Source organism: Kingella kingae ATCC 23330 (assembly GCF_900111845.1).
In the GTDB taxonomy this organism is placed as follows: domain Bacteria; phylum Pseudomonadota; class Gammaproteobacteria; order Burkholderiales; family Neisseriaceae; genus Kingella; species Kingella kingae.
In genome coordinates this window covers 1-55,230 of record NZ_FOJK01000012.1, presented here as the reverse complement: position 1 = coordinate 55,230, position 55,230 = coordinate 1, and the positions used below count along the sequence as shown (strand labels likewise).

The following is a 55,230-nucleotide window of genomic DNA, read 5'->3' as shown; positions in this document are numbered from 1 at the left end:
ACCTGTATTCACAAACAACTATTTGATAAATTTTAATATTTGTGAAATATACCCTAGTTTAACAAAATTTTCAGCAGATAAATTCGTCTGCTCAAAATCTTTTGCTAAACGTCGAGACCAACCTAACCATGCAAACGTTCGTTCTACAATCCAACGTTTGGGCAGAATATGCCAAGAAATATCTTGAATTCTCTTTGAAATCTCAACAGTTAAACCCAATTGCTCTGATACTTCACGCTCAAATGTATTCCGATAACCTGCGTCTGCACAGAAACCTTTTAAACTCGGATAGGTCTCAAACGCTTTTTTTGCTACAAAAATACCTGCTTTTGTGTCATGAATATTGGCTGCATGAACCACAACAGACAATAGATTACCCAACGTATCAACAGCTATATGTCGCTTACGACCTTTGATTTTTTTACCTCCATCAAAACCTTTATCATGTGCGCTAGAAGCTGTTTTGACGCTTTGTGAATCAATAATGGCATAAGTTGGCATTGCTTGTTTTTGATGGATTAAACGTTTTTTTGAACCAATGCCAAAAGAATTCTATCCCATAAGCCTGATTGATTGGCTCTGCGATAGAAACTCCATACGGTTGAATAAGGTGGAAAATCATTGGGCAGCATACGCCACTGGCAACCTGTTTTGGTAATATACAAAACGGCATTCACTAATTGACGTTTATCCCATTTGTAGTGGCGTAGCTGGTTAAAATGTGGCTCAATCGCTTGCCATTGGGCATCTGTTAAGTCTGTTGGGTAGGATTTTCTAGTCATAAAGATATTTTATCATTTTTGTGAATACAGGTTCTAAACAAAGTAAAGCCAATATTCCATATAAGAAAAATAGAGAACATCTTAATGTGGACACAGATTGATATTTATATAAAATCAGGCACTTGGTAGAAAACGCTTTTGCACGATTAAAGCATTTTCGTGCGCTAGCAACACGGTACGATAAATTAAAACGTAATTATGAAAGTACCGTGTCATTAGCTTGTGCTTTGATTTGGTTGAAATTATAGCTAAAATGTCATTAGCCCCTAGATAACTGGGAAAATTCAAATTAAGTTAGAATTATCCCTATGCGAAAATGTCGTCTAAGTCAGTACAAACAAAATAAACTCATTGAGCTATTTGTTGCAGGTGTAACTGCAAGAACAGCAGCAGAGTTAGTAGGTGTTAATAAAAATACCGCAGCCTATTATTTTCATCGTTTACGATTACTTATTTATCAAAACAGTCCACATTTAGAAATGTTTGATGGCGAAGTAGAAGCAGATGAAAGTTATTTTGGTGGACAACGAAAAGGTAAACGCGGTCGAGGTGCTGCTGGAAAAGTCGCTGTATTTGGGCTCTTGAAGCGAAATGGTAAGGTTTATGCGGTTACTGTACCGAATACTCAAACCGCTACTTTATTGCCTATTATCCGTGAACAAGTGAAACCTGACAGCATTGTTTATACGGATTGTTATCGTAGCTATGATGTATTAGATGTGAGCGACAAAGCCATTTTAGCTTCGCTGAAACTTCGTTTTCGTATCAATCACAACACACATTTTGCTGAACGACAAAACCATATCAACGGAATTGAGAACTTTTGGAACCAAGCAAAACGTCATTTACGCAAGTTTAACGGCATTCCCAAAGAGCATTTTGAGCTGTATTTAAAGGAGTGCGAATGGCGTTTTAACAGTGAGATAAAAGTTTTTGTTCCATTTTAAAACAGTTAGTAAAATCGAGTTTATCCTAGTTATCTAGGACAGCCCCAAATTAAAAACTACCGAGCTATTGCTACACGGTTTGATAAACTAAAGCGAAATTATGAAAATAATGTCGCTCTAGCCCTTGCGTATCAATGGCTCAAGCTATGAATGTTCAACAAGATCTATACTTTCAGAAAACCGTTAGCCAAGATGTAAAACGTAAATTGAGTTCGTGTTTTGTGGCGGAAAATGAATAAGGCGGGATAGTTGGCTTTTACACGTTGGCAGCGACAGGTATTTGCCTTGACTTGCTGCCTGAAAGCGAAGCCAAAAAATTGCCGAAATATCCGCTTATTCCGTGTGTATTGTTGGGACGATTAGCAGTTGAGGAACGATTTACAGGACAAGGATTAGGGCGCGTATTGTTGGTTGATGCAATTTAGCGCGTGAGCCGTTCTGATATTGCTGCGTTTGCTGTGATGATAGAAGCAAAAGATGAATCAGCTAAATTGTTTTACGAAAAAATGGGTTTTCAAGCATTGATTGATGAACCATTGCGATTGTTTTTCAAATTATGATTTTCAGGCTGCCTGTTACCTGTTCAGGCAGCCTGAAATTATGCTAATTGTCAGGTAAATCAACTCAATGGAAATAACTGGTCAAACTTATCATATTGTTTAGGATTTTTCTCTTTATCAGCAAAAAACGGCAAGCCAATCAAACGATAATGCGGTGTATCTTTTTGCAAAATCCTATTTTTACCGTATTGTGTGGTAATCGCATTTAAGAAATCTTGTTTCCAAGAATCCGTTGCTATCAAATGTTCGCCTTTTGGTTCAATGAAAATTTGATAATGCAATAAATGATCTGTTTGATTAACGGTGGATTGATGTTTATCTTTCAGTAATAAAATAAAATCAGGCATAAAACCATCGCCATTGTCAAAATTAGCCAATTTCAACACTTCTTCATTACGGATTAACTTCACATCGTAATTGGCTTGCAAATTCTTTAACTCATTAACAATATAATTAATTAACTGTTCTTCCAAATTATTGCCAATAAAATTATCCATCACATACCAATCATGATTTTGAATAACTGATTGTTTAATATCTGTTGCATTAACCCATTTTTGTTTTGGCTGACTGAAAATGTCCCACAATTTTTTTGATGTAAATTCAGTTGTACCAACAAATGGCTTATCACTTTGATTTAAATGCGCTTCAACCTTATCCAACACATTCAAACACGCTTGCAATTTATCATCAGGGCTGATTTTTTGATTGTTGTCCAAACCCAAAAATTTAATTTTCCAATCTTTGAGTAAATCCGTTTGCAATTCATCACGACTGGCAATATTCAATTTCGTTTGCAACTGGTTAAAATGAAACAAGGAATTTGCCCTTTTCCCCTTGATATGCAAAGCCTTATTGAAAATATGTTTTTCCATTTTCGCTATGGTAATCTGCTCATGAGACGAACCTGATTTGCCAATTTGTTGCGATTTCTCATCTTTTTCATCGGCTGAAAATTGCGTTTCCTGCACAACCTGACTGCCATGCGTGGTAAAAACAATCGTTTGCGGATTGGCTTTTAAACTATCTGCATTATTGGTTTTTGCATTCAGATTAGCTTGTTTTTCATTTACCCAAATCAAAATATTTTTAAAACTTTCATCTTGGGCAAATTCAGGTTTTAAACCAATTTCAACTAAAACCTTATCCGAGTTTTCAGGCAAAAAACCATCTTTACGCAATTCCGCTTTCAATTCAGAAATATAGCGTGATTGTTCATCATGCGTGTAGTAAAACAATTCTTCCAGCGTACGCAACTCATGCTGTAAATCTTCATCAAATTTGCGTTTATTGGGTAATTTATCGCCAAACACAAACGGAAAATAACGCACACCACGCCCGATTAGCTGTTTTTCTGATACCGTTGCACTTGCCGTTTTGCCTGATTTTTTGTTTGAACCACCGCCATTTTGCCCCTCATATAAACGAACAATATCAAACAAATTCAGCACGTCCCAACCTTCAGTTAATCTATCTACCGTAAAAATGGCACGGATTGGATTATCAGTCGCTTCCAAATTGTTTAGCAATTTTTCGGTTTCGCTGTCGGTTTTTTCTTTTTTGGTTTTATTGGTTTGTGAATTGGTAATAATCACATTGTGCGCCTGATAAGATTAACGAATCCAATCCGCAATATGGCTCGTTTCCAAGCCTTGCTCACGCATAAACGCCAACGCTTGTTCCGTGCGTGTTTTGCCTTGTTCATTTTCATTTTCGTCCGTTTTCAGGTTGCCTGAAAGCCGATTTAAAAATTCAAAATCCGACCCCTGAATATTTTGCGACCATTGCAAAAATTCCCGATAATCCGACCAAGATTCATCAATCGTTTTGCTGCGAAACAACATCACAGGCTTGAAATTGGCAATGCCATGTTTCAACGCAATTTGATGGCGATACCACGCAAACAGCAGCGCGTGTAACACGCGCTCTTTTTTCGTAAATGTAGAAGAAATTAAATTAATCGCTTTCGTATAACCCTTGCTCAAAAAATCTTTCAAATCAAATTTTGCAATGATTTTATCGCGGTATTTTTCCTGCACTTCCGCATTTTCAGGCAGCGTTGCCGTAAATTCCAACAACACATTTTCGCTAGGCTTGCCATTTTTATTCAGCAACAATTCCAAAACCATGTGTTCCCAGCCCTTACGTTCCACTTCATCAGAATTGGTTTTATTGGTAATTTCTGCTTCAAAATCCAACGGTGCTGATTTACCATTTTTCGTTTGTGCGTTCAAATGATGTGCTTCATCGCCCAACATCACAAGATTCAATTCGTGCAAATCCGCCAATGTGGTTTGGTTTTCTCGCTCGGTGTGAATATCGTTATACAGTTTTTGAATGCCGGTAAATTTAATTTCAATGCCGTCTGAATATTGGCTAAATGTCTCCACTTTGCGAATAGGAATTACCGTATCACCTTGCAAAATTTTCTCGGTAAATAAAAATTTCGCGTGCGTTGGGTCAATAAAATTATTTTCTGTTTTATCAACAATATTGTTTTGATTCACAAAAAACAGAAAATGGCGATAACCCTTGTCAAAATAATACAAAATCAACGCAGCCATCATCAGAGTTTTACCTGCGCCTGTTGCCATATTGAACAATAAATGTGTTGGACGATTTTTGATTTCAGGAAAATCTTCCAACTCAGTTTGTGGGTCTTGAAAAATTAAAAAATTCTCCAATGCTTCTCGTTGCCACTCAAATAAATCATATTTCAAATTATGGGTAATAAATTCAGGAATGGCTAATTTTTCAGGCAGCCTTTTACGCAAAAATTTCTTTTCTTCTTCAATGGCATTAACTAAAATTTTATTGCTCATTCTTTTTCTCCGTCTTGATAAAACTGGCGGTTTAATGCTTTATCTTCATCATTTAGGCAGCCTGAAAACTGCGCGTCATTCATTTCTGAATACGATACATACATCTGATTTAAATCCAACATTTCAAGCACCATTTGTTTTTGTTCATCAAGTGGTAAGGTTTGAAATTCAGGCTCGTTAATAATTTGATTAAATTCATTGACGCTTACATTGTATTTTAGGAAATAATGCTCGCATAAATCCTCAAACAACGCTTTCAGGCAGCCTGCACTTTCACACGCCAAAATTTGTTGTTTTGCTGTTTCGTTAAATGGAGCAAGTTCGGCATAAACAAATTCGCCACCACCTTGCCAATTCACGGCTTTGGAAATACCGCCTTGCTCGCCATTAATCACTTTTTTCAAGCGTTCAACGGCAAGCGTTTCAATATAATCCATTTGTTCAATACCGATATATTGGCGGTTCATTTTGTGAGCAACGGCGGCAGTTGTGCCACTGCCTAAATGGTAGTCTAGGACGATGTCGTTTTCGTTGGTTGTTAATTCAATAATTCGTTTAATAAGTTTTTCAGGTTTTTTACCATTTTTTAATTTCACACCACCTTCACTCGCAATACCTGTAAATGAAATATCCGTCCATACATCAATAATGATTGTTGCTGGTATAAAATTTCCATCAATATTTCTATAAGTATTTTCCCAAAAAACCATTTGCTCTCCATTTAATATGTAAAACCCTGTTACATCTTCATTTTCATGTTGAAAAACAATACCTTTATTATTTTTGGAATGATTGATTATTTTTTGTCGTTTTTTTAAAGCGCCACCACTAATTGCAGCAGTTCTAAAAACTCTATCTCTATTTTTATCAGCAAATTCTGATATTTTAAATAATAATTCTTGCTCAGTTATATGAGACTTCATTTCTTTTTCACTTAATTTTAATTCTATGGATAATTGTTCTAATATTGTTGAAAACTTCCAATTAGAGAAATGCTCATCTGGATTAAGTAAAAAATATTTATAGTTTTCATCATATTGTTTAGACAAATATAATTTATTTAACTGAGAATTGACGCGATTTCTAGCATATACAAATATATGATTAGATGTAGAGAATATTGTTTGCCCAGTTGCCTTAAATCCAGATGCAGCATTGGTTGTTATGGTTATATGATTTAGAAAATTATTTCGTATAAATATTTCATCTAATAATACTTGAACATATGCAGCTTCTGTATTGTCAGTATGAACACAAATAATGCCATCATCCGACAATAACTTCTTCGCAATTTCCAAACGATTTTTCATAAAGGTTAGCCATGTGGAATGTGTAAATTTATCGTTATAAACAAAACTGTCATTCTCTGTATTGAACGGAACATCAATATAAATCAGCTTGACTTTGCCTTTAAACTGCTTGGCAAGCGAATGCAGGGCAATCAGATTATTGCCTTTGATAATAAGATTTTCGGCTGGCACACCTTTTAAAAAGCCGTCTGAATGGCGTTTGATTTCGCCAACGGGTTGTTTGCCGTCTGCGGTATAGCGAGAGAATTTTGAGAATGCTTTTGCGTCAAAAAGTCGGTCAATTTCATCAAAAGCAAGTGTTTGATTAAAAAAGATTTCTTGTCTTTTTCGGGTTAATTTAGTGTATAATTGGCTGGCTGGCTGGCTGGCTGGCTGGCTGGCTGGCTGGCTGGCTGTTATTGCGTTTAAAACAAATTTCTTCGCCTTCTTCGGTACTTTGTCCGCCATTTAATACACAATCTTTAAACGGAAAATCCAATACAATATCGGTGCTATCTTTTAAAAAGCGTTGTCCGTCCGTTAAGCCAATACGGTTGGCAAATCGGGTGTAGGAATTGTTTACGCTGTGTTTATCCAAGAAAAAACGGAAATCTTGCGTTTTGAACACAAATACTCCGTTTATTTCAGCAAAAAAATGGCGTTTGAGCGTTTCGTTTTGCAGCAGCAAACCGATAATTGCTGGGTCAGTTTTTTCTGCTAAATCCAACAAAATATTTTTTGCTAAAATTGTTTTTGCTTCGTCTGCCCATACGTTGTTGTGTAATTGTAGAGCTTCGTTTAATTGGTCTTGAATTTTACTATCTATCATTGGATATCCTTACTTGTTAAAGTTAATAATTTGGTAGCGCCCTGAAAAGTGTGCTGTAAAAAAATAAGCAATAAAAAAGCAGCGAGAACAGAGTATATTTGAGTGTGTGAAAACAGAAATAACTCTAATTTGTCCTCGCTGCCAAGGACAAAATATAAAGAAAAATGGCTACTCTGGCAATCGTAAACAAAAATATTTTTGTAAAGATTGCTGCCGTAATTTTATTGGCGACCATAACCTTACCTATAAGGGTTGTCATTCCAAAGCTGATGAGCAGGTTTGGAGAATGACCGTTAGAGGTTGTGGTATTCGAGATATTGCAGCAATTACGGGTTTTGGCATTGAGGGTAATAACTGTCGTTTACGGCACAAAGTAAGGCGAGCGTTTAGAAAAACGTGTTGCTTTTCTAACAATATGTTTTATCACAAGAAAGTTTTTGATTTAGCTTTCTTTGATATTCACTTTGGCATTGTTTAGTTTTACAGCACACTTTTCAGGACACCACCAAATCTTTCTTACATCGGATTTGCATTTTTCGCACCGAAACATTGCGAAATTTTGCCCGACTTTTCGTCCTGCGACCAGCGCCCCTGCGGAATTGGACGAGTTTATGATTGCGCGTTGGAATGAAACGGTGTCCAGCGATGATGTGGTTTACAATTTGGGCGATTTGTCTTTTGCGCATGATTTCAAGCAGATAGAGAATGTGTTGCGCCGTTTGAATGGCACGCACCATTTGATTTACGGTAATCATGACGGACAAGTGGAGCAGCACATTCAGCGTTTGCAAAACACGCCGAAGCATGACGGTTTGCCGATGATTGCCACGGCGCAGGATTATTTAAAATTAAAGCTGCCTGAAATCAATAATACGTTGATTTTATTTCATTATCCGATTGATGAATGGGACGGCTGCCACAAGGGTTGGTATCATTTGCATGGGCATATTCATGACCGCGTGGCGCAGTTGCAGGGGCGGATTTTGAATGTGGGTTGGGATTTGCATGGGCGATTTTTGACGGCGCAAGATGTGGACGATTTTTTGCGTGATTTACCGAAGATTTCGCATTTTGATGATAAATCGCTGAATTTTGTAGATGATATAGCACAAAATGCGGAATTGATTCGGGCGGAATTGCAGCAATTGAATCGATAAGCGCATAGACGTTGCAGCGATAATAAAACCCTTGCATTACAAAGACAAAATCTGTACAATCGCTCGTTTTTCGCAGGCAAAACTTATTTCCTGATAAGCATTTCAACGGGCAATCCGAGATGAAATCCAGCTAGGTTATTGTAAGGATTGCCCTTTTTGCGGTTTTAAACTGCCGCAGTTGTTTAACTATTTTTTATTTTAAGTTTGGAGACCAATCATGGCAAAAGTTTGCAAAATTACTGGCAAACGCCCGATGTCTGGCAACAATGTATCGCATGCCAACAACAAAACCAAACGTCGTTTTTTGCCTAACCTGCAATCACGCCGTTTTTGGGTGGAGAGCGAAAACCGTTGGGTTCGCATTCGTGTATCGAACGCTGCTTTGCGTACTATCGATAAAAACGGCATCGACGCTGTTTTGGCTGATTTGCGCGCTCGTGGCGAAGCTATTTAATCGGGAAGGTTGTTATCATGCGCGATAAAATTAAATTGGAATCGTCTGCTGGTACAGGTCATTTCTATACCACGACTAAAAACAAACGTACTATGCCTGGCAAAATGGAAATCAAAAAATTTGACCCTGTTGCTCGCAAACACGTTATCTATAAAGAAACTAAATTGAAATAATTTGGTGTCGATAAAAATCCCTAGCTATTTTGGCTAGGGATTTTTTTGTGGCTTATTGGGCTTGATTGGCTTCGGCAATGGCGTTTTGCAGGTCGGCGACGACGTTGGGGTGCAGCAAGTCGGCGATGCCCAGCAAAAAGAGTAGGGCGTAAAACACGATTAAATAGATGATTGCGCCTGCGATTATCCACAAAACGACTTTGCCCCATGGTTTGCGTGCGTAGTCGTCGCCTGCTTCTTGGCGTAGGAAGTCTTGCTGTTTTTTGCCGAACGTAAAATACCATGCTAGCGAAATGAGTGAGCCTGCATACAATGGGATTTCTATGCCGCCGATTAAATACAATAGTGCCGATGCTAAACCGAATAATAATACGCCGTAAACCACGCTCATGTTTTGATTGGCGGCTTCGCGGTTGCCTAGTTCGCGCCAGTTAATCGCGCACAACCATGCGCCAATGAGCGGCGATAATAAAATAGCTAGCACAACTATGATGGTGGGGTTGTAGAGTTTGGGCGTGTAGTAGCCTTGTTCGTGGTTGGGTTTGAAAGCAGCCTGCACATTGGGTTGGATTGTGCTGGTTTGACTTTGAAAAAATGCAGGCTGCTTTTGGCGCAGTTGGGCATTGTAGCGGGTGCGTACTTCGGGGACGAGTAGCCATGATTCGACGGCTTGGATTTCTTTGGGATTGAGTCGGTGGCGCGATTGTTCTAATGCTTGTTGAATTTCGGTTGCGCTGGAATCGGGGGCGATTTGGAGTAGTTGATATAGGTTTATCATGTTGATGTTGTGCTTGGGGTTTAAGGAAAGGTGATTATAAGGGAAAAAGCAGCCTGCACGCTTTAAAAATGTGCAGGCTGCTTTTTTAGGATTATTGTTTGTTGGATTCTTCTTTTGGCAAACGCAGCAGCGATAAGATGAGTCCGCCCCAAATAATCACGATTGCCAAAATCATCATCATAATTGCGCTATTACTCATGGTCTTCTTCCTTAAAGTAGTCGCGTCCATACCAGTGGATGCGAGATAACAAGATGGCAATCACAATCAATGCGCCTGCCATGCCCCAGCCAAATGTGTTGATAAACCAATCTGGATAGCCTTCGTAGCCTTTGGTGGCAATGGTGTAGATTTCGCTAATCAGCATATAGCCCAGCACCAATGGGGTCAGAATGCCGACAACCAGCGTCCAGATTTTGCCCACTTTGAATGATGATGTGCGATTGATGTGCGCTGCCAGCATCGGTAAAAACTTGCCAATGGAAATGGCTGCCAGCGAGAAGAATGCTACGGCAACAATGCCAAAATTGTTCACGAATTTGTCTAGCACGTCCAAAATCGGCAAGCCTGTGGTTGTGCCGAACAAAATCACGGAAATCACTGCCATTGGCACGCAAACGACTACGGTGGAAGCGATGCGCGTCCAATGCAATTTGTCTTGTACGGCGGCGATAATCACTTCCAAAATGGAAATGAGCGAGGTAACGCCTGCAAACAGCAGCGAGCTAAAGAACAACACGCCCAACAAGTTGCCCATTGGGGCTTGGTCAATAATGGCTGGGAATGCGATAAACGCCAAGCCAATGCCCGATGTGGCGACTTCGCTGACTTCTTTGCCGCCTGCTTGTGCCATAAAGCCCAATGCGGCGAATACGCCAATGCCTGCCAGCAATTCAAACGCGCTGTTGGCAAAACCGACTACCAAGCCTGTGCTGGTCAAATCGGTGTCGCGTTTCAAGTAAGATGAATAAGTGACCATGATGCCGAAGCAAATGGACAGCGAGAAGAAAATTTGTCCGTATGCCGCAATCCAAACGGTTGGTTCAAGCAATTTGTCCCAGTTGGGCGTGAACAATGCGTCCAAACCTTTGGCTGCACCAGGTAGGAACAGCGAGCTAATCACCAATACGGTAAACATAACGGTGAGCAAGGGCATGAAAAACGCCGATGATTTGCCTACGCCTTTTTGTACGCCCAACGCCAAAACTGCTAAGACAAACAGCCAAACGCCGATTTGTGGCAAGGCAACTGCGCCGACAAAGTCCAAGCCTACGCCTGCGCCGTCTGCCATGTGCAGGTATTCTTTGAAGAAAAAGCCTGCGTGGTCTTTGCCCCATGCTTGGTTGAGCGAAAAATAAGTGTAGCTGGCTGCCCAGCCTAAAATCACGGCGTAGTAAATACCAATGATGACGTTAATTAGCACTTGCCACCAGCCAAATGTTTCAAACTTTTGGCTCAAACGGCGGAACGATAGGGGGGCTGAACCGCGGTATTTGTGTCCCAGTGCGTAATCCAAAAACAGCAATGGAATGCCTGCGGTGAGCAGGGCAACTAAATACGGAATCATGAATGCGCCGCCGCCGTTTTCATAGGTTACATAAGGAAATCGCCAAATATTGCCCAAGCCTACGGCTGAACCAATAGCGGCAAAAATAAAGGCTTTGCGACCCGAGAAGGTTTCGCGTTTGGGTGCTGGTTTTTGTGCCATTTTTTTACCCTTTGTTGAAATAAAAAGTGCAGGCTGCTTACTGCATCTTTAAAATATATAGTGGATTAAATTTAGATTAGGACAAGGCGACAACGACCGCCGTGTACATCTAGTACATAAGGGAGTTGGCAACGCTGTACTAATCTAAATTTAATTCACTATAAATACTGGTTAAACAAAATAACGGATAACAGGATTATCCGTTGCCATGATGTGATTGGTGTTTACTATGCCGAAAATCTAAAAAAAAGTAAAGAAGCGTAAACAAAAATATTGCTGATTAAAAAGCAGCCTGCACCTTTTGTCCAAATCTTTAATTTGGATATAAAAGGTGTATGCCGTAGGCGGCACAACCTTTTAATCAAAAGTGCAGGCTGCTTTTTGAATAAGTGAACTATTTAGGCAAACAAGCGTTTAGCCAATGCGCTACCAGGCTCAATGCCAATGCGCGTCATTTCGTCTTGTCGCGCATGAATGTAGCTTCTGACCTCTTTTAGCCAATCGGTTGAGAGCTGGCGCACTTGGTCATCGACCAAATCCAAGTTAAGCATGCTCGATAGTTTGACCGCTACGCCAATAAATTGATTGAACACTTCTTCGCCATGTGGCACACGCGTAATGTCCAACAACATACTGAAACCTTTATACGGCTGGCTGCTCAACAACGCATCGGTAAAGGCTGTGCCGTCCAATGTGCTGATGGTGTATTGCACGTCGCCCATGGTATTGGTCAAAGTAAACACGCCGTCTTCTTGCAATACGAAGCCAGCTTGTTCTACTGCCAAGCGTAGCTCTGTACCCAAAACGCTGCTGGAACGCGATACCAAATGAATGGCAATGGTTTGGTCAACTCGCGCACACAATTCGTCCAAGGGTTTGGCGTTTGCCAAAAATGGGTTGAGCGGCGGGAATTTGACTTCGCCGTCCATTTTATCGGCAAACAAGCGCACTTGTTGTTGGAAGTGGCGCAGCTCTTCGGCGGTGGTTAAGCCTTTGCGACTAATCGCCTGCAAACCAATCGCAAACGCTTGGTAATGCACACCTGGGATTGGCTCGGCAAGTTGGAAGCGACTGTCCATAGTGCAGCCTGCAATTTGAAAGTGATGTCCGCCCGACAAGCGTGGTAGCGTTTGCAATTCTTTGGGTTGATACAAGGCAACGTGCGCCACATAATCAAATCGAGTGTCGAACCAGGTGAGTGAGTGCTGGGTTAAATCGTCCAATTCAATCAACAAACGGCGCGTAGTCGGGGTGATAATTGGGGCGATGGGTGCAACAGGCGTTTCTGTAAATGGCAATTCTGCTTGTGGTTCGTCATCTAAACGTGCAGGCTGCTTTTTGGTGTGTAGCTCGTCTTCAATCAATGAAAAAGGCGTGGTATTGGGTTGGGTAGATTCAGTATCAACCGCAACAGATGGTGTTGTTTCTTTCACGTTGATTTGCATCGAGATTTCTTGTGTTTTTTCATCAAAATGCAAATTAACAAGTGGTTCGCTATATTGAATATCGGTTGATTCGGGTTCGTGTTCTGCGGAATGGATTTGGTTGTCTGCCACTTTGGAAGCAGCAAAACGCTGCAATTTTTCGCCACCAAAGCTCATGCCATCGCGCACCGATTCAGTTTGGCTGCCCAACAGCGCATCGTGGTCTGAATGACCAAACTGGCTGCGAATTTTGCGGCGATATTGCTTTTCTTGATACATGTTATACAAAATAACCGCAATCAATATAGCCAAAAATGCAATAATCACAACGAGATAAAGTTGATTCATAAGACAAATCTCTGTTAGTCAATAATGATAAGGGCAGTATTATAGCGGATTTGTTGTGCATACTATGACTTATCGCAGAAAAATATGCCAACTAGATGCCCAAGCAGCCTGCATTTTGCGTACAATAGTTTGGCTTATCCCTATTTAAGGAATGTATGATGATTTTGTATCACAATCCCCAATGCAGCAAATCGCGCCAAGCCTTGCAATGGTTGCAAGAAAATGGCTTCAATCCGCATATTCGGCTCTATTTGCGCGAACCTTTATCGGCAAACGAAATTCAAGAAATCGCCCAAAAACTGGGCATTCCAAGCCTGCGCGACATGATGCGAACCCAAGATGCCGCCTATCAAGAGCAAAACCTAGCCCAAGCCAGCGAAGAAACATTGCAGGCTGCTTTGCTTGCCAACGCTAAATTGCTAGAACGTCCTATTTTGCTGACACAACACAAAGCTGCCATTGGACGACCTTTGGATAACATTATCGCTTTGGTGCAGGCTGCTTAATATGATAGCGATGCGAAAATTTGGGCGATATTGGTTACGCGGATTAGGGTTGAGTATCGCGTTGATAAGCAGTCTGCAATTGTGGTGCGTGTGGCAAGTGTATGCCTATTCGCGCCCACAGCCGCTACCCGATGAAGCCGATGCAGCCGTCGTGTTGGGTGCGGCAGCATGGGGTAACAAACCGTCGCCTGTTTTTCGTGAACGCATTAACCACGCGCTGACCTTGTATCAAACAGGGCGCGTCAAAAAAATCATCTTTACAGGCGGCACACCCAAAGCAGGATTCGCCACCGAAGCCGAAGTGGCACGTCAATACGCCATCAAACAAGGCATTGCTGACCAAGATATTGTGTTTGAAACCCGCTCCAAAGACACATTTCAAAATTTAGCAAACACGCGCTTTTTAATGAAAAAACACCATTTGAATAGCGTGATTATTGTGTCCGACCCCTATCACATGGCGCGCGCGATGAATATGGCACAAGATTTGCAACTGAACGCATACGCATCACACACGCCAACCAGTCGCTACAATAATGCCCGATTTTTTGTAGAAGAAAGCTATTCGCTATTTGTGTATGAATTGCTGTCCGCAGGGAAGCGCATCGCCAATGTGTTTGCGTGATGCGAAATGCGAATAAAATAGACAAATAAAAATCCCTGCCAAAAGACAGGGATTTTCAAAAACTGGCACGCCCACGGGGAATCGAACCCCGGTTACCGCCGTGAAAGGGCGATGTCCTAACCGCTAGACGATGGGCGCGGAATAAAGGAGTTTCTTGGCGCACCCGGAGCGATTCGAACGCCCGACCCTTTGGTTCGTAGCCAAATACTCTATCCAACTGAGCTACGGGTGCTTATTTGCGTTGCTGACTGCTTGTGCAAATCAAGAAAGACGCAATCATACGCAGATGGTAGTTTGTTGTAAAGTAAATTCTATCGGAAAAATAATAATGCTTTGTTTTATAAGTAAACAAAATTAAAGCATATTGCTGCCCGATAGCTCACTGGCGGTTTTGGCGGCGTAGTTGTCGGTCATGCCGCCGATAAAATCCAGCACTTTTAGGTATGCGGTATAAAGCGTGTCTTGTGCAGTAATGGGGCTTTTTTCTAGCAAATCCAACGCCAAACTGTGTTGTACATTGTGCAGGCTGCTTTGTGTGATTTTGGCGTGCGCGGCAGGTATCAACAAATCCAACATGGAATTTAAGCACGGAAAGGCGGCAAGTTCGTGTACCAATTTGCTGCGGTGGCGGAAAATTTTGTCGCGAGCTAACTGCTTGGCAGCATTGAGTGTTTCGTGCAATTTGGGTTCGGTTTTGTGCAATAAATCGTGCGCATCAAAGCAGCCTGCACGCAAATCGTTGTGGTGTTGCATAAAGGTTTGCGCGACTTGGTTGATGGCGTAACCAATAGACAAGCCGCGCATCATGGCGATGCGTTGCGGCAGGCTGCTGGCGTATTTGAGCCGTTCGGTATCGCACAGGGGCGCGAGCAGTTGTTCGATTTCGTTGGCGTTGATGAGCGATAGGCTAACTGCGTCTTCCAAATCCATGAGCGCGTAGCAGATGTCGTCCGCTGCTTCCATCAGATATGATAGTGGGTGCCTTGCCCATTCGTTTGGCGTGATTTGGGGGAGTTGCAATTCGTGTGCGATGGCTTGAAACAGCGGCATTTCGGCTTGATAGATGTTGAATTTGCGTTGCCCTTTTTGCGGCTGACTGCTGCTCCACGGGTATTTGATGAGCGTACCAATCGCGGCGGCGGTCAGGCGCATTCCGCCTTGTTGGGCATACATTTCCAAACTCAAAATTTGGCGCAGGCTGTGGGCATTGCCTTCGTAGGTTTGAATGTCGTTGCGTTCGGCTGGACTTAAATCCGCCAAATAATGTTGATGTGCAGGTTGCTTGAACCAATGGCGCAGCGCGTCTTCGCCCGTATGCCCAAACGGCGGGTTGCCCAAATCGTGCGCCAAACACGCGACTTGTACGGTGGTGGCGATGTCGTTGGGCGACAGGTGCGCGGGCAAATGCTGGGTTTGTTGCAGCATCACGCCGACTTGGTTGCCCAAACTGCGCCCCACGCTGGCAACTTCTACGCTGTGGGTTAGGCGATTGTGGGTGTGGTCGTTTTTTGCCAAAGGGTGAACCTGCGTTTTGCGCCCCAAACGGCGAAAGGCTTGCGAAAACACCACGCGGTCGTAATCGGTTTGATAGGGGCTACGATAGGGGTCGTTGGCTTGATGTGGCTGCGCGATGATGTCGCCGTTGGGCTGGCGGACAAAGCGTGTGGCAGACATCAGGGTGTTCCAATTCATCATGATGATTTCCTTTGGTTGGAATGGGAAAGTGCAGGCTGCTTTTTTGTTTACGCTAACAACTGCGCTTGCTGCAACAAAAACACTGCCCAAGCTGCGTCATCAGGGCGCGTGAGTTTAAGATTGCGGTTGTCGCCTTCAACCAACTGTGGCGCAAAACCCAAACGTTCCATTGCCGATGCTTCGTCTGTGATGTGTTCTAAATCAGCGGTTTGCAAGGCGCGGTGCAGGCTGCTTGCGACAAAGGCTTGCGGCGTTTGCGCTTGCCACAAACCTGCACGTGGCACGGTATGCACAATGCGTTGGTTGTTGTCTTGGCTTTTGAGTGTGTCGGCAACGGGAATTGCCAAAATCGCGCCGTCTGGGCATTGCGGTAATGCGTCTAGCAAGCGGTTCAAAGCAGCCTGAGGTAAACAGCAGCGAGCGGCATCGTGTACCAAAATCGTGTCGTTGGGCGATATTTTTTGTTGTTGCAACAAAGTCGCCAAGCCGTTGGCAACGCTCTCGGCTCGGCTGCTGCCACCTACGCGATACACGTTGCATTGTGCAGGCTGCTTGATGCAGTTGTCATACCATTCGTCTTCGGGCGAAATGATGACGGCAATTTGTCCGATGCGTGGGTTTTGGGTAAACAAATCAATGGTGTGTTGCAACACAGGGGCGTGGGTGATTTGGGCGTATTGCTTGGGAATGCTTGCACCAAAACGGCTGCCTACGCCTGCGGCTGGGATTAGGACTGGGTATTTCATAAGTGTGATTTTGTTGGATTGTATAGTGAATTAAATTTAATCCACTATAATAATAAAAAGTGCAGGCTGCTTTTTTTGTATTCAAAAGCAGCCTGCACTTTTTGTTTGTATACCATTCCAGAAAAGTAATTTAACAAAGCGACAACGACCGCCGTGTGCAAGTAGCACATAAAGGGAGTTGGTAACGAAGTTAAATTATTTTTATGGAATGGTATTACGCCTTATTCCGCTGCTTTTTTGCGTGTGCGCGTGGTTTTGGGCGCGGCTTTTTCTGTTGTCGCTTCGGTTGCAGCGGCTTTTTTGCTCGCTGTTTTGCGGACGGTTTTGGTCGCAGGTTTTTCGGCTACTGGCTCAACCGCAGCGGCTGGTTTAGATGCGACTTTCGCAGTGGCTTTTTTGGCTGGTTTTGCCATTTTTTCTTGCACTTTTGCCCACAAGATTTGCCCCATTGGTTTTGGGTCGCCCGAAAACAGCATGTTCAAACCGTTGTTTTCAATGATATGGTGGCGCAAGGCAAGGCGTTCTTCGTGGTTTTCTGCCAAACGTACCGCGCAGTTTACATAGTCATCAGCCGTTTGCGTAATCAACCATTCTGGTAAGCCCAAGCGTTTGAATAAGCCTTCGTCGATGTGCTCATGCACTTCTGCGCCTGTTTTGCATATGCCTACCAAGCCTAGCGTGACCATATCAATAATGCCGTTAGTGTTACCAAATGGGAATGGGTTAATCATCATGTCGCATTGGTGCAGCGTGCGTAAATAGTCGGTATACGATTGATGTGGGTAGGCTGTCACCGCTTTGCCTAAATAGTTTTTTAGGAAGCGTTCAATGTAGGCAAAGGTTACGCCCGATGCCTGACCCATGGCAAAGTGAAAATGCACAGGCACTTTGCTTCGCGCTTTGATTTCGGCACAGGCTCTTAGGAAATATGGGTTCAGCTTCATGGTGGTGGAAGCGACGCCAATGTGTACTACGCTTGGGTTTTCGCGCAAATTGTATTCCACCGATGCTGGTGCAAGTGCTGACGGTACATACGGCAAAGCGTCTTTTGGTAGGCGCAACAGGGTTTCGCTAAAACATTCTTCGCTGCCAACGTAGTCGTCTTCCACAATCACATATTCAATGAATTTGGAATGGGTGGTGGCTGGATGTCCCAACGCGATGACTTGGATTGGGGCGATGCGTGTGTTGCTGGCGAAAATGGTGATTAAGTCCATGCCAATGCTCGGCATATAGAACACCGCAGGCTGCTCTTTGGTGGCAATGGCGCGAATGGCTTGCAATTTCTCCATGGTGCTGGCTTTGGCATCTATTTCTACAAATTCGTCAAACACAGCGCGTCCTGCTTCGTCCACCGCTGCACCGCCGATGCCAATTAAATAGAATTGCTCACGCGCCGCAATCATAGAAGTGGAATGCGTGCGATAAATAGAATGCCCTGAATGGAAGTGTTCCAACAGCACCAGCATCACAGGTTTGCCGTGCGCGTTGCCGATTTTGGTTACGTCGCAATCTTGCCAACCGTATTCTTCCAAGATATGACGGCGAATCACTTGGTTTAACGCGCCTTTTACATCGTGTTTATTAGGTTCGATGTCGTAGCTGCAATGCATATACACATCGTGGCTGATGTTGGCTGGCAGCGTGTTTAAATTATTAAACTGCGCCAATTTGGCTGGAAACCATTGCAACACTTGGGCACGGCGATTGAACGCGGCTTCGGTGGCAATAAAGCGCGGCGATTGCCATGCAAAACACAAAGACGCGGTTAAAGACGGATTCACGCTCCACAAGCTGTCTAAATTGACCTGTACGTTGGATTCGGGCAAATACATGACTGCGAATTTGTTGAACGCACTTTGGTTGTTGTCCAAATGAATGTTGTTCCACAAAGAATCGGGTTCGGGATTGGTGTTGTAGGTTGCCAAAACGTGGTCGGCATTGACATAAGGTGAGCTGGCGAAAATCATATTAATCCAGCGTTGCACGGTTAAAAAGCGCGTTCTGCCGTCGTCGGTTAAGCTCCACATTTTGTTGGTAAACAACGTGGTGATGGCGGTTGCCATGCGCGTGCAAAAATGGATGGTTACATCTTGTTGTAGGTTTTGCAACTGGACTGGGTAGGCAAATTCAATGCCGTGGATTTCGCCAAAGTTGCTGTCTAGCTGACCCAGAATGCTGAGTAATTCGGTGCAGGCTGCTTCGTAGTTTTGACTGCTAACCGCTTGTTCAAAACGAGTTAGGCTGGGGATAGATTGCTCGGTTGTTTGAGTCATGGAATGGCTTTCTATTATGGAGTAGGTTGGAGCATGACCCAGCCTACGGTTAAATGATATTCAAATGATAACAAAGCAAGCGAATTCTATACTGTTTTATATGGCGATAAAAGCAGCCTGCACCCAATCCGCAATAAAACGGTAAATTCCGTTATAATCCGCGCCAATTCAATCAACTTAACCGCAGAAAGTTTAAATTAACATTATGGATAAATTAAAAATTACTGCCAATGGCGCATTAAACGGCGAAATCATCGTATCGGGCGCAAAAAATGCCGCCTTGCCGTTGATGTGTGCAGGCTTGCTGTCTAGCGGCACATTGCGCTTAAAAAACGTGCCCATGCTTGCCGATGTCAAAACCACGCAAAAACTGTTGCAAGGCATGGGCGCGCGCGTTTTAACCGACAACATTAGCGAATTTGAAATTAACGGCAGCACGGTAAACAACACTTGTGCGCCATACGATTTGGTGCGAACCATGCGCGCGTCTATTTTGGTACTAGGTCCAACATTAGCGCGATTTGGTAAAGCAGAAGTGAGCTTGCCTGGCGGTTGTGCGATTGGCGCGCGTCCTGTTGACCAGCATTTAAAAGGTTTGGAAGCGATGGGCGCGGAAATTGTGATTGAACATGGTTATGTAAAAGCAACTGCGCCAAAAGGCAAATTGCAAGGTACGCGTGTGGTGATGGATATGGTAACGGTGGGTGGCACAGAAAATCTGCTCATGGCAGCGACTTTGGCGCAAGGCACAACCACGCTAGAAAATTGCGCGGTTGAGCCAGAAGTAGTGGACTTGGCAGAATGCTTGGTCAAAATGGGCGCGAAAATTCAAGGCATCGGCACGCAAACCATGATTATTGAAGGCGTGGACGAATTGCACGGCGCGGAACATAGCGTTGTGCCAGACCGCATTGAAGCAGGCACATTCCTGTGCGCGGTGGCGATGACGGGCGGCAAAGTGGTGTTACGCAACGCCGCGCCCAAAACCATGGAGGTGGTGTTGGACAAATTGGTGGAAGCAGGCGCGATTATTGAAGCGGGCGACGACTGGATTAGCATTGATATGCCACATCGCCCCAAAACCGTGAACATTCGCACCGCCGAACACCCAGCGTTCCCAACCGATATGCAAGCGCAATTTATGGCGATGAATGCCGTAGCCGAAGGCACTTGCAAAGTAACCGAAACCATTTTTGAAAACCGCTTTATGCACGTTCCTGAACTCAACCGCATGGGCGCGAATATTTCTGCCGAGGGCAACACCGCTTTGGTGCAAGGCGTAGAAAAATTGTCGGGCGCAACGGTTATGGCGACGGATTTACGCGCTTCGGCAAGTTTGGTGATGGCAGGTTTGGTTGCCGAGGGCGAAACCATTGTGGAACAAATCTACCATTTAGACCGCGGCTATGAACACATCGAGAAAAAACTCGGTGGCGTGGGTGCGAAAATTGAACGGATTGTGGGGTAAACCATAAAAAGCAGCCTGTACATTCAATCAACCGAATGTGCAGGCTGCTTTTTTATATTATAGTGAAGTGAAATTGCAATGATACTGCGTTGCCAACGCCCTTATGTGCTATTTGCACGCGGCGAGCGTTGTCGCCTTATCCTAATCTAAATTTAATCCACTATACATAACTTACTGCCGCGCCTGATACCAAGCAATAAACTCGTCCGATTTCGCATAGCCCAGCAATGGGTCGCTGCGACTGCCGTCTGCTTTGAGCACAAACAAACCTGGCGGGCCAAACAGCCCATATTGTTTGAGCAAAGCCTGATGTGCGGCGGTGTTTTCGGTTACGTCTATTTGGATTAGCCTAGCCATTGGCACAGCAGCCTGCACTTGCGAATCGCTAAATGTTCGCGCTTCCATTTCTTTGCACGACACGCACCAATCGGCATAAAAGTCCAACAACACAGGTTGATTGGAGTTTTGCGCGTGCAAGGCGGCAATGGCTTGTTCCATTTGTGCGACATCGCTGAATTTTTGTCCGTGCGATTCACCTTGTGGGTGCAGCGTTAAAAAGCGGTGCAGCGCGGTTTCTTGGCTGCGCGCGCTTTGTATGCCAAACCATGCGCCGCCAATCAATAATAATGCACTCGCGGCAATGGAAAATGCGTGCAGGCTGCTTTTTAATCCGCGCAAACGGGTCAGCCAAAACACTGCAGGCGCAATCAACAATAAGGTGTATAAACTGGCGGTGGCGGCATACGGCAAAAACGGTGTCGCCAAATACACGGCAACGGCGAGCAAAATCACGCCAAATGCGTATTTGATGCCGTTCATCCACACACCTGCGCGTGGCATGATGTGTCCGCCAAAGGTGCCGATGATGATGAGCGGTACGCCTGTTCCCAATGCCAACGCATACAGCAATGTGCCGCCCAGCAGTGCATCGCCTGTTTTGCCGATGTAGCCCAACGCTGCTGCCAATGGTGGCGCAACGCAAGGACCAACAATAAGCGCGGAGAGCATACCCATCACAAACACCGATGTGGTTTTGCCGCCCGATAATTTGTTGCTTTTATTTTGGAAATAGGCTTGCAGGCTGCTTGGCAACTGTAAATTAAATAGCCCAAACATAGACAACGCCAACAAAATCATCACGCCTGACATAGACAGCACCACAATTGGCTGTTGCAGCCACACGGTTAGTAATGCACCTGTTAAGCCAGCCAACACGCCCACGCTGGTGTAGGTCAAAGCCAAGCCCTGCACATAGACCAACGACAGCATAAACGCGCGTTTTTTGTTGGGTGTGTTACTTTGGTCGCCCACAATAATGCTGGATACAATTGGCAGCAGCGGATACATACACGCGGTAAAACTCAATCCCAAGCCAAAAATGAAGAACGCCAGAATATTCCAGCCCAATGTGTCGCGCGATAAAGTGTGCAGGCTGCTTTTGAGCTGACCGCTCAATGAATCATCAGCAACTGCGGACGAAGGGGGCGCAACTGGCGCGGTTGGTGCTGCCCCCGCTGGCTTTTTTACAAACAGCGATTTTGCGTCATTGGCTTGATTGATTTCGTTGCCGTATGTGCCATTGCCGTTGATGTCAAACGATGTGTCCACAGGCGGATAGCAAATACCCACATCGGCGCAACCTTGATAGCGCAAGTGGATTTTATAGGGCTGCGACACGGTTTGCGCGTAGTTCCAGCGCACATCGGCGTTGTGGTAATACACCGTTTGTTTGCCAAAAAATTCGTCTTCTTTTTCTTTGCCTGCGCTTAATTGGGGCGCACCGAGCAAGTTTTCGGGTTCGGTTTGCGCTGTGATTTTGCTTTGATACAAGTAATAACCATCGGCAATTTTAAACTGCACTTGCACGCCTTGGTCGGACACCTGCACAGTGGGGGCAAAGGCTTGTTCGGCTGGCAATAAATCGTCTGGGTTCACGGCAGCGTGTGCCAGTTGCACGCTGATTAGGCTTGCGCCTAGTATGGCGATTAGTTTGTTCATAATATCGCTTTCGGATTACACAATGAGCGTGGATTATATAGCGGATTGAATAGGACTAATAGCCGAAAAAGCGCAAAGAAATGATAAAGCAGTCTGCGTTTTGATATAGACCAAAAGTGCAGGCTGCTTTGATTGTTGATTGCTCACTCCCCACCATTGTGAATCAACACAAACAACTCCGTTTTGCTGCGTGGTCGTTTGCCTTGCCACACGATGTTGCCTGCTGGGGCGACTTCGTTGCGCGGATTGTATTGCGCCAAGGTGTAACGACACGATGCGTTTTGGATTGTGTACGCGCCTGTGCCGTATTGTTGCCACGCCAAACGAGCGGTTTTGTCGCGTGGGTCAATATACAAGCAGTTGGCGTGTGCCACATCGGGTACAGCTTGGATTAACTGCTGGATAACGGGGCGATGCGATTTGGCTGCGTCTATCCACGGCAAAAACAGCGTCATCAACAAAGCCCAAACCAGCGTTGTGCCTGCCGCCCAGTTGGTTACGGCTTGTCGTCCGCGTATGCGTTTGCGCGTTATCGCAATCAGCCACATGGGCGTGAACAAGAGCGCAACCAAAATCGGCATGATGTCTAAATCGCGCGTGTAATACGGACTAAAATAAGCAGCGCGTTCGGCAAGTTTGGCTGGAAAACCGTAATTCATCGCCACAAAGCCAATCCACAAAAACACAGCAGCGCAGCCAAATAGCGCAATGCCAAACCAATTCAGAAACACTGCCATACCGCGGCGTAGGTTGTCCAGTTGCGCCGCGCCAGATAGTGCCAATGGCGGCAACAGCAACACCAATAAATCTTGATGCTGTTCGGGATTGAGCAACAAAAATCCGCCAAATACCGCCAACCAAGTCGCCATCAACACGCCTGCTGGTGTGGCGCGAAACGATTGACGTGTGCGCGTCCAAATCGCCAAAAGCAAAGCAGGAAAGGCAAACCACAGCAAATGTTGCAGATAATAATGCAGCGAAAAAGCAGCCTGCACTTGGTTGATGCCACCAAACGAGCCAAAAATATGTTGTTGCCAATAAACCGCAAACGCCGCAGGTTCAACAATCGCCAACGCAATCGGGTACACCGCAAGCAAGGGCAAGCTAATCGCCCACATCGCCACCAAAGCAACCGTATAGCGTTGATTGCGCCAATGCGGACTAAACGGCAACAAACTCGCCACCAACAGCATTGCCAACGCCGCCAACAATCCCAACGATTGTGCCAACAGCATTGTGCCAAGCGCGACCAAAATTGCCGAAAACATCACCTGACGTTGCGCGATAGAAAAGCCCCACATCGCCAATCCCACGCCTGCAAACACAGGCGAATACGCGCCCAAAAAATGAGCAATCGGCAAAATGCCAACCGAGCCGATTAAAATCAACACCACGCTGCGCCCGTGATGTCGCCCCAAAAAACGGTAGCCAGCCATGCCCGAGCCGAGCAAGCCCAAGCTGGTAAACAACACGCTGGCAAATCGCGCCGCCGAAAACGCATCGGCAGCCCAAGGCGAAAGCAACATTTTGAACCACGCCGCAGTTTGCACATACAACGGCGACACATCAAAATACGCCGCGCCAAACACCGTGGGCAACCACGCACCGCGCTGTGCCGCATCGTCAATCGCCAACATCATGTTCGGTTCGCTGGGTGTCCACAAATCGTGCGAGAACACGCCTGGCCACAGCCAGCAAAAAGCCAGCAGCAACAGCAGCCACGGATATTCGTGTGTCGGTTCGGGGCGTTTGGGGCGAGAAGTGTAGGTGAGCATAAGCAATCGCCATAGCAATAAATAAAGATGCGATTATAGCTCAAAGCCGTTTGAGCGCGATTTTTGTGCAGGCTGCTTTTATAGTGAATTAAATTTAGATTAGTACAGCGTTGCCGACTCCCTTATATACTAGGTGTACACGGCGGTCGTTGTCGCCTTGCCCTAATCTAAGAACCTGTATTCACAAAAATGATAAAATATCTTTATGACTAGAAAATCCTACCCAACAGACTTAACAGATGCCCAATGGCAAGCGATTGAGCCATATTTTAACCAGCTACGCCACTACAAATGGGATAAACGTCAATTAGTGAATGCCGTTTTGTACATGACCAAAACAGGTTGCCAGTGGCGTATGCTGCCCAATGATTTTCCACCTTATTCAACCGTATGGAGTTTCTATCGCAGAGCCAATCAATCAGGCTTATGGGATAGAATTCTTTTGGCATTGGTTCAAAAAAACGTTTAATCCATCAAAAACAAGCAAAGCAGGTATTTTTGTAGCAAAAAAAGCGTTTGAGACCTATCCGAGTTTAAAAGGTTTCTGTGCAGACGCAGGTTATCGGAATACATTTGAGCGTGAAGTATCAGAGCAATTGGGTTTAACTGTTGAGATTTCAAAGAGAATTCAAGATATTTCTTGGCATATTCTGCCCAAACGTTGGATTGTAGAACGAACGTTTGCATGGTTAGGTTGGTCTCGACGTTTAGCAAAAGATTTTGAGCAGACGAATTTATCTGCTGAAAATTTTGTTAAACTAGGGTATATTTCACAAATATTAAAATTTATCAAATAGTTGTTTGTGAATACAGGTTCTTTGATTTATGTCACTCCGCGTGCAACACAAACATGGTCGGGCGTTTTTTTAGCACAGGCAGTTCGCGCATTTTGCGCCAATCGACAATGCGTTGGCTGATAATCAACTGGGTTGGCAAAGTCAAATCGCTGGCAATGCACAGGCGTGTGTTGGGGTGCAGGCTGCTTATGGCATCGGCAAACAAAGCATCGTTGCGATACGGCGTTTCTATAAACAACTGCGTTTCGTTGGCTTGGCGTGAACGCTGTTCCAAATCACGCAAGCAGCCTGCACGTTGGTCTTTGTCGGCTGGCAAATAGCCTTTGAACGCGAAACATTGACCATTCGCCCCCGATGCCATGAGTGCGAGCAAAATGCTGGACGCGCCTATCAATGGCTTCACTTCAAAGCCGTGTTCGTGTGCCAGTGCGACTAAATCTGCACCAGGGTCGGCAATGGCTGGGCAACCTGCTTCGCTGATTAAACCTAAATCGCGCCCTTCGTGCAGGGGTTGCAGCAGTTGAGCGACTTCGGTTTTGGGCGTGTGTTCGTTGAGTGGGCGTAGGCTTAATTCACGGATTGGTTTGTGCAAACCCATGTGTTTGAGATGTGAACGCGCGGTTTTTTCGGCTTCTACGACAAAATCGGTGATGTGTTGGATTTGGGCTTGTTCGTGGGGCAGCAGGCTGAGGGTGTCTGCTGCGCCCAATGGTGTGGGGATTAGGTATAGAGTGGGCATGGTGTTACTCTGTTGTGAAAAAAGGAAATTATAGTGCAGGCTGCTTTATATGAACAATTTGCACCTTGATACGATGCAGGCTGCTTGCGTTATAATTTGCACCAATCTCTATCGCACAGGAAAAAATCATGCAATTTTCACAATTTGGACAAAAATTCACGCAAAAAACGGGCATTTTGCAGCTCATGGACGACTTGGGCAACGCACTCAACAGCGATAAACCGATGAATATGCTCGGCGGTGGCAACCCTGCGCGTTTGGACGAAGTGAACGCGGCGTATGAACGTATGTTGCACCACATCGCTACATCTGGCGTAGGCATAGAAAGCGCGGGCAATTATTCCACGCCACAAGGCGATGCGAAGTTGATTGGCGTGCTGGTTCATTTCTTTCGCGAAACATACGGCTGGGACATTTCTGCCGACAACATCGCGCTAACCAACGGTTCGCAAAACGCTTTTTTCTATTTATTTAACTTGTTTGGCGGACGATTTGACGATGGCGACAAATCCATTTTGTTGCCGCTCGCGCCTGAATACATTGGCTATGCCGATGCTCATGTGCAGGGCAAACATTTTGTTGCCGTGCCGCCGCAAATCCAAAATGTGCAACACAATGGCAAAGACGGTTTTTTTAAATATCGTGTGGACTTTGACGCGCTGGAAAATCTGCCGCATTGGCAAAATCAACAAATTGGTGCGATTTGCTGTTCGCGCCCAACCAACCCGACTGGCAATGTGCTAACCGATGACGAAATGGCGCGGTTGGACGCTTTGGCGCAAAAACACGGTATTCCCTTGATTATTGATAATGCGTATGGCATGCCGTTTCCGAATATTATTCACACGCCAGCCACGCTAAATTGGCACGACAACATTATTTTGTGTTTTAGTCTGTCTAAAATTGGTTTGCCTGGGGTGCGGACGGGGATTGTGGTGGCTGCGCCCAAAGTGGTACAGGCGATTAGCAGTTTGAATGCGATTATTAACCTTGCGCCCACGCGATTGGGTGCAGCTTTGGTTGCGCCGTTAATCCGCAATGGCGATTTGAGCTATTTGGCGCAAAATGTGATTAAGCCGTTTTATCAAAAACAAGCGGAGCTGGCGGTGTCGGCTTTGCAAGAACAGTTGCGCGGTTATCCACTCAAAATTCATCAGCCAGAAGGCGCGATTTTCTTGTGGCTGTGGTTTGAAAACTTGCCGATTACATCGCAAGAATTGTATGAAAAATTGAAACAGCGCGGCACGTTGATTATTCCGAGCGAGCATTTTTTTGTGGGCATAGACACGGCAAACTTCCGCCACGCACACGAGTGTATTCGCATGAATATTGCCCAAGACGATGCAACTTTGTTGGCTGGCATTGCGGATATTGCAGCGGTGGTGCGCGACGTGTATGACGCGATGTAAAGCAAATGGGTAAAAAGCAGCCTGCACAATCAATAAATAAGGCGTATAATTCCGTCCCGTTCGAATTTAAATCAATAAAAACAAGGAACACAAACCATGTCCACCGAATCCCCCAAAAAACCGCCCGTAAAAGAACAAACCATACAGCTTTATCAAGGCGCAAAACGCATTCACCCCAAACTTGCCAAAGGTCGCTTTGCCAACATTCGTATTTTTATGATTGTGGCAACGCAGCTATTTTTTTATGGCATGCCGTGGATTAGCTGGGACGGTCGTCAAGCCGTTTGGTTTGATATTTTAGGGCGACATTTCTATATTTTCAGCTTGGTGTTTGAGCCAGCCGATTTGCTGTATTTGACTGGTTTGCTGATTGTGTCGGCGTTTGGTTTGTTTTGGTGGACAACGGTGGCAGGGCGTTTGTGGTGCGGCTATTCTTGCCCACAAACCGTGTACACCGAAATCATGTTGTGGATTGACCACTTGGTGGAAGGCGACCGCAACAAGCGTTTGAAATTGGACAAAGAGCCATGGAACGCCAGAAAAATCCGCATTAAAGCGATTAAATACACGCTGATTTTTGTCGTCGCCGCGTGGACAGGCATCACATTTGCAGGCTGGTTTACGCCAATCCGCGATTTTGTGCCAGCCATTTTCAACGGCACAGCAGGCAGCGTTGCCTTGGGAACAGCCGCGTTCTATGGCATGGTAACGTGGTTGTTTGGACACATTATGCGCGAACAAGTTTGCTTGCACATGTGTCCGTATGCCCGCTTCCAAAGCGCGATGTTTGACCACGACACGCTGGTGATTTCGTATGACGAAGAACGCGGCGAACCACGCGGTGCGCGTAAGAAAAATGCCGAACATAACGACATGGGCGATTGCATTAACTGTACCGCCTGTGTACAAGTTTGCCCAACAGGCATTGATATTCGCAATGGCTTGCAATACCAATGTATTGGCTGTGCAGCCTGCATTGACGCTTGCGATGAAATCATGGACAAAATGGGCTATCCACGCGGTTTGATTCGCTACACCACCGAAGCCGTGTTAAAACACGAATACACCGATGCCGACATCAAAAAACATTTGTTGCGCCCCAAAGTGGTGGGTTATGGCGGTATGCTGCTTGCCGCGATTATCGCCTTGTTGGTTGGCATTGCCACGCGCCAAACCATGCAAATTGACGTGATTAAAGACCGCGGCGTGATGGTGCGCGAAAACAAAGAAGGCATGCTGGAGAATGCCTACAATTTAAGCATTAGCAACGCCAGCGACAAGCCGCAAATCGTTACAGCCGATGTAACAGGTTTCAAAGACATTCGCCTAACAGGTTTGCCCGAAAATGGCGTGCTTGTGCCAGCAGGACAAATCATCACCGTGCCTGTGCAAGTGGCAACGCAACCCGAATACGCCGACAAAGGCAGCCACCCAATCGTGTTCACATTCCACTATCGCACCGAAGGGCAGCCTGCAACCGAAGCACGTGATATTGAAGAACAATCTATCTTTATTGGAGAATAAAACATGGCGCAACCCACGCCCGAAGAACAACGCAACCAGCAGCCTTGGTACAAACAAAAAGTCTTTTGGCTGCTGATGAGCGGCCCGATTATTGTCGTGATTGCCGCGTTCATCACGCTCAAAATCGCCAGCGATAATATTGCCGATTTAGTGAGCGACGATTATTACAAAGACGGCAAACACATCAACCTGCAACTGGAACGCGATGTAGAAGCCGCCAAACGTGGCATAGTCGCACAAGTGCTGTTCAATGCCGATGGCACAGCGGCAAAAGTGTTTGTGTCGGGCGATTTCAAGCGCGAAGCACCGCTTAAATTAACGCTGTTGCACCCAGCGCGCAAAGATGCCGACCACGTTGCACCGCTCAAAGCAGCAAGCAGCCTGCAATCGGGCGACAAAAGCGAATATTTAGCGACTTTTGCCGCGTTGCCCAAAACCGTTCACTGGTATGTGCGCGTGGAAGACGAAGCAGGCACATGGCGCGTAGAAGAAAAATGGCTGCCCAGCCAAGGCGGCGCAGTGGAATTGAAAGCCAAAGACAGTGTGTTGGTGCAGGCTGCCGTAGCAAGTGCCGCAAGTGGAGCGCATTGAATTTAGGTATAACAAAAAAGTGCAGGCTGCTTTTCGTGTTTCAGAAAAAGCAGCCTGCACTTTGTTTATCTATCCAACAAACTTATTCAGCCAATGCGCGGGGGAATAAAATATGGTTTTCCAACTGAATATGCTGTTGCAAATCATCAACCAATTCGCGCAATTCGGCATACAAACGCTGCCAGCTACCACACGCTTGTGCTGGCGGAGTCAGGTTATCGGTCAGGCTCAACACTTGCTCAATGGTTGCAGAATGGTCATCGTGTTCCATCATCATCACGCGAACAGGCATGGCGGCATTGCGTCCCATGCCCTGCTTAATCATAGGGAATAGCACGCGCTCTTCTTTTTGCATGTGCATTTGCAATTCATCACCCAAATGTTGTACCACAGGCACGAGTTCGGCTGGGAACGTGTCGGCATGAACGCTGCTCACTTTGTCCAGCAAAGGCAAAATGCGTTCAATTTGAGCGCGGTGCGTATCGTGAAAACGCGATAAAACATGGTCAACAGTAGCGTGTAAAGGCGCGGTTTTCCATACGGTTTGGTCAGTCATTTTTGTGTTCCTTTTAGGTTAATTTTAGATTTGCAAGCCAAGCAGCCTGCACTTTTTATAAGTTACACATTATACGAAACTTTAAAACTGTGTAGTTTGTTTTAACACAATTTTTATGACCTTGGGTGATGCGTATCCACCACCTGCTTCAATCGCACATTGGCAACGTGGGTATAAATTTCCGTTGTCGTTAAATTGGCGTGTCCGAGCAGCAGTTGTACCACGCGCAAATCCGCACCGTGATTGACCAAATGCGTGGCAAAGGCATGGCGCAAACCGTGCGGTGACAAGCCAACTATGCCGACTTGTTGCGCGTATTTATTGACCGCCATCCATGCCAGTTGGCGCGTAATGCCATTGCATTTTTGCGACACGAACACGACATCGCAGTTTGCCCCTTTGAGCAGCGTATCTCTGGCTTCGTGCAGATAGCGTTCCAGCCAAAAAATCGCTTCTTCGCCCAATGGCACAATGCGCTGTTTGTCGCCCTTGCCAATGATGCTGACCATGCCTTGCAGCAATTTGAGTTCGTGCAAGCGCAAACCAATAGCTTCGCTCACGCGCAAACCTGTGGCGTACATCAATTCCAGCAGGGCTTTATCGCGCAAACCGTGTGGCGTGTCCACATTGGGCGCGGCAAGCAGCGCGTCTATTTGCGCTTCGGTGATGAGCTGTGGCAAGGTGCGCGGCAATTTGGCGGTTTTTAAATCGCGGCACGGATTGTCGGCGCGTTTGCCTTGTTCTATCAACCAAGCATACAGTCGCTTGGCTGCCGACAAGCAACGCGATTGGGTGCGCGGGCTTTCGTCTGCCAAATAAATCGCACTGGCTAATTGCAGGCTGCTTGCGTGCAGAAAATCGGTGTTTTCTTGCTGCAACCGAGTTGCCAGTTTGTTTAAATCACGGCGATAGGCTTGCAAGGTGTTGTCTGCCAAACGCTCTTGCAGCCACAAATGGTCTAGCAGGGATTCTATGATTTCGGTGTTGGTTGGATTCATGTTCAATAGTGTTTTGGGATTATAGTGATTTAAATTTAGATTAGGACACGGCGGCCGTTGTCGCCTTGTCCTAATCTAAATTTAAACCACTATAAAAAGCAGCCTGCATTTTCTATAAACAAAATGTGCAGGCTGATTTTTCATTTAAATGGATACGATTGGGCAACCAAGTAATTTAAATCTCCACATTCCCCAAAGTCGCCACCATCACCGCTTTAATCGTGTGCATACGGTTTTCCGCTTGGTCAAACACAATGCTTGCCGCGCTTTCAAACACGTCTTCGGTAACTTCCACGCCGTCCATGCCAAAGGTTTGGTAAATCCACTCCCCCACTTTGGTGTCGCGGTTGTGGAACGATGGCAAGCAGTGCATAAACTTCGCATTTGGATTGCCAGTCGCGTTCATTAAATTGGCATTCACTTGGAATGGTTTGAGTAAATCAATGCGTTCGCGCCATGCGGCTTCGGGTTCGCCCATGCTAACCCAAATGTCGGTGTGAACAAAATCCGCGCCCTGCACCGCTTGTTGTGGATTGTCGGTAATCGTGATTTTTGCGCCTGTTTTTTGCGCGATTTGCCGTATTTTTGCCACCAATTCGGGTGCAGGCTGCAACGATGTGGGCGCGGCAATGCGAACGTCCATACCCATTAACGCGCCTGCAATCAACAAAGAATTGCCCATATTGAATCGCGCATCGCCCAAATAAGCATAGCTGATTTCGTTCAACGGCTTATCGCTGTGTTCGCGCATGGTCAGCAAATCGGCAAGCATTTGCGTGGGGTGAAATTCGTCTGTTAAACCGTTGTACACAGGCACACCTGAATATTGCGCCAATTCTTCCACCACCAATTGCGAAAAACCGCGGTATTCAATCGCGTCATACATACGCCCCAACACGCGAGCGGTGTCTTTTACGCTTTCTTTGTGTCCGATTTGGCTGCCGCTGGGTTCAAGATAGGTAACATGTGCGCCTTGGTCTCGCGCTGCCACTTCAAACGCACAACGGGTTCGCGTGCTGGTTTTTTCAAAAATCAGCGCGATTTGTTTGCCTTTCATGTGTTGGACTTCGTTGCCGCTTTTTTTATCGGCTTTCAGTTTGGCGGCTAAATCCAGCAAAGCCGTGATTTCAGCAGGCGTAAAGTCCAGCAATTTCAAAAACGAGCGTGAAGTTAAATTCGGCATGGTGTTGTCCTTGTTGAAGCATCAAAATCATTGGTAAACAAAATTAAGACTCACATCATAGCATAGCTTTTTATAGTGAATTAGATTCAAAGGAGAACAAGGCGACAACGCCCGCCGTGTACAACCAGTACATAAGGGCGTTGGCAACGCAGTACTCATTTGAAGATAATTCGCTATGGAGTAAAATGCAGGCTGCTTTTTTACCTAGAAAGAATTTCCTATGCGTTTTACTCGCCGCGTTTTCTTATTATCCGCCGCTATTTTGCTGACTTCGTGTTCAGTCATTCAATCCCAATCCACCGCATCACAAAACACTAACCAACCGCGCTTGGTAGTCGGCTTGGCATTGGGCGGAGGCGCGTCCAAAGGTTTTGCCCACATTGGCGTACTCAAAGTATTGCGCGAAAACAATATCCCTGTTCATGTTGTAACAGGCACAAGTGCAGGCGCATTGGTGGGCAGTTTATACGCTTCGGGCATGCAGCCTGCACGTTTACAAACCGAAGCATCGCTGCTGGAAAAAGGCGATATTGTGGATTTAACGCTTTCAACTCGTGGCTTTATTCGTGGCGAGAAATTGCAAAACTGGGTCAATGACAAGGTAGGCAATCGCACCCTAGAAAAATTGCCGATTAAATTTGCCGCCGTTGCCACCGAATTTGGCACAGGCAAAATGGTGGTGTTCAATCGTGGCAACACAGGGCAAGCGGTTCGCGCCAGTGCCAGCATTCCCAACGTGTTCCAGCCTGTTGAAATTGGCGGCAAGCAATATGTGGACGGCGGACTGTCCGCACCCGTTCCTGTAAGCGCAGCCAAACGCATGGGCGCGAATGTGGTGATTGCGGTGGATATTTCCGCCAAGCCAGCGCGACTAGAGCAATCCAGCGGTTTTTTTGCTTATTTAGACCAAAGTTTAAACATTATGAGCATTTCCGCGCTCAATGCCGAACTGGCGCAAGCGAATGTCGTGATTAAACCAGCCGTACAACAACTGGGCGCGGTAGGCGGTTTTGACCAAAAAGCCCAAGCGATTACGTTGGGCGAACAAGCAGCACGAGCAGCATTGCCCAAGATTAAGGCGGAATTGGCGAAGTATCGTTAAACCGATACAAAAGCAGCCTGCACTTTTTTATTTTTAACCCATTTCAATCAAGCAAACAAACCATGACCCACACCGTACACCTACAATTTGAAGACTACAACCCAGTTGCCCTGCAAAGACTTTGCGGCGCATTAGACGACAATTTGCACACACTCGCGCACAGCCTAGACGTACAAATCAGCCGCCGATTTGACCATTTCACGTTTTCAGGCAGCCTAGCCCACGCCGCACGAAACGCGCTTGTTGCGCTGATGGACATCGCCGAACAGCGCGAATTATCCGATGACGACATCAACCTAGCCGCGATTGAAGCCAAAACATCAGACGCGCAACACGTTCAAAAATCAGACGAAAATCACGCCTACTATTTCCACACCAAACGCGGCAGCATTGGCGGACGCACGCCGCGCCAAAACGGTTACATTCGTGCCTTACTCAATCACGATATTGTTTTCGGGCTGGGGCCTGCTGGCACGGGTAAAACCTATTTGGCAGTAGCGGCGGCGGTGGACGCTATGGACAAACATCAAATTGAACGCATTGTATTGGTACGCCCTGCGGTGGAAGCAGGCGAAAAATTGGGTTTTCTACCAGGCGATTTGGCGCAAAAAGTGGACCCGTATTTGCGCCCATTGTATGACGCGCTTTACGATTTAATGGGTTTTGACCGCGTAACCAAATTGATGGAAAAAGGCTTGATTGAGATTGCGCCGCTTGCTTATATGCGTGGACGCACGTTGAACGGTGCGTATGTGATTTTGGACGAAGCGCAAAACACCACGCCCGAACAGATGAAAATGTTTTTAACGCGCATTGGTTTTGGCACAAAAGCTGTGATTACAGGCGATTTGAGCCAAGTGGATTTGCCGCGCCACATCAAATCAGGTTTGCGTGATGCGCGTGAAAAATTGGACGGCGTGGACGGGCTGTATTTTCATGTGTTTACCAGTGAAGATGTGGTTCGCCACCCATTAGTTCAAAAAATTGTGGAAGCGTATGACGCGGCGGAAGTAGACAACGAGAAATAATAATGTGCAGGCTGCTTTTGTATTCAAATAGGAAGAAATCATAATGAAACAAAATATTATTCCCATAGCCTTATCCGCTGTTTTCATTGCCCTAGCGATTTGAGCAGGCGTTGCACCGTCCGACCGTGCAGTGTGGTGGGCAGAAGCCATGCCGTTGTTTATCGTATTTGGCGCATTGGTTTTGACGTTTCGCAAATTTCGTTTTAGCGACACGGCGTATGTATGGCAATACAATACGCGGTGATTGAAGGCGGCAATGCTGGCGTGGAATTTTTGGGTTCGCAAGGCGATATTTGGGACGCGCAAAAAGATATGTTGGTAGATACGTTGAGGGCAATCACTTCTCTGGTGTTTTATGTGTTTATGCGCCCTGATAAGAAATTTCAATCCGCCTAACAAAGCAGCCTGCAACCCAAACTTATGATTAAAACCCTATCCCTATTTATCCTAACCGCACTTGCCGAAATCATCGGCTGCTGGTTGCCCTATTTGTGGTTGCGACAAGGCAAAAGCGCGTGGCTTATTATGCCAGCAGCGGCAAGTTTAGCCGCGTTTACCTATTTGCTTACCTTGCACCCAGCCGCAAGTGGCAGAATTTACGCAGCTTATGGCGGCGTGTACATTTCCATTGCGCTGTTGTGGTTACGTTTTGTCGATGGCATGGCGTTGCGCCCAGGCGATTACATTGGCGCAGCATTGTGTTTTGCTGGTGTAGCCGTTATCGCGTGGGGCAGTGTGCAGGCTGCTTAATCAAACCTGCACATTTTTTTGCACGATTTTAATTCTTGCCTCTTTCAGGATTGACTAAAATCGCCTATCCTTACGCTTTTTGATTTTGCAAACCGTGTTCGCACGACCCAAAAGCAGCCTGCACTTTGCACGCGCATTTACAGAAAGAACAACATCATGAAACCTGTTTGGAAAAAAATTGCTTTATACACCATGGGTGCAATCACAGGCGCAGCTGTGAGCATTGGCGCACAAAGCCTTGCCGCCAATCCCAAAAATCAAAGTAACGACAATCAACTGCCCTTGCAATCTTTGCGCGTGATGGCAGAAGTCTATGGTCAAATCAAAGCCAATTATGTCCACAACGAAACAGACGAAAAAATCCTAGAAGGCGCAGTCAAAGGCATGGTATCAGGACTTGACCCACATTCAGAATACATGGACAAAAAAGGCTACCAAGATATGCGCGAAGGCACGTCGGGCGAATTTGGTGGCTTGGGCATGGAAATTGGGCAAGAAGACGGCTTTGTCAAAGTAGTTGCGCCGATTGAAGACACGCCAGCCGAGCGCGCAGGCGTAAAAAGTGGCGATTTCATCGTCAAAATTGACAACGAATCCACACGCGGTATGAGCGTGAGCGATGCAGTCAAAAAAATGCGCGGCAAACCAGGCACCAGCATCACGCTAACTTTATCGCGCAAAGACGCACCCAAACCGATTGTGGTGAAATTGACTCGCGCCATTATTAAAGTTCGCAGCGTGCGTCATCATTTGCTGGAAAATGGTTACGGCTATATCCGCATCAGCCAATTCCAAGAGCCAACTGTGCCAGCTATGGCAGACGCAATTGCCGCTTTGACCAAAGAAAATGGCAGCACACTCAAAGGCTTAGTGCTGGATTTGCGCGATGACCCAGGTGGCTTGCTCAATGGCGCAGTGGGCGTGTCGGCAGCATTCTTGGCAAACGACAGCGTGGTAGTCAGCACCAAAGGGCGCGACAATCAACAAGCCATGTTGCTCAAAGCTCGCCCCGAAGATTACTTGCTCACTGCTGGCACAGACCCATTGGCAAACTTGCCAGCCGAAATCAAAACCATACCGATGACGGTGTTGATTAACGCAGGTTCGGCATCGGCATCAGAAATCGTGGCAGGCGCATTGCAAGACCACAAACGCGCCGTGATTGTCGGCACACGCAGCTTTGGCAAAGGCTCGGTGCAATCGGTTATTCCCGTATCCAGCGGTGGCGCGGTTAAATTGACCACCGCTTTGTATTACACACCCAAAGACCGCTCTATCCAAGCGACAGGCATCGTGCCAGATGTGGAAGTGTTGGACAAAAACCGCACGTTCGAAAGCCGTGAAGCCGATTTGAACGGACACATTGGCAACCCATTGGGCGCAGACGATGTAAAAGGCGGCGTGGTGCAGGCTGCTTCCGAAGTGGCAAACGCAGACAAAGTGCAGGCTGCTTCTACACCTGCCAGCAACAAAAAAGACGATGATAAAGACGTTTCATCGCGCCGCAAACCCGACCCAAGCAAAGACGAACAATTACGCAAAGCATTGGATTTAATCAAAAATCCAGCTGAGTGGCAAAAATCGTTGGGAGTAGCAGCCAGCAAACCTGCGCCAGCTAAAAAAAACTAAACCCAATTGAAACACAAAAAAAGCAGCCTGCACTTTGAATCAACAAAAAGTGCAGGCTGCTTTTATAGTGAATTCACTTCAAACTAGTACCGCGTTGCCAATGCCCTTATGTACCACGCGTACACGGCGGACATTGTCGCCTTGTCCTAGTTTGAATTGAATCCACTACGATTGTATCGATTAAATCGCACCAAAATTACGTTGCAACAAAGCGCACGTTCGGCGTTCGCGTCCACGACGGCGAACACTGTTGCGCTCTACTTCAACCATTTTTTCTACTTGTCGTTTGGCTTCACGCTGGTTGGCTCTTTTTTCGCCGCGTTCGGTACGTTGCGTACGCGAAGATGGCGCAGAGGGAGACGACATCGACGGCTGTTCATGCAAAGCAGCCTGCACTTGTTCCCAACGCGGTTCAAAGCCTTCAATGCGCGAAACAGGCAATTGAGCACCAATCAACTCTTGAATGGACGCATACATTTTTTGCTCGGTTTCATCCATCATCGAAATCGCCACGCCTTCCGCGCCTGCGCGCCCTGTCCGCCCAATGCGATGCACATAATCTTCCGCCTGAACAGGCAATTCGTAATTAATCACAAAAGGCAATTCGGCAATATCCAAACCACGCGCCGCCACATCGGTTGCCACCAGAACACGCAATTCGCCCGATTTGAACTGGCTCAACACTTCCAAACGCGTTTGTTGCGATTTATCGCCGTGAATGGCATTTGCCGACAAGCCACGGCGCAACAAATCTCGCGCCACTTGCTCGGCAGATTGCTTAGTTTTGCAGAACACAATCACTTGCGGCATATTCAAATCCACAATCAAACGCTCCAACAATTCTTTTTTGCGATGTGCATCTACCGCAATCACGTGTTGTTCCACATTAGCATTGGTCGTGTTTTGTGCTGCCACTTCAATCGTTTCTGGCAGATGCATAAAATCCTGCGCCAATTTGCGGATATCGGGCGCAAACGTCGCTGAAAACAATAAAGTTTGGCGCGATTTGGGCAACAAACGCATAATCTGACGGATTTCATCAACAAAACCCATGTCGAGCATGCGGTCGGCTTCGTCCAGCACCACAATTTCAACTTTGTTCAGATTGATGTTTTTCTGCTTAACGTGGTCGAGCAAGCGTCCAACCGTTGCCACCACAATTTCGCAGCCTGCACGCAAATCCGCCGTTTGCTTATCCATGCTCACACCACCAAACAAAACAGTGTGGCGCAACGGCAAATTTTTAATGTAGCTTTTCGTATTTTGGTCGATTTGATCAGCCAGTTCGCGCGTGGGTGTCAAAACCAACATACGCATGGGGTGCATGGCTGGCGATGTGCTGGCATTGGCATAACGCTTCAAACGCTCCAAACTGGGCAACATAAACGCGGCGGTTTTGCCCGTACCCGTTTGTGCAGCCGCCAATAAATCGTGCCCTGCCAAGGCTTTTGGAATGGCTGCCAACTGAATGGGCGTGGGGGTTTCGTAGCCTTGCTCGGACAATGCCGACACAATTTCTTGCCCCAAGCCCAATTGTGAAAATTGAGTCATATTCCTTCTTTCTTGCATGATATGTAGGATAGGGATTTTAACAGATTCACCCATATATCCACACACAAAAAACCGCTTTCCCATAGTAAGGAAAGCGGTTCAACCAATTATGTTTATTTTTTACGCGAACGCAAATAATCCAATGTTTTCAGCTCTGCAATCGCAGCCGCCAAAGCAGCCTGCGCCTTAGCTTGTGCATTGCCATCTTGCGCTTTTGCCAGATTTTGCTCTGCAACACGTTTTGCTTCTTCAGCACGTGCTTGATCCATTTCTGAACTACGCACTGCCACATCAGCCAAAATGGTAATCGTGTCTGGTCGCACTTCTAGCACGCCGCCAGAAACTGCAACCAATACTTCTTCGGCAGAACCAACCTGAGTCACACGCAATGCACCAGGACGAACCAAGCTCATAATCGGCTCATGGCGAGGGTAAATACCAAGTTCCCCATTTACTGTTGGCACCACGACAAAACTCGCTTCGCCAGAATAAATGTGCTCTTCGTTACTAACCACTTCAACTCGCATGATACTCATGCCGACCTCCTTAGTTTAAGGTTTTCGCTTTCTCAACAGCTTCTTCAATACCGCCTACCATATAGAACGCTTGTTCTGGCAAGTGGTCATATTCGCCGCTCAGAATGGCTTTAAAGCCAGCGATGGTGTCGCGCAATGAAACGTATTTGCCAGGAGAGCCTGTAAATACTTCTGCCACGTGGAATGGTTGAGACAAGAAGCGTTGGATTTTACGCGCACGCATCACGGTCAATTTGTCTTCATCAGACAATTCGTCCATACCCAAAATGGCAATAATATCGCGCAATTCTTTGTATTTTTGCAAAGTTGCTTGAACGCCACGCGCTACGTCATAGTGTTCTTGACCTAATACCATTGGGTCAAGCTGACGAGATGTAGAATCCAATGGGTCTACCGCTGGGTAAATACCCAAAGAAGCAATATCACGGCTCAACACGACTGTTGCGTCCAAGTGAGCAAATGTGGTTGCTGGCGATGGGTCAGTCAAGTCATCGGCGGGAACGTAAACCGCTTGGATAGAAGTAATCGAACCTGTTTGCGTTGAAGTAATACGCTCTTGCAAACGACCCATTTCTTCTGCCAATGTTGGTTGATAACCTACCGCAGAGGGCATACGACCCAGCAATGCCGATACTTCTGTACCTGCCAATGTGTAGCGATAGATGTTGTCCACAAAGAACAATACATCGCGACCTTTGCCATTTTCGTCTTTTTCATCACGGAAGTGTTCTGCCATAGACAAACCAGTCAATGCAACGCGCAAACGGTTGCCAGGAGGTTCATTCATTTGACCATACACCATGGCAACTTTATCCAACACGTTAGAATCTTTCATCTCGTGATAGAAGTCATTACCTTCGCGAGTACGTTCACCCACGCCTGCAAATACAGACAAACCACTGTGCGCTTTGGCAATGTTGTTAATCAACTCCATCATGTTCACAGTTTTGCCCACACCTGCACCACCAAACAAACCTACTTTACCACCTTTTGCAAATGGGCAAAGCAAGTCAATCACTTTGATGCCTGTTTCCAGCAATTCGGTTGCGCTAGACAGTTCATCAAATTTAGGAGCTGGTTGGTGAATAGCACGCGTTTGGTCAGAACCAATTGGACCTGCTTCATCAACAGGATTACCCAATACGTCCATAATACGACCCAATGTTGCTTTACCAACAGGCACTGTAATAGGTGCGCCTGTGTTGTTCACGGCTAAGCCGCGTTTCAAACCATCGGTACTACCCATCGCAATGGTACGCACTACGCCATCGCCCAGTTGTTGTTGCACTTCTAATGTCAAGTCCACATCAACCAGTTTCAACGCATCGTAAACGCGTGGAATAGCATCGCGTGGGAACTCTACGTCCACCACCGCGCCAATAATTTGTACGATTTTGCCTTGGCTCATTATCGTATCCTAACTTTAATTTGGCGAAATGTGCAGGCTGCTTTTTAAACAGCTGCTGCACCTGCCACAATTTCTGACAATTCTGTGGTAATTGCTGCTTGACGTGATTTATTGTAAACCAAGCGCAATTCTTTAATCGCATTACCTGCATTATCGGTTGCAGCTTTCATCGCCACCATACGCGCTGCTTGCTCGGCAGCCATATTTTCGCTTAATGCTTCGTAAACCACAGATTCTAAATAACGGCGAACCAGATATTCCAACACTGCAACAGGACTAGGTTCATAACGATAGTCCCAGTTGTATTTGCTATCCTCTTGCGCATTCAAAGCATTGGCACCAATTGGCAGCAATACTTCCGAGCGTGGCTCTTGTTTCATTGTGTTCACAAAATGTGAATTCACCAAATGGATAACATCAAGCTCTTGCTGTTCATAGCGTTGGAAAATTTCAGTTAATGCGCCCAGTATCAATTCCATTTTTGGGGTATCGCCCAAATTGGTTACACTGGCAATCACATTCAAACCGACACGCTGACACGCTACCAAACCTTTGCTACCCAAGCAAACTACTTCAACTTGAATACCTTGTTCTTGGTATTCTTGAACTTGGGCAAAAAACTTCTTCAAAACATTGGCGTTCAAACCACCACACAAGCCTTTATCGGTTGTAATCAAGATAAAACCTACGCGATTTGAGTTTTTATGTTCTGTTAATAATAATTTAATGCCGTGGTCTGCTTGTGTTTGTGCCAAATGGCTCATTACCAAGCGCACTTTATCCGCATAAGGTCTAGCCAAACGCATACGTTCCTGAGTCTTCCGCATTTTAGAAGTTGACACCATTTGCATCGCTTTGGTAATTTTTTGCGTATTTTGTACGCTGCGAATTTTGGTGAGAATCTCTTTTCCGACTGCCATTTCAAGACTCCTTTCGTTGCTTATGCAGCGTAGTTGTATGAAGCCTTGAACGATTTCATTGCATCGGTCAATACTTGTTCATCATCACCAGACATTGCACCCGAAGCATTAATCGCTTCCAATGTTGCAGGCTGCTGCGTACGAACATAGCTTAAAAACTCAGCTTCAAAAGTCAATGCTTTGGATACTGGCACATCTGAATAAGAACCGTTGTTGATTGCCCATAAGGTCAATGCCATTTCGGCTGTATTCAATGTGTTGAATTGTTTTTGTTTCATCAATTCGGTTACAACCTCACCGTGTTGCAATTGTTTGCGAGTCGCCTCGTCCAAATCTGATGCAAATTGAGAGAACGCTGCCAATTCACGATATTGCGCCAATGCCAAACGAATACCACCGCCCAATTTCTTGATGACTTTGGTTTGCGCCGCACCGCCCACGCGTGATACCGAAATACCAGCGTTAATAGCAGGACGAATACCCGAGTTAAACAAGTCAGTTTCCAAGAAAATTTGACCGTCTGTAATCGAAATTACGTTGGTTGGTACGAACGCCGATACGTCGCCTGCTTGCGTTTCAATAATTGGCAAGGCGGTCAATGAACCCGTTTTGCCTTTTACTTTGCCAGCAGTTAATTTTTCCACTTCATCGGCATTGATACGCGCTGCGCGTTCCAACAAGCGAGAGTGCAAATAGAATACGTCACCAGGGTAGGCTTCACGACCAGGTGGACGGCGCAACAACAAGGAAATTTGACGATACGCAACCGCTTGTTTAGACAAGTCATCGTACACAATCAAAGCATCTTCGCCAATATCGCGGAAGTATTCGCCCATTGTGCAGCCTGCATACGGTGCAATAAATTGTAATGCCGCAGCTTCTGATGCAGTTGCCGCTACCACAATGGTATGTTCCATCGCGCCATGTTCTTCCAATTTACGAACCACGTTCGCAATAGAAGACGCTTTTTGACCAATCGCCACATAAATACAAACAACGCCTGTGCCTTTTTGGTTCACAATCGCGTCCAAAGCCACAGCAGTTTTACCTGTTTGACGGTCACCAATAATCAATTCACGCTGACCACGACCAACAGGAACCATAGAGTCAATAGCTTTCAAACCTGTTTGCATAGGTTGGTCAACAGATTGACGCGCAATCACGCCAGGGGCAATTTTTTCAATCGGTGCGGTTTTAGCTGCATTGATTGGACCTTTGCCATCAATAGGCTGACCCAACGCATTGACTACGCGACCTACCAATTCACGACCAATTGGCACTTCCAAAATGCGACCAGTACATTTCACTTCGTCGCCTTCTTTTATGTGTTCGTATTCACCCAACACAACCGCACCAACAGAATCGCGTTCCAAGTTCATCGCTAAGCCAAATGTATTACCAGGAAACTCTAACATTTCGCCTTGCATTACATCAGACAAGCCATACACACGCACAATGCCATCTGTTACAGAAATCACCGTACCACGAGTACGCGCTTCCTGTTTGGTATTTAAATTTTCAATTTTAGCTTTCAGCAAATCACTGATTTCCGTAGGACTAATTTGCATGAAACCCTCCTAATTCGTCATAGTCGCATACAGTTGCTTTAATTTTCCCTGTACCGACAAGTCTAATATTTGGTCGCCCAACACTACTTTCAAACCGCCAATTAATTCGGGTTCGGTTTCAAAAGCAGCCTGCAAACGAACATTAAATCGCTGTTCTAAATCGCCGACAATTTTGGCTTTTTGACCTTCGCTAGCGACATCATAAGCAGTGTAAATCACAGCACGCTTGGCTTGATTTTTTTGCAAAACCAAATCTTGAAAGGATCGGAAAATAGCTGGTAAAGCTGCCAATCGCTTTTCTTGCGCCACTACGAGAATGAAATTTCTAAACTCATGACTTTTTGCAGCCTTAACACCGTCCAACAAGCGAGTCAATTCTGCTGCTTTTTGTTCAGCATCAGAACTCGATTCACCAATCAACATTGCGATTTTCGGCTGTTCAACTAACCACGCCAACTGAGCCAAACCATTTAGCCAATTTTCCGTTTGCGCTTTTTCTTCTGCCAACTCAAATAAAGCTTTGGCATAAGGTCGAGCAACAGTTGCGAACTCTATCATAGCCTTACAGCTCCTGTTTTAAGGCACTCAACATTTGAGCGTGTTGCGATTCATTTACTTCACGACGCAAAATCGCTTCTGCACCTTTAACTGCTAATGTAGCAACTTGCTCACGCAAAGCTTCACGAGCACGATTAGTTTCTTGCTCTACATCGGCTTTGGCTTGCGCTGCGATACGCGCGGCTTCCGTAGCAGCCTGCACTTTGGCATCTTCTACGATTTGTGCTGCGCGTTTTTCTGCATTAGCAACCATTTCGGCAACCTGAGTACGCCCTTCGGTTAAGAGTTCTGCAACTTTCTTTTCTGCTTGCTCAAAATCGCTTTTACCGCGCTCGGCAGCAGCCAAGCCTTCAGCGATTTTGTCAGCGCGCTCATCCAACGCCTTTGCAATAGGTGGCCATACATATTTCATGGTAAAGCCAACCAAAATGAAAAAGACGATGATTTGCGCAATTAAGGTTGCATTTAAATTCACTTTACTGCCCTCGTATAGGGGTTAATCAAAAATACCGACTGATTAAGAAGCAGCAAATGGATTAACAAAGGCAAACAACAATGCAATCGCCACGCCAATCAAGAATGCCGCATCAATCAAACCAGCAATCAAGAACAATTTAGTTTGCAATGGACCAATCAATTCTGGCTGACGCGCAGAAGATTCTAAATATTTAGAACCTACCATTGCGATACCGATAGATGCACCCAAAGCACCCAAGGCAACAATCAAACCACATGCGATAGCAATCAAACCCATGATAAAACTCCCAGTTAAAGAAAGGTTAAAAAAAGAAAATGAAACTTAGTGATGGTCGTGCGCTTGTCCAATATATACAAACGCCAAAGCCATGAAAATAAACGCTTGCAAGGTAATTACCAAAATATGGAAAATTGCCCATGCCGCACCTGCAATAATATGGAATACAAACATAACTGGGTCTAGCAAACCAACGCTACCCGACGCTGCCCACGCACCGCCCAATAACGCAATCAGCATAAACACCAATTCGCCCGCATACATATTACCAAACAGTCGCATACCATGCGAAACGGTTTTAGAGAAGAACTCCAAAATATTCATTACAAAGTTGATTGGCCCTAATTTTGAACCAAATGGCGCAGAAAACATTTCGTGCATCCAGCCGCCAAAACCTTTAATTTTGATGCTGTAATAAATACAAGTCAGCAAAACGCCAATCGCCAAAGCCAAAGTGGTATTCAAGTCAGCAGTTGGCACAATACGCAACAGTGCATGATGTTCGCCTGTCATACCTTGGAATACGCGCGGCAATAAATCTACTGGCAGCATATCCATGGCATTCATCAAGAAAATCCATACAAACAGCGTCAAACCCAACGGCGCAACCACTTTGCGAGATTGTTCGTTATGGATAATGCTTTTGCACATATCATCAACAAACTCATACAAAATTTCTACGGCCGCCTGGAAACGACCTGGCACGCCTGACGTCGCGGTTTTTGCACCACGCCACAACAAATAGCTGCCTGCAATACCCAATAAAATGGCGAAAAACAGCGCATCTAAGTTAATAAATGAAAAGTCTGCGATGTTACGCAAACCTTGCCCTTCTGTAACATCCGATAAACTGGTCAAGCTCTGCAAATGGTGCTTGATGTAATCGGCTGGCGTTGTTGCTTCACTTGCCATAACGATGAACCTTTAAAAAAAACAAAAAAACCAAATGACTGACTGCTAATAAACCAATAAAGTAAGGGATAAATTGTATGCTTGGATACAAGCAAAATACCGATACCATAAAAATTAAAGCCAGTACTATTTTTAAAATTTCTGCTGCAATAAACGCAGAACCTGCCAGCACAGGATATGGACGCAAAAACTTTAAAATTAATACCGCAATTAAAGTAGGCAAAATATAAGACAAACCACCCAAAACCATTGATAAAGCAGTCTGCACACCAAAAAACAACCACACAAACAAGGTTAATACGGTTATCGTAATCACTTGTAGTCCAACCAATAAAAACACCTTGTTACCCACGTCTTCCGTCTTTCAAGCGGTGCAAATATAATCAAACCGCCTTATATCGTCAAGCAAATTCGTTAATTATTGTGAAATCACGTTTTTTTATTCCATTTACACAACGTCTCGACCACATATTTGTGCAGGCTGCTTGCTTTATACCGCAACCAATACGACTTACCTATGCACTACATACTATTTCAGCTATATGGATATTACGTTAAAACATGATAAAATACGCGACCTTTGTTTTACATTACTTTTGTTTCAGTAAGGATAAATTATGGCTGGACACAGCAAATGGGCGAATATTCAACACAAGAAAGCGCGCCAAGATGCCAAACGTGGTAAAATTTTTACCAAATTAATCAAAGAAATCACGATTGCAGCCAAACAAGGCGGCGGTGACCCCAATGCGAACCCACGTTTGCGCTTGGCGATGGATAAAGCGTGGGACAACAATATGCCCAAAGACAACGTTCAACGCGCCATCGATAAAGGCACAGGCAATTTAGAAGGCGTGGATTACATCGAATTGCGTTACGAAGGCTATGGCATTGGTGGTGCAGCGGTAATGGTTGATTGCATGACCGACAACAAAACGCGCACCGTTGCCGATGTACGCCATGCGTTTACCAAACACGGTGGCAATTTGGGTACAGATGGCTGCGTGGCGTTCAATTTCGAACATCAGGGCTATTTAGTTTACACCAATGCCGACGAAGACGCACTCATGGAAGCCGCTTTGGAAGCAGGTGCGGAAGATGTTTTGACTGATGACGATGGCGTAATTGAAGTGATTACCGCACCAGCCGATTGGGCGCAAATCAAAATCACATTGGAGCAGGCTGGCTTCAAAGCCGAAGATAGCGATGTAACCATGCGCGCGCAAAACACAACCGAATTGAGCGGCGATGACGCAGAAAAAATGCAAAAGCTTATCGATGCCTTGGAAGATTTAGATGATGTGCAAAATGTGTACACTTCTGCCGTGCTGAATTTTGAGTAATAAATACTTGTGCAGGCTGCTTGCATTCACATACAAAGCAGCCTGCACAGTTAATTTTAAAGTATTTAATTATCTTGCACATTTTTACAAATTATTTACAAGAACCGCTTTTCAGATTAATATGCGTTTTCTTGTTTTTGATTTGTTTTTTTGGTTTTTATTAATAGAAAGTGGTCGCATTTTATGAGTACCCCAACCCCAAACAAACCCGCAACAGCTGGCATGTTTACTCGTTACCGAAGCATGATTGTGTTGATTGCCTCATTCTTGGTTGTTTTGTCAGCCGTGATGATTAGCTCTATTTTGCTGTCTCGACAAGTAAACGAGCACAATAAACAATATACCGTTGCCGAATCTATGCACACGGCATACTTGAAAGTGATGCAAAGTTTGCTGTCGCTTAAACTGAACTATGGCGAAGACCCAAACAGTCCACACATTGCTCATACGCTAGCCGCACTCAAAGAGAATCGCATTAGATTTGAAAGCAGTATTAACGCACTACTCAACGGTGGTGAGCACAAAGTAGAAAGTGGTGCAACAATTAATATCTCCGCATTTGACGAGGACCCTGTTGTGGCTCAAGAACTTAACAAAGCCTTGGAATTGTGGAAACCCTTAGTTCAAGATATTGATGAATACCTGAAAACAGCCACCTCCCCTACGGGTACATCTGTAAACTTGGACTTGGCAGTATTGAAAGCACAAGGTTCAGCAGAATTGACAGACGAAAGCATCGTAAAATCATTAAATGCTGTGCAAGCGCACCTTGCAACCAATAACAATGCGTTAACATGGTTGCAAACAACAGGTATCGTGGGTGCATTAGGATTCTTCGTTATCTTCATCTTCTACTCTATCCGTAAATTGTTTGCGTCTGACTTGGCAGCCGAAGCCGCTCGTCAAGAAACGACAGAAATCATGGATACAGTAAGCACAGGTTTGTTCCTGTTAGACAGAGACTTGAACTTGGGTTCGCAATATTCTAAACACTTGGAAAAATTGCTGGGTCAATCCAACCTGGGACAACGCAACTTATTGGATATTTTGGGTGGTATGATTTCTGATGATGATTTGAACACAACCAACGCATTCATCGGACAGCTTTATAACCCGCGTACAAAAGAACGTTTGATTGGTAGCTTAAACCCATTGAATCGTCAACCTGTTATGGTAAAAGGCAGCAATGGCAAACAGGAACTGCGTTATTTGGACTTTGCATTTAACCGCGTATACCACGAAAAAGAAATTGCACGTGTATTGGTGAACGTATCTGATGTAACCGATGCGGTATTGCTGGAACAAAAAATTGAACAAGAACGCGAACAAAATGACGTTCAATTGGAAATGTTAAGTACCATTTTGCAAGCAGACCGTCGCATGATTAACGAGTTTGTACGCAGCATCAAACGACGCAATACCAACATCAATAACACATTGAAATCTCCTGGTGAACGTCAATCTGAGTTGTTGGAAAAAGTACAGACTATTTTCCGTGAAGTACACAGCTTGAAAGGTGAAGCAAGTACGCTGAAACTGCACGGCTTTACCGTGATGGCAGAAAACTTGGAAACCGAATTGAACAAGTTATCCAAAACCAGTAGCTTATCTGGTGAAAACTTCTTGAGCTTGGCGGTTCACTTGGAAGAATTGATGCGTTTGACACAAACCATTGAAGAGTTGGTTCAACGCTTGGGTAATAGCGATATATCTTCACCTAGCGCAGCAGCGCCAGCCAAACAAAATACGGTTGCCGATTTCTACAATCAATTTGTTGGCGATTTGGCAAAACGCAATGGCAAAAATGTCGATTTCAGCTATGTTGGTATTGAAGAAACCAAACATGAAGAAACCGATGCAACGATTCGTGAAATTGCCGTTCAGTTGTTACGCAACGCAGTCGTACATGGTATTGAAACCCCAGAACAACGCACTGCAGCACGCAAATTGGCAGCAGGACACGTTCGCATGGAATTGTTAGACAACGGTTCAGGTGCATACACTTTAACCTTGGAAGACGATGGCAAAGGTATTGACTATGAAGCGATTCGTGCAAAAGCTGTTCGAATTGGTCAATACAGTCAAGAAGATGCGGCTAAACTGGGTCAAAAAGAATTGCTGAGCTTAATTTTCAGCTCTGGCTTCTCTACCTTAGACCAATCTACCGAAGATGCTGGTCGTGGTGTTGGTTTAGATATTATTAAAGACCGCGTAGTCGCTTTGGGTGGTAAAATTGGCGTTGCAACCCACGCTGGTGCATATACAAGATTTAGCTTTACTTTCCCTAAAAAATATTGATAACAGGAAAAACACATTATGGCTTATAAACTCATGATTGTTGATGATTCCAATGTGATTCGTAACCGTATTTCTCGCGGTACTAGTCGTATGGATATTGAAGTAGTTGCCACTGCAACCAACGGCTTGGAAGCAGTTGAACTATTCAAAAAACATCGCCCAGATATCGTAACTATGGACTTGACCATGCCCAAAATGGACGGTTTAGAATGTATTTACGAATTGACCGATATTGACCCTAACGCCAATATCTTGGTAATTTCCGCTTTATCGGATAAAGCAACTGGCATTAAAGCCCTGCAATTAGGCGCACGCGGTTTTATTTGCAAGCCTTTTACTGATGAAGATTTATTTGAAGCACTTGAAGAAATGATGGAGTAAACATTAAATGAAAGAAGATAAATTACAGGTATTTTTGGAAGGCGTACAAAAGTACTTTCATCAAATGATGGACCCAGAAGAATTGGTGGTTGGCACACCTTATTTGGTAGAAAACAGCGTGCCTTCTGCAAAAGATTTTACTGGCGTGATTGCGATTTCTGGCAAAAGCAAAGGCATTGTGTATTTCACCGCACCAAAAGAATTGCTGGAACGTTTGTTGGTTTTGATGGGCGAACGCGATATGAGTGAAGCCTTCATGATTGACTTGGTGGGCGAAGTGGCAAATACCGTTGCAGGTAATGCTCGTAGTGAATTTGGTGAAGAGTTTGAAATTTCTGTGCCTATCGTATTACGCGGTGCACCAGACGAAATCTTATTACCACGCAAAGACCGTTCTTTTGTGATTCCAATCAACTGGAAAAACCGTAGCGCAGCCATTGTGGTATCGTTGCGTAAATCCTAATCGCTAATTGGCAAAGCAGCCTGCACATTTTGTTTGCGGGCTGCTTTTTCTTTTATTTGATATAATGCCGTTTTTTTTGATTTCACATAAGGATAACGATTATATGAAAAAATCTATCACACTCATCATTGCCAGCGCATTAGCATTGGCAGCTTGCGGTCAAGCACCCCAACAAAACGCAGCCAACAACAGCGCATCAGCCACTTCTGCTGCCAGCTCTGCCGAATTGAGCACAGGTGCAGCCCCTGCGGTTGAGCCCACTGTTTTGACCAGCAAAGACAATGCATTCCGTTTCAATCCCGATGCCAGCTTTACCGATAAATCCAGCGAAAGCAGCCTGCAACCACAAGACGTGGCTGCTGACAGCATCACTTTGTTGCAATACGATGAAAACCGCAATTTGACTTTGACTGCGGTACAAAACGGCAAAGCCAAAGGCGAAGTACCTGCATTGTTGGGTAAAATCAAAACCCAGTTGCAAGGCGATAAAGCATTAAGCAATGTAGTCATTGACGACACCGCCGACCGTCGCATCGACTATCGCTTTGTTCGCAAAGACAAAGACCAAAACATTGCCGAAAGCTGCTTTACTGTTGTAGCCAGCGATAATTCGATTGCGACCATTTGCGCCAGCAGCAGCGATATGTCTTTGGACGACGTGCATGACTTTTTGACGCGCACCGTAAAAGTAGGTGCATAATCCACATTGCCCACAACTAGCGAGCAAAAACTGGCTGGTTGTGGGCAATTTTTATCAAAGAAAAATACAATGACGACTCGCACACTTTGTCAAACTGAAACCTTTGTAAAACTACCATGCCGTCATTCCTGCCCCGCCTACGCGAGGGTAAACTACGGCAGGAATGACGAGTAAAAAAGTGCAGGCTGCTTTTTATTTTTCGCGCCGATTTTTACGCGCTTGACGCACACGACGTATCAACCACCATTTCACGCGAATCCGAATATCATAACCCACCGAATTCATACCCAATACAAACAAAACCACCGCCACAGGAATCGTAAAATAATACGCCAATTTTTGATAACCCCACGTCCCAATCACACCACCGAGCAAAAAACTGCCCAACATGCCCAGCAACAAGCGCATTTTGAGCCGATTCACGCGCACATCGGGCAAACGCGGATTGGTATCGATGCGGTAATACAGCACTTTGGATAGCTCAATTCCCAAGTCGGTTGCCGTCCCCGTCATGTGCGTGGAACGAATCACGCTGCCCGATAGCACCGTCAGCACCGTGTTGTGCATGCCCATAATAAAACACAGCAACAACACCGTTGGTTGCAACAACGCCCAGCCTTGCGACAAGCCCACGCCCATTAAGCCAAATCCCATCAAATATGCCGCTTCCAGCCACATGCTCATGCCGTAGCTGCTGCGAAATCGTTGGCGTTTTGCCCACAAAATCAACCAGTTTGCGTGTGCCGCACCCAAAATAAACGCCACCACACCAGCCAAACCTATCAATGCCATTTTCCATTGTCCTGCGTAAATTTGGTCTGCCGAATGCGACAACGCGCCCGAAATGTGTGATGTATATTGGTTTACCGCAAAAAAACCGCCTGCATTAATCGCCCCAGCCAAAGCCGCCATCATATAACCCAGCAAACGAAACCGAAAATCTGAAATTTCGCCGCTGTGTAAATAAGGTTTATCCGCCTGCCAAAACGGGTGCTTTTTCGCATGATGTGTCATGATGAATCGTGCCTTTAACGGGATAATATTAAAGCGATTTTAACGCAACAAAAAGCAGCCTGCACTTTCTGTAAACAGAAAAAGTGCAGGCTGCTCTATTTAAGTTGATTTAGTTTATCGAGCGACTAAGCCGCTGCATCAAACAAACGTTGTGCTTCGTCCCAGTTCACCACATTCCAGAACTCTTTGATGTAGTCTGGACGGCGGTTTTGGAATTTCAAGTAGTACGCATGTTCCCACACGTCCAAAGTAATCAAAGGCGTGCCAGAGCAGCCTGCAAATGCCGCGCCCATCACAGGCGAATCTTGGTTAGCAGTAGAAACCACTTTCAATTTGCCTACTTCCACCACCAGCCAAGCCCAGCCAGAGCCGAAACGAGTTTGCGCCGCTTTTTCAAATTCCGCTTGAAACGCTTCCACGCTGCCAAAATCGCGTTCGATTGCTGCTTTCAAGCTGCCGCCCAAAGTCGTGCCCACTTTCAAGCCTTTCCAGAAGAAAGAATGGTTAGCATGACCACCCACATTGTTGCGTACTGGCGTTTGCTTGTCGGCTGGCAATTCTGCCAAGCGCGTTACCAATTCTTCCGCAGACAAGCTTTGAAACTCAACAGGCAACGTTTCCACAACCGCGTTGGAATTGTTTACATAAGTTTGATGGTGTTTGCTGTGGTGGATTTCCATCGTCATTGCATCAAAATGGGGTTCCAATGCGTCGTATGCGTAGTCTAGTTTAGGTAATGTATAAGCCATGATGTATTCCTTCATATATTGAATGTGTTATGCGAAAGGCTTGAATAATAAACATCTCTATCCAACAAGGCAAGACAAATCATAACCATATGAATATTAAATAAAATATACAAATAAAATCTTGCCAATTTAATCACGAGCAAGTAATCAAATCATCAATTAACCAAAAGTCAAATAATTTTAACAAAATTTAATATTTATTTGATATGAATCAATTTTGTTTAAAAATAGAATTCATTCTATTTTCTTCATAAACTAGAATTATTTTTATTAAAAATATAGGTAGAAATTATCAATTAATCATCATGGCTCAAACCATTCAATTTTCTCCCAAAAAAGCCGCGCCTAACGCCTTCCCTGACCGCAGCACACTGATGCCGATTTGGGGTGGACTCTCTATCCCAAACGACAAATGGCACACCATTTGGGAAAGCAAATTACCCCATTCATTAGACGAAGACGGCTTGGCATACGTCCACATTCCCTTTTGCGCAAATCATTGCGTATTTTGCGGCTTTTATCGCAACGCTTGGAAAGACGACATCAGCGCAGGCTACACCGACCGCGTGATTGCGGAATTGAAACGTGAAGCCGAAATCCGCACAGGTTCGGGCAAAATTCAGGCAGTCTATTTTGGTGGCGGCACACCAACTGCGTTGCACAGCCGTGATTTAGCGCGTTTAGTGGAAGCATGTTACCGCTATTTGCCGCTGGCTGATGATTGTGAATTTACGCTTGAAGGGCGCATGAGCCATTTTGATGACGAGAAAATTCAGGCTGCCATTAGTGCTGGCGTGAATCGTATTTCGATTGGCGTGCAAACGTTTGATACCACCATTCGCCGCCGTTTGGGGCGCAAACATTCGGGCGATGAAGCGCGTGCGTATTTAGAAAAATTGTGCAGTTATGATGTGATTACGGTGGCAGATTTGATTTTTGGGCTGCCAGCACAAACCGATAAAATTTGGCAGAATGATATTGCGATTGCCAGTCAGTTGCCGTTGTCGGGTTTGGATACTTATGCGTTTAATTGTTATCCCTTTTTGCCGATTAACCGCATGATTGAAAAAGGCGCGTTTCCGAAACCGTTGGGATTTGACCAGCAGTCGCAGCAATACGCTTACGCGGTGGCGGAATTGGAACGTTTAGGCTGGAATCAGGTCAGCAATAACCATTTTGCTTATCCCAATCGCGGCGAACGCAATCGTTATAACACGCTGGTTAAATCGAATATGCCGTGTTTGGCGTTTGGTTCGGGGGCTGGCGGTAATTTTGGCGGATTGAGTTATCAGGTGCAAAACGATTTGCAAGCCTATCTTTCAGGCAGCCTGCACGAAAAAAGTTTGTCGTTTTTGAGTAAACACAGTCCACAAAAAGAGATTCTAGGCGTGGTTCAACACGATATTGAGCTGGGCTTTTTGGATACGAAATTATTTTCAGGCAGCGATGAAGCGCAGAAATTGTTGCAGCAATGGCAATCGCTTTCGTTGCTGGAAATCGACGATAAATCGGGCATTGCCCATTTAAACACGAGCGGTCGCTATTGGTCGCCGACTTTAACGCGCAAACTGATGTTTGCACTCAATCCACCTGCTGATAAGGACACAGCTATGAATAAATTAACTCCTGAACAAAAAACCGTTTTACGCAATTCTTTGGCGGACAACGCTGGGCAAATTTTGGAAATGTTGGCAATGCAACATCAATGCACATTTGAAGAAGTGATTGAATGCTTGCCTGTGGATATGGTTAAAAAAACCGAAGGCGGTCGCATTGTGGAATTTTTGCAAGCGATTGCGGCATGGGACGAAGCGGTTACGTTTATCGCGCACACGCCTGACGCGATTGTGGAAGTAACAGGAAAAATCCCAAACGGCAAAGTGGGCGGCGGTTTTTATAATTTTGAACACGCAAAAGAAGGCGGCGTTCACGGTCATATTTATTATGATAACTGTGCGACAATTTATTTGCTGGAACGTCCATTTATGGGAAAAAGCACCGTTTCATTGAATTTTATCAATCGCAACGGCGGCGCGATGTTCAAGATTTTTGTTTCACGCGATGAAAACGGTGAATTGAAAGCGCATCAAATTGAAAAAATGCGCGAATTGATGAATGCAGGGGCTTGATGATGAATGTGATTTTTGGCGCAAATGGCGCGAGTGGACGCGAATTGATTGCGCTGCTCAACCCTAAAACCACGTTGGCAGCGTTGCGCGTTCCTGCAGAAGATGATTTTTTTGCCGCGCGAAATGTGGCGACTGACGTTGCGGACGCATTGGACGCGGAAGCTGTTGCCGCGTTGGTGGCGAAACATCAGCCGCAAATCATTGTGAGCTTTGTCGGTGGCAAAAATGAACAAGGCGTTCGCAGTGATGCGGTGGGCAATATTCATATTATTCAGACAGCCTGCACACACGCGCCAAATGCCCATTTGGTGCTGATTACCAGCATGGGTTGCGGCGAGCAATGGGAACACACCAGCGAGCCAGTTCGCCAATTTCTCGGCGAAGCATTGTTAGCGAAAACAGAAGCGGAAAAGGTGTTGCGTGAGAGCGCGTTGAATTGGACAATTGTCCGTCCGTGTGGTTTGAATAACGATGAGAGCGAGCAATATTGTTTGACGGAAAATCGTTTGGAAATGCCGCAAAATTATATGTCGCGCAATGGTTTGGCTCATGCAGTGGCGCATATTTTGGTAGAACCTGCGGCACATAATCATAAAGTTTATTCGGCGTGTGCGGAATAAAGTACCTCATAAATCTAGAATATTACAATAGCAAAAGCAGCCTGCACATTCAATCTACAAAATGTGCAGACTGCTTTTGTATTTTAGCAATACCGATTCCACTGCGCTTTTGGTACACGACAAGACTTTGAGTGATAGCAATCTCCTGTGCAACATAAACATAGTTTACATTTTTCCCTAAGGACATCGTTTACACCTTCAAGGTTTAGCATGCCAGTTCATTGCAGGTTGTAACTTCCCTTCCCGCTCATCAAACTGACCGAGAAAATGGAAACGATAAAAAATATGCCAAACACCATCAGCATAAGGAACAAAGGCTACTGCCTCATGCGCTAACACTTGGCTTAAATAGTAAGTTTTACCTTGCCATTTAATTTCACCACTGCCTTTTACTTGGCGCAGATGAACACCATCGCCGTAATCATAAGGCTCTATCTTGCCCGTATATAAACGTGTCGAGTGTGTGTAGCATTGCGCAGGTGTTTGACGGTCAATCCCTTCGTGAGAACGTTCATGATTGTATTCGTGAACGCATGTCGCCCATTTTGCTCTGGGTGTGCTGGTTTAATTCGTTCGGGGCGAATACCCAAATCAATCCACCATTTTGATAATCGGCTAATGCCACCCAATGCAGTTGAGGCAAAAGGTGCGCTATTATCAGA

General features: G+C 45.4%; 55 protein-coding genes, 2 tRNA genes and 4 pseudogenes. 29 read left to right on the top strand and 32 right to left on the bottom strand.

The features are described from left to right. Positions 1-18: 18 nt before the first annotated feature. Together BQ5809_RS04300 and BQ5809_RS10255 are read right to left on the bottom strand one after the other, a co-directional pair. On the bottom strand, positions 19-519 hold the full coding sequence (locus BQ5809_RS04300) for an IS5 family transposase (protein WP_268766531.1): 501 nt from the start codon (positions 517-519) through the stop codon (positions 19-21). Continuing rightward, positions 519-782: a transposase gene (locus tag BQ5809_RS10255; RefSeq protein WP_003789867.1), complete on the bottom strand. Its 264-nt coding sequence runs from the start codon at positions 780-782 to the stop codon at positions 519-521. Before BQ5809_RS10255 ends, BQ5809_RS04300 begins: the two co-directional genes overlap by 1 nt. A 41-nt stretch (positions 783-823) precedes the next feature. On the opposite strand from BQ5809_RS10255, the pseudogene BQ5809_RS10250 reads away from it, so the two are divergent. The 4 genes and pseudogenes from BQ5809_RS10250 to BQ5809_RS11400 form a co-directional block, all read left to right on the top strand. Continuing rightward, positions 824-1,030 (top strand): annotated as a pseudogene (locus tag BQ5809_RS10250) (transposase); the annotation flags it as partial. A gap of 60 nt (positions 1,031-1,090) precedes the next feature. Continuing rightward, positions 1,091-1,758: pseudogene (locus BQ5809_RS04295) on the top strand (IS1595 family transposase). 16 nt (positions 1,759-1,774) lie between these two features. After that, a pseudogene (locus BQ5809_RS11085) lies at positions 1,775-1,879 on the top strand (IS5/IS1182 family transposase); the annotation flags it as partial. 278 nt (positions 1,880-2,157) lie between these two features. Then, positions 2,158-2,289 (top strand): hypothetical protein, encoded by a 132-nt coding sequence (locus tag BQ5809_RS11400; protein WP_003788478.1) that lies wholly within the window; start codon positions 2,158-2,160, stop codon positions 2,287-2,289. A gap of 59 nt (positions 2,290-2,348) precedes the next feature. On the opposite strand, the pseudogene BQ5809_RS04285 reads toward BQ5809_RS11400, so the two are convergent. The 3 genes and pseudogenes from BQ5809_RS04285 to BQ5809_RS04275 all read right to left on the bottom strand — a co-directional run bounded on the left by BQ5809_RS04285 (position 2,349) and on the right by BQ5809_RS04275 (position 7,229). Beyond that, positions 2,349-5,111 (bottom strand): annotated as a pseudogene (locus BQ5809_RS04285) (DEAD/DEAH box helicase family protein). Continuing rightward, entirely contained in the window at positions 5,108-6,868 is a 1,761-nt protein-coding gene (locus BQ5809_RS04280) for a site-specific DNA-methyltransferase (RefSeq protein ID WP_003788484.1), read from the bottom strand. Before BQ5809_RS04280 ends, BQ5809_RS04285 begins: the two are co-directional and overlap by 4 nt. Beyond that, on the bottom strand, positions 6,759-7,229 hold the full coding sequence (locus BQ5809_RS04275) for a site-specific DNA-methyltransferase (RefSeq protein WP_003788485.1): 471 nt from the start codon (positions 7,227-7,229) through the stop codon (positions 6,759-6,761). The genes BQ5809_RS04280 and BQ5809_RS04275 overlap by 110 nt, the downstream gene beginning before the upstream one ends. Before the next feature lie 106 nt (positions 7,230-7,335). Between BQ5809_RS04275 and BQ5809_RS10245 the strand changes: the two genes are divergently transcribed. The 4 genes from BQ5809_RS10245 to rpmG all read left to right on the top strand — a co-directional run bounded on the left by BQ5809_RS10245 (position 7,336) and on the right by rpmG (position 9,013). Next, positions 7,336-7,707 (top strand): IS1/IS1595 family N-terminal zinc-binding domain-containing protein, encoded by a 372-nt coding sequence (locus BQ5809_RS10245; protein WP_003791883.1) that lies wholly within the window; start codon positions 7,336-7,338, stop codon positions 7,705-7,707. After that, positions 7,694-8,386 carry a phosphoesterase gene (locus BQ5809_RS04270; protein WP_003788489.1) on the top strand — a complete coding sequence of 231 codons (693 nt, stop codon included), beginning with the start codon at positions 7,694-7,696 and terminating at the stop codon, positions 8,384-8,386. Before BQ5809_RS10245 ends, BQ5809_RS04270 begins: the two co-directional genes overlap by 14 nt. A 217-nt stretch (positions 8,387-8,603) precedes the next feature. After that, positions 8,604-8,840 (top strand): 50S ribosomal protein L28, encoded by a 237-nt coding sequence (gene rpmB / locus BQ5809_RS04265; RefSeq protein ID WP_003788491.1) that lies wholly within the window; start codon positions 8,604-8,606, stop codon positions 8,838-8,840. A 17-nt stretch (positions 8,841-8,857) separates the two neighbouring features. Continuing rightward, positions 8,858-9,013: a 50S ribosomal protein L33 gene (gene rpmG / locus BQ5809_RS04260; RefSeq protein WP_002642891.1), complete on the top strand. Its 156-nt coding sequence runs from the start codon at positions 8,858-8,860 to the stop codon at positions 9,011-9,013. Between the two features lie 52 nt (positions 9,014-9,065). Here rpmG and BQ5809_RS04255 read toward each other — a convergent pair whose 3' ends face one another. The 4 genes from BQ5809_RS04255 to BQ5809_RS04245 form a co-directional block, all read right to left on the bottom strand. Further along, on the bottom strand, positions 9,066-9,791 hold the full coding sequence (locus BQ5809_RS04255; protein WP_003788496.1) for a hypothetical protein: 726 nt from the start codon (positions 9,789-9,791) through the stop codon (positions 9,066-9,068). A gap of 91 nt (positions 9,792-9,882) precedes the next feature. After that, the gene (locus tag BQ5809_RS10240) at positions 9,883-9,990 is read right to left on the bottom strand and encodes a methionine/alanine import family NSS transporter small subunit (RefSeq protein WP_032132948.1); all 108 of its coding nucleotides are present in this window, start codon (positions 9,988-9,990) and stop codon (positions 9,883-9,885) included. Beyond that, complete coding sequence (locus BQ5809_RS04250; protein WP_003788499.1) at positions 9,983-11,497, bottom strand: sodium-dependent transporter; 1,515 nt, start codon at positions 11,495-11,497, stop codon at positions 9,983-9,985. The genes BQ5809_RS10240 and BQ5809_RS04250 overlap by 8 nt, the downstream gene beginning before the upstream one ends. Before the next feature lie 398 nt (positions 11,498-11,895). Further along, entirely contained in the window at positions 11,896-13,269 is a 1,374-nt protein-coding gene (locus tag BQ5809_RS04245) for a cell division protein ZipA C-terminal FtsZ-binding domain-containing protein (protein WP_003788503.1), read from the bottom strand. 158 nt (positions 13,270-13,427) lie between these two features. Between BQ5809_RS04245 and arsC the strand changes: the two genes are divergently transcribed. Next, entirely contained in the window at positions 13,428-13,775 is a 348-nt protein-coding gene (gene arsC / locus BQ5809_RS04240) for an arsenate reductase (glutaredoxin) (protein WP_032827834.1), read from the top strand. A gap of 1 nt (position 13,776) precedes the next feature. Beyond that, positions 13,777-14,400: a YdcF family protein gene (locus BQ5809_RS04235; protein ID WP_003788506.1), complete on the top strand. Its 624-nt coding sequence runs from the start codon at positions 13,777-13,779 to the stop codon at positions 14,398-14,400. Between the two features lie 63 nt (positions 14,401-14,463). On the opposite strand, the gene BQ5809_RS04230 is transcribed toward BQ5809_RS04235, so the two are convergent. From BQ5809_RS04230 to BQ5809_RS04210, 5 genes are all read right to left on the bottom strand, one after another. Continuing rightward, positions 14,464-14,538: transfer RNA gene (locus BQ5809_RS04230), tRNA-Glu, on the bottom strand. Between the two features lie 17 nt (positions 14,539-14,555). After that, positions 14,556-14,632 (bottom strand) — tRNA-Arg (locus BQ5809_RS04225). Between the two features lie 122 nt (positions 14,633-14,754). Then, complete coding sequence (locus BQ5809_RS04220; RefSeq protein WP_003788510.1) at positions 14,755-16,095, bottom strand: deoxyguanosinetriphosphate triphosphohydrolase; 1,341 nt, start codon at positions 16,093-16,095, stop codon at positions 14,755-14,757. 47 nt (positions 16,096-16,142) lie between these two features. Then, a complete protein-coding gene (ispD, locus tag BQ5809_RS04215; protein WP_003788511.1) occupies positions 16,143-16,841 on the bottom strand; it encodes a 2-C-methyl-D-erythritol 4-phosphate cytidylyltransferase in 699 nt (232 codons plus the stop codon). 221 nt (positions 16,842-17,062) lie between these two features. After that, positions 17,063-19,117, bottom strand: coding sequence for a UDP-glucose:protein N-beta-glucosyltransferase (locus BQ5809_RS04210; RefSeq protein WP_003788513.1), 2,055 nt, complete (start codon positions 19,115-19,117; stop codon positions 17,063-17,065). A gap of 205 nt (positions 19,118-19,322) precedes the next feature. Between BQ5809_RS04210 and murA the strand changes: the two genes are divergently transcribed. After that, on the top strand, positions 19,323-20,585 hold the full coding sequence (gene murA, locus BQ5809_RS04205) for a UDP-N-acetylglucosamine 1-carboxyvinyltransferase (RefSeq protein ID WP_003788516.1): 1,263 nt from the start codon (positions 19,323-19,325) through the stop codon (positions 20,583-20,585). 171 nt (positions 20,586-20,756) lie between these two features. On the opposite strand, the gene dsbD is transcribed toward murA, so the two are convergent. Next, on the bottom strand, positions 20,757-22,583 hold the full coding sequence (gene dsbD, locus BQ5809_RS04200; RefSeq protein ID WP_003788518.1) for a protein-disulfide reductase DsbD: 1,827 nt from the start codon (positions 22,581-22,583) through the stop codon (positions 20,757-20,759). A gap of 143 nt (positions 22,584-22,726) precedes the next feature. After that, entirely contained in the window at positions 22,727-24,358 is a 1,632-nt protein-coding gene (locus BQ5809_RS04195) for an ArnT family glycosyltransferase (protein ID WP_003788520.1), read from the bottom strand. A 205-nt stretch (positions 24,359-24,563) separates the two neighbouring features. On the opposite strand from BQ5809_RS04195, the gene BQ5809_RS10235 reads away from it, so the two are divergent. Continuing rightward, positions 24,564-24,827 carry a transposase gene (locus BQ5809_RS10235; RefSeq protein WP_071461654.1) on the top strand — a complete coding sequence of 88 codons (264 nt, stop codon included), beginning with the start codon at positions 24,564-24,566 and terminating at the stop codon, positions 24,825-24,827. Next, positions 24,724-25,155, top strand: coding sequence for a transposase (locus BQ5809_RS04190; protein ID WP_111694396.1), 432 nt, complete (start codon positions 24,724-24,726; stop codon positions 25,153-25,155). The genes BQ5809_RS10235 and BQ5809_RS04190 overlap by 104 nt, the downstream gene beginning before the upstream one ends. A gap of 31 nt (positions 25,156-25,186) precedes the next feature. On the opposite strand, the gene BQ5809_RS04185 is transcribed toward BQ5809_RS04190, so the two are convergent. Then, positions 25,187-25,894, bottom strand: coding sequence for an SAM-dependent methyltransferase (locus tag BQ5809_RS04185; RefSeq protein ID WP_003787259.1), 708 nt, complete (start codon positions 25,892-25,894; stop codon positions 25,187-25,189). A gap of 128 nt (positions 25,895-26,022) precedes the next feature. Between BQ5809_RS04185 and BQ5809_RS04180 the strand changes: the two genes are divergently transcribed. From BQ5809_RS04180 to BQ5809_RS04170, 3 genes are all read left to right on the top strand, one after another. After that, positions 26,023-27,303, top strand: coding sequence for a valine--pyruvate transaminase (locus BQ5809_RS04180; protein ID WP_003787257.1), 1,281 nt, complete (start codon positions 26,023-26,025; stop codon positions 27,301-27,303). A 96-nt stretch (positions 27,304-27,399) separates the two neighbouring features. Continuing rightward, entirely contained in the window at positions 27,400-28,827 is a 1,428-nt protein-coding gene (gene ccoG / locus BQ5809_RS04175) for a cytochrome c oxidase accessory protein CcoG (protein ID WP_003787256.1), read from the top strand. A 3-nt stretch (positions 28,828-28,830) separates the two neighbouring features. Next, complete coding sequence (locus tag BQ5809_RS04170) at positions 28,831-29,418, top strand: FixH family protein (RefSeq protein ID WP_003787254.1); 588 nt, start codon at positions 28,831-28,833, stop codon at positions 29,416-29,418. An 82-nt stretch (positions 29,419-29,500) separates the two neighbouring features. Here BQ5809_RS04170 and BQ5809_RS04165 read toward each other — a convergent pair whose 3' ends face one another. The 3 genes from BQ5809_RS04165 to argF form a co-directional block, all read right to left on the bottom strand. Continuing rightward, a complete protein-coding gene (locus tag BQ5809_RS04165; RefSeq protein WP_003787249.1) occupies positions 29,501-29,974 on the bottom strand; it encodes a hemerythrin domain-containing protein in 474 nt (157 codons plus the stop codon). A 113-nt stretch (positions 29,975-30,087) separates the two neighbouring features. Continuing rightward, positions 30,088-30,972 (bottom strand): site-specific tyrosine recombinase XerD, encoded by an 885-nt coding sequence (gene xerD, locus BQ5809_RS04160; protein WP_003787248.1) that lies wholly within the window; start codon positions 30,970-30,972, stop codon positions 30,088-30,090. Positions 30,973-31,147: 175 nt separating this feature from the next. Then, positions 31,148-32,155, bottom strand: a complete 1,008-nt coding sequence (gene argF, locus BQ5809_RS04155) for an ornithine carbamoyltransferase (RefSeq protein ID WP_003787246.1) — start codon at positions 32,153-32,155, stop codon at positions 31,148-31,150. Between the two features lie 220 nt (positions 32,156-32,375). Here argF and BQ5809_RS04150 point away from each other — a divergent pair, with 220 nt between their 5' ends. The 6 genes from BQ5809_RS04150 to BQ5809_RS04130 all read left to right on the top strand — a co-directional run bounded on the left by BQ5809_RS04150 (position 32,376) and on the right by BQ5809_RS04130 (position 36,664). Continuing rightward, on the top strand, positions 32,376-33,257 hold the full coding sequence (locus BQ5809_RS04150) for a patatin-like phospholipase family protein (protein ID WP_003787245.1): 882 nt from the start codon (positions 32,376-32,378) through the stop codon (positions 33,255-33,257). A 62-nt stretch (positions 33,258-33,319) separates the two neighbouring features. Continuing rightward, positions 33,320-34,285, top strand: coding sequence for a PhoH family protein (locus BQ5809_RS04145; RefSeq protein WP_003787243.1), 966 nt, complete (start codon positions 33,320-33,322; stop codon positions 34,283-34,285). Between the two features lie 148 nt (positions 34,286-34,433). Then, positions 34,434-34,529 carry a hypothetical protein gene (locus tag BQ5809_RS11625; RefSeq protein ID WP_476733804.1) on the top strand — a complete coding sequence of 32 codons (96 nt, stop codon included), beginning with the start codon at positions 34,434-34,436 and terminating at the stop codon, positions 34,527-34,529. Further along, a complete protein-coding gene (locus BQ5809_RS11445) occupies positions 34,508-34,681 on the top strand; it encodes a DUF2238 domain-containing protein (protein ID WP_003787242.1) in 174 nt (57 codons plus the stop codon). Before BQ5809_RS11625 ends, BQ5809_RS11445 begins: the two co-directional genes overlap by 22 nt. 24 nt (positions 34,682-34,705) lie before the next feature. Further along, entirely contained in the window at positions 34,706-35,035 is a 330-nt protein-coding gene (locus BQ5809_RS04135) for a YnfA family protein (protein WP_003787239.1), read from the top strand. A 156-nt stretch (positions 35,036-35,191) separates the two neighbouring features. Beyond that, positions 35,192-36,664, top strand: coding sequence for a S41 family peptidase (locus tag BQ5809_RS04130; RefSeq protein ID WP_003787236.1), 1,473 nt, complete (start codon positions 35,192-35,194; stop codon positions 36,662-36,664). A gap of 180 nt (positions 36,665-36,844) precedes the next feature. Here the strand turns inward: BQ5809_RS04130 and BQ5809_RS04125 are convergent, their stop codons facing one another. The 10 genes from BQ5809_RS04125 to BQ5809_RS04080 all read right to left on the bottom strand — a co-directional run bounded on the left by BQ5809_RS04125 (position 36,845) and on the right by BQ5809_RS04080 (position 45,223). Then, positions 36,845-38,215 (bottom strand): DEAD/DEAH box helicase, encoded by a 1,371-nt coding sequence (locus BQ5809_RS04125; protein WP_032827759.1) that lies wholly within the window; start codon positions 38,213-38,215, stop codon positions 36,845-36,847. A gap of 113 nt (positions 38,216-38,328) precedes the next feature. Then, entirely contained in the window at positions 38,329-38,751 is a 423-nt protein-coding gene (locus BQ5809_RS04120; RefSeq protein ID WP_003787230.1) for a F0F1 ATP synthase subunit epsilon, read from the bottom strand. Positions 38,752-38,761: 10 nt separating this feature from the next. Further along, positions 38,762-40,159, bottom strand: a complete 1,398-nt coding sequence (atpD, locus tag BQ5809_RS04115; RefSeq protein ID WP_003787228.1) for a F0F1 ATP synthase subunit beta — start codon at positions 40,157-40,159, stop codon at positions 38,762-38,764. 44 nt (positions 40,160-40,203) lie between these two features. Next, positions 40,204-41,079: a F0F1 ATP synthase subunit gamma gene (atpG, locus tag BQ5809_RS04110; RefSeq protein WP_003787225.1), complete on the bottom strand. Its 876-nt coding sequence runs from the start codon at positions 41,077-41,079 to the stop codon at positions 40,204-40,206. Positions 41,080-41,099: 20 nt separating this feature from the next. Then, on the bottom strand, positions 41,100-42,647 hold the full coding sequence (atpA, locus tag BQ5809_RS04105; protein WP_003787223.1) for a F0F1 ATP synthase subunit alpha: 1,548 nt from the start codon (positions 42,645-42,647) through the stop codon (positions 41,100-41,102). A 9-nt stretch (positions 42,648-42,656) separates the two neighbouring features. Next, a complete protein-coding gene (locus BQ5809_RS04100) occupies positions 42,657-43,205 on the bottom strand; it encodes a F0F1 ATP synthase subunit delta (protein WP_003787221.1) in 549 nt (182 codons plus the stop codon). A gap of 4 nt (positions 43,206-43,209) precedes the next feature. Then, positions 43,210-43,680 carry a F0F1 ATP synthase subunit B gene (locus tag BQ5809_RS04095; RefSeq protein ID WP_003787219.1) on the bottom strand — a complete coding sequence of 157 codons (471 nt, stop codon included), beginning with the start codon at positions 43,678-43,680 and terminating at the stop codon, positions 43,210-43,212. Positions 43,681-43,722: 42 nt separating this feature from the next. Continuing rightward, positions 43,723-43,959, bottom strand: a complete 237-nt coding sequence (gene atpE, locus BQ5809_RS04090; RefSeq protein WP_003787217.1) for a F0F1 ATP synthase subunit C — start codon at positions 43,957-43,959, stop codon at positions 43,723-43,725. A 45-nt stretch (positions 43,960-44,004) separates the two neighbouring features. Then, positions 44,005-44,871 carry a F0F1 ATP synthase subunit A gene (gene atpB, locus BQ5809_RS04085; RefSeq protein ID WP_003787215.1) on the bottom strand — a complete coding sequence of 289 codons (867 nt, stop codon included), beginning with the start codon at positions 44,869-44,871 and terminating at the stop codon, positions 44,005-44,007. After that, on the bottom strand, positions 44,861-45,223 hold the full coding sequence (locus BQ5809_RS04080) for an ATP synthase subunit I (RefSeq protein ID WP_003789117.1): 363 nt from the start codon (positions 45,221-45,223) through the stop codon (positions 44,861-44,863). Before BQ5809_RS04080 ends, atpB begins: the two co-directional genes overlap by 11 nt. Before the next feature lie 265 nt (positions 45,224-45,488). Here BQ5809_RS04080 and BQ5809_RS04075 point away from each other — a divergent pair, with 265 nt between their 5' ends. The 5 genes from BQ5809_RS04075 (at position 45,489) to BQ5809_RS04055 (ending at position 50,056) form a co-directional block, all read left to right on the top strand. Continuing rightward, positions 45,489-46,214, top strand: coding sequence for a YebC/PmpR family DNA-binding transcriptional regulator (locus BQ5809_RS04075; protein WP_003787211.1), 726 nt, complete (start codon positions 45,489-45,491; stop codon positions 46,212-46,214). A gap of 222 nt (positions 46,215-46,436) precedes the next feature. Then, positions 46,437-48,512 (top strand): ATP-binding protein, encoded by a 2,076-nt coding sequence (locus BQ5809_RS04070; RefSeq protein ID WP_032827758.1) that lies wholly within the window; start codon positions 46,437-46,439, stop codon positions 48,510-48,512. An 18-nt stretch (positions 48,513-48,530) separates the two neighbouring features. Further along, positions 48,531-48,893, top strand: coding sequence for a response regulator (locus BQ5809_RS04065; RefSeq protein WP_003787204.1), 363 nt, complete (start codon positions 48,531-48,533; stop codon positions 48,891-48,893). A 7-nt stretch (positions 48,894-48,900) separates the two neighbouring features. Continuing rightward, positions 48,901-49,356, top strand: coding sequence for a chemotaxis protein CheX (locus BQ5809_RS04060; RefSeq protein WP_003787201.1), 456 nt, complete (start codon positions 48,901-48,903; stop codon positions 49,354-49,356). Positions 49,357-49,459: 103 nt separating this feature from the next. Beyond that, positions 49,460-50,056, top strand: coding sequence for a hypothetical protein (locus tag BQ5809_RS04055; RefSeq protein WP_003789108.1), 597 nt, complete (start codon positions 49,460-49,462; stop codon positions 50,054-50,056). A gap of 192 nt (positions 50,057-50,248) precedes the next feature. Here the strand turns inward: BQ5809_RS04055 and BQ5809_RS04050 are convergent, their stop codons facing one another. Together BQ5809_RS04050 and sodA are read right to left on the bottom strand one after the other, a co-directional pair. Then, on the bottom strand, positions 50,249-51,070 hold the full coding sequence (locus BQ5809_RS04050) for a YoaK family protein (protein ID WP_003787198.1): 822 nt from the start codon (positions 51,068-51,070) through the stop codon (positions 50,249-50,251). Positions 51,071-51,195: 125 nt separating this feature from the next. Continuing rightward, positions 51,196-51,819 (bottom strand): superoxide dismutase [Mn], encoded by a 624-nt coding sequence (gene sodA / locus BQ5809_RS04045; RefSeq protein WP_032133162.1) that lies wholly within the window; start codon positions 51,817-51,819, stop codon positions 51,196-51,198. Between the two features lie 305 nt (positions 51,820-52,124). Here sodA and hutW point away from each other — a divergent pair, with 305 nt between their 5' ends. Next, entirely contained in the window at positions 52,125-53,948 is a 1,824-nt protein-coding gene (hutW, locus tag BQ5809_RS04040) for a heme anaerobic degradation radical SAM methyltransferase ChuW/HutW (RefSeq protein WP_003787192.1), read from the top strand. Next, positions 53,948-54,568: an NAD(P)-dependent oxidoreductase gene (locus tag BQ5809_RS04035; protein WP_003787191.1), complete on the top strand. Its 621-nt coding sequence runs from the start codon at positions 53,948-53,950 to the stop codon at positions 54,566-54,568. Before hutW ends, BQ5809_RS04035 begins: the two co-directional genes overlap by 1 nt. Positions 54,569-55,230 lie beyond the last annotated feature (662 nt).

Excerpts from the sequence above, each read along its gene's own strand:
- BQ5809_RS10255 (WP_003789867.1), bottom strand. The coding sequence starts at position 782 with ATGACTAGAAAATCCTACCCAACAGACTTAACAGATGCCCAATGGCAA.
- BQ5809_RS04280 (WP_003788484.1), bottom strand. The coding sequence starts at position 6,868 with ATGGCGGACAAAGTACCGAAGAAGGCGAAGAAATTTGTTTTAAACGCA.
- BQ5809_RS04275 (WP_003788485.1), bottom strand. The coding sequence starts at position 7,229 with ATGATAGATAGTAAAATTCAAGACCAATTAAACGAAGCTCTACAATTA.
- rpmB (WP_003788491.1), top strand. The coding sequence starts at position 8,604 with ATGGCAAAAGTTTGCAAAATTACTGGCAAACGCCCGATGTCTGGCAAC.
- rpmG (WP_002642891.1), top strand. The coding sequence starts at position 8,858 with ATGCGCGATAAAATTAAATTGGAATCGTCTGCTGGTACAGGTCATTTC.
- BQ5809_RS04255 (WP_003788496.1), bottom strand. The coding sequence starts at position 9,791 with ATGATAAACCTATATCAACTACTCCAAATCGCCCCCGATTCCAGCGCA.
- BQ5809_RS10240 (WP_032132948.1), bottom strand. The coding sequence starts at position 9,990 with ATGAGTAATAGCGCAATTATGATGATGATTTTGGCAATCGTGATTATT.
- BQ5809_RS04250 (WP_003788499.1), bottom strand. The coding sequence starts at position 11,497 with ATGGCACAAAAACCAGCACCCAAACGCGAAACCTTCTCGGGTCGCAAA.
- BQ5809_RS04245 (WP_003788503.1), bottom strand. The coding sequence starts at position 13,269 with ATGAATCAACTTTATCTCGTTGTGATTATTGCATTTTTGGCTATATTG.
- arsC (WP_032827834.1), top strand. The coding sequence starts at position 13,428 with ATGATTTTGTATCACAATCCCCAATGCAGCAAATCGCGCCAAGCCTTG.
- BQ5809_RS04235 (WP_003788506.1), top strand. The coding sequence starts at position 13,777 with ATGATAGCGATGCGAAAATTTGGGCGATATTGGTTACGCGGATTAGGG.
- BQ5809_RS04220 (WP_003788510.1), bottom strand. The coding sequence starts at position 16,095 with ATGATGAATTGGAACACCCTGATGTCTGCCACACGCTTTGTCCGCCAG.
- ispD (WP_003788511.1), bottom strand. The coding sequence starts at position 16,841 with ATGAAATACCCAGTCCTAATCCCAGCCGCAGGCGTAGGCAGCCGTTTT.
- BQ5809_RS04210 (WP_003788513.1), bottom strand. The coding sequence starts at position 19,117 with ATGACTCAAACAACCGAGCAATCTATCCCCAGCCTAACTCGTTTTGAA.
- murA (WP_003788516.1), top strand. The coding sequence starts at position 19,323 with ATGGATAAATTAAAAATTACTGCCAATGGCGCATTAAACGGCGAAATC.
- dsbD (WP_003788518.1), bottom strand. The coding sequence starts at position 22,583 with ATGAACAAACTAATCGCCATACTAGGCGCAAGCCTAATCAGCGTGCAA.
- BQ5809_RS04195 (WP_003788520.1), bottom strand. The coding sequence starts at position 24,358 with ATGCTCACCTACACTTCTCGCCCCAAACGCCCCGAACCGACACACGAA.
- BQ5809_RS10235 (WP_071461654.1), top strand. The coding sequence starts at position 24,564 with ATGACTAGAAAATCCTACCCAACAGACTTAACAGATGCCCAATGGCAA.
- BQ5809_RS04190 (WP_111694396.1), top strand. The coding sequence starts at position 24,724 with ATGATTTTCCACCTTATTCAACCGTATGGAGTTTCTATCGCAGAGCCA.
- BQ5809_RS04185 (WP_003787259.1), bottom strand. The coding sequence starts at position 25,894 with ATGCCCACTCTATACCTAATCCCCACACCATTGGGCGCAGCAGACACC.
- BQ5809_RS04180 (WP_003787257.1), top strand. The coding sequence starts at position 26,023 with ATGCAATTTTCACAATTTGGACAAAAATTCACGCAAAAAACGGGCATT.
- ccoG (WP_003787256.1), top strand. The coding sequence starts at position 27,400 with ATGTCCACCGAATCCCCCAAAAAACCGCCCGTAAAAGAACAAACCATA.
- BQ5809_RS04170 (WP_003787254.1), top strand. The coding sequence starts at position 28,831 with ATGGCGCAACCCACGCCCGAAGAACAACGCAACCAGCAGCCTTGGTAC.
- BQ5809_RS04165 (WP_003787249.1), bottom strand. The coding sequence starts at position 29,974 with ATGACTGACCAAACCGTATGGAAAACCGCGCCTTTACACGCTACTGTT.
- xerD (WP_003787248.1), bottom strand. The coding sequence starts at position 30,972 with ATGAATCCAACCAACACCGAAATCATAGAATCCCTGCTAGACCATTTG.
- argF (WP_003787246.1), bottom strand. The coding sequence starts at position 32,155 with ATGCCGAATTTAACTTCACGCTCGTTTTTGAAATTGCTGGACTTTACG.
- BQ5809_RS04150 (WP_003787245.1), top strand. The coding sequence starts at position 32,376 with ATGCGTTTTACTCGCCGCGTTTTCTTATTATCCGCCGCTATTTTGCTG.
- BQ5809_RS04145 (WP_003787243.1), top strand. The coding sequence starts at position 33,320 with ATGACCCACACCGTACACCTACAATTTGAAGACTACAACCCAGTTGCC.
- BQ5809_RS11625 (WP_476733804.1), top strand. The coding sequence starts at position 34,434 with ATGCCGTTGTTTATCGTATTTGGCGCATTGGTTTTGACGTTTCGCAAA.
- BQ5809_RS11445 (WP_003787242.1), top strand. The coding sequence starts at position 34,508 with ATGGCAATACAATACGCGGTGATTGAAGGCGGCAATGCTGGCGTGGAA.
- BQ5809_RS04135 (WP_003787239.1), top strand. The coding sequence starts at position 34,706 with ATGATTAAAACCCTATCCCTATTTATCCTAACCGCACTTGCCGAAATC.
- BQ5809_RS04130 (WP_003787236.1), top strand. The coding sequence starts at position 35,192 with ATGAAACCTGTTTGGAAAAAAATTGCTTTATACACCATGGGTGCAATC.
- BQ5809_RS04125 (WP_032827759.1), bottom strand. The coding sequence starts at position 38,215 with ATGACTCAATTTTCACAATTGGGCTTGGGGCAAGAAATTGTGTCGGCA.
- BQ5809_RS04120 (WP_003787230.1), bottom strand. The coding sequence starts at position 38,751 with ATGAGTATCATGCGAGTTGAAGTGGTTAGTAACGAAGAGCACATTTAT.
- atpD (WP_003787228.1), bottom strand. The coding sequence starts at position 40,159 with ATGAGCCAAGGCAAAATCGTACAAATTATTGGCGCGGTGGTGGACGTA.
- atpG (WP_003787225.1), bottom strand. The coding sequence starts at position 41,079 with ATGGCAGTCGGAAAAGAGATTCTCACCAAAATTCGCAGCGTACAAAAT.
- atpA (WP_003787223.1), bottom strand. The coding sequence starts at position 42,647 with ATGCAAATTAGTCCTACGGAAATCAGTGATTTGCTGAAAGCTAAAATT.
- BQ5809_RS04100 (WP_003787221.1), bottom strand. The coding sequence starts at position 43,205 with ATGATAGAGTTCGCAACTGTTGCTCGACCTTATGCCAAAGCTTTATTT.
- atpE (WP_003787217.1), bottom strand. The coding sequence starts at position 43,959 with ATGGGTTTGATTGCTATCGCATGTGGTTTGATTGTTGCCTTGGGTGCT.
- atpB (WP_003787215.1), bottom strand. The coding sequence starts at position 44,871 with ATGGCAAGTGAAGCAACAACGCCAGCCGATTACATCAAGCACCATTTG.
- BQ5809_RS04075 (WP_003787211.1), top strand. The coding sequence starts at position 45,489 with ATGGCTGGACACAGCAAATGGGCGAATATTCAACACAAGAAAGCGCGC.
- BQ5809_RS04070 (WP_032827758.1), top strand. The coding sequence starts at position 46,437 with ATGTTTACTCGTTACCGAAGCATGATTGTGTTGATTGCCTCATTCTTG.
- BQ5809_RS04065 (WP_003787204.1), top strand. The coding sequence starts at position 48,531 with ATGGCTTATAAACTCATGATTGTTGATGATTCCAATGTGATTCGTAAC.
- BQ5809_RS04060 (WP_003787201.1), top strand. The coding sequence starts at position 48,901 with ATGAAAGAAGATAAATTACAGGTATTTTTGGAAGGCGTACAAAAGTAC.
- BQ5809_RS04055 (WP_003789108.1), top strand. The coding sequence starts at position 49,460 with ATGAAAAAATCTATCACACTCATCATTGCCAGCGCATTAGCATTGGCA.
- BQ5809_RS04050 (WP_003787198.1), bottom strand. The coding sequence starts at position 51,070 with ATGACACATCATGCGAAAAAGCACCCGTTTTGGCAGGCGGATAAACCT.
- sodA (WP_032133162.1), bottom strand. The coding sequence starts at position 51,819 with ATGGCTTATACATTACCTAAACTAGACTACGCATACGACGCATTGGAA.
- hutW (WP_003787192.1), top strand. The coding sequence starts at position 52,125 with ATGGCTCAAACCATTCAATTTTCTCCCAAAAAAGCCGCGCCTAACGCC.
- BQ5809_RS04035 (WP_003787191.1), top strand. The coding sequence starts at position 53,948 with ATGATGAATGTGATTTTTGGCGCAAATGGCGCGAGTGGACGCGAATTG.